This window comes from Rhizobium centroccidentale (assembly GCF_030182565.1).
Classification (GTDB): Bacteria; Pseudomonadota; Alphaproteobacteria; order Rhizobiales; family Rhizobiaceae; genus Rhizobium.
The window spans coordinates 57,290-112,413 of the sequence record NZ_JAQJCG010000019.1; the positions used below are offsets into that span (position 1 = coordinate 57,290).

General features: G+C 60.3%; 60 protein-coding genes and 1 tRNA gene (2 of these 61 running past the window's edge). 32 read left to right on the forward strand and 29 right to left on the reverse strand.

The window, feature by feature from the left end; all coding sequences use genetic code 11:
* A protein-coding gene (gene phnG, locus PH562_RS22655; protein WP_113333855.1) for a phosphonate C-P lyase system protein PhnG crosses the window boundary here: on the reverse strand, positions 1–398 show its 5' portion. The gene continues 79 nt to the left of window position 1, outside the view; the window shows 398 of its 477 coding nt (coding positions 1–398); the start codon lies at positions 396–398; its stop codon lies beyond the left edge, outside the window.
* Between the two features lie 101 nt (positions 399–499).
* Here phnG and phnF point away from each other — a divergent pair, with 101 nt between their 5' ends.
* Positions 500–1,234, forward strand: a complete 735-nt coding sequence (gene phnF, locus PH562_RS22660) for a phosphonate metabolism transcriptional regulator PhnF (protein ID WP_285175792.1) — start codon at positions 500–502, stop codon at positions 1,232–1,234.
* 7 nt (positions 1,235–1,241) lie between these two features.
* Here phnF and PH562_RS22665 read toward each other — a convergent pair whose 3' ends face one another.
* The 9 genes from PH562_RS22665 to PH562_RS22705 form a co-directional block, all read right to left on the reverse strand.
* Positions 1,242–1,538, reverse strand: coding sequence for a type II toxin-antitoxin system RelE/ParE family toxin (locus PH562_RS22665; protein ID WP_285175794.1), 297 nt, complete (start codon positions 1,536–1,538; stop codon positions 1,242–1,244).
* A complete protein-coding gene (locus PH562_RS22670) occupies positions 1,535–1,825 on the reverse strand; it encodes a CopG family ribbon-helix-helix protein (RefSeq protein WP_285175796.1) in 291 nt (96 codons plus the stop codon). The genes PH562_RS22665 and PH562_RS22670 overlap by 4 nt, the downstream gene beginning before the upstream one ends.
* A gap of 206 nt (positions 1,826–2,031) precedes the next feature.
* On the reverse strand, positions 2,032–2,667 hold the full coding sequence (locus PH562_RS22675; protein WP_106996243.1) for a 2,3-bisphosphoglycerate-dependent phosphoglycerate mutase: 636 nt from the start codon (positions 2,665–2,667) through the stop codon (positions 2,032–2,034).
* Between the two features lie 121 nt (positions 2,668–2,788).
* Complete coding sequence (gene dapB, locus PH562_RS22680) at positions 2,789–3,613, reverse strand: 4-hydroxy-tetrahydrodipicolinate reductase (protein WP_285175801.1); 825 nt, start codon at positions 3,611–3,613, stop codon at positions 2,789–2,791.
* 14 nt (positions 3,614–3,627) lie between these two features.
* Entirely contained in the window at positions 3,628–5,367 is a 1,740-nt protein-coding gene (locus tag PH562_RS22685; protein ID WP_483315374.1) for an ABC transporter ATP-binding protein, read from the reverse strand.
* Between the two features lie 265 nt (positions 5,368–5,632).
* Positions 5,633–6,655 carry a glucokinase gene (locus PH562_RS22690; protein WP_285175805.1) on the reverse strand — a complete coding sequence of 341 codons (1,023 nt, stop codon included), beginning with the start codon at positions 6,653–6,655 and terminating at the stop codon, positions 5,633–5,635.
* 34 nt (positions 6,656–6,689) lie between these two features.
* Entirely contained in the window at positions 6,690–7,070 is a 381-nt protein-coding gene (locus PH562_RS22695; protein WP_285175807.1) for a methylglyoxal synthase, read from the reverse strand.
* Positions 7,071–7,168: 98 nt separating this feature from the next.
* On the reverse strand, positions 7,169–8,203 hold the full coding sequence (gene mepA, locus PH562_RS22700) for a penicillin-insensitive murein endopeptidase (RefSeq protein WP_285175809.1): 1,035 nt from the start codon (positions 8,201–8,203) through the stop codon (positions 7,169–7,171).
* A 141-nt stretch (positions 8,204–8,344) separates the two neighbouring features.
* A complete protein-coding gene (locus PH562_RS22705; protein WP_285175811.1) occupies positions 8,345–8,914 on the reverse strand; it encodes an isochorismatase family protein in 570 nt (189 codons plus the stop codon).
* A 36-nt stretch (positions 8,915–8,950) separates the two neighbouring features.
* Here PH562_RS22705 and PH562_RS22710 point away from each other — a divergent pair, with 36 nt between their 5' ends.
* The 9 genes from PH562_RS22710 (at position 8,951) to pncB (ending at position 18,927) form a co-directional block, all read left to right on the forward strand.
* Positions 8,951–9,586, forward strand: coding sequence for a TetR/AcrR family transcriptional regulator (locus PH562_RS22710; protein WP_285175813.1), 636 nt, complete (start codon positions 8,951–8,953; stop codon positions 9,584–9,586).
* A 107-nt stretch (positions 9,587–9,693) separates the two neighbouring features.
* Positions 9,694–11,547 (forward strand): extracellular solute-binding protein, encoded by a 1,854-nt coding sequence (locus PH562_RS22715; protein ID WP_285175815.1) that lies wholly within the window; start codon positions 9,694–9,696, stop codon positions 11,545–11,547.
* A gap of 171 nt (positions 11,548–11,718) precedes the next feature.
* On the forward strand, positions 11,719–12,810 hold the full coding sequence (locus tag PH562_RS22720; RefSeq protein ID WP_095433588.1) for a microcin C ABC transporter permease YejB: 1,092 nt from the start codon (positions 11,719–11,721) through the stop codon (positions 12,808–12,810).
* Complete coding sequence (locus tag PH562_RS22725; protein WP_285175819.1) at positions 12,810–13,964, forward strand: ABC transporter permease; 1,155 nt, start codon at positions 12,810–12,812, stop codon at positions 13,962–13,964. The genes PH562_RS22720 and PH562_RS22725 overlap by 1 nt, the downstream gene beginning before the upstream one ends.
* A 70-nt stretch (positions 13,965–14,034) precedes the next feature.
* A complete protein-coding gene (locus PH562_RS22730; protein ID WP_285175821.1) occupies positions 14,035–14,328 on the forward strand; it encodes a hypothetical protein in 294 nt (97 codons plus the stop codon).
* Positions 14,325–14,822, forward strand: coding sequence for a type II toxin-antitoxin system VapC family toxin (locus PH562_RS22735; RefSeq protein ID WP_285175823.1), 498 nt, complete (start codon positions 14,325–14,327; stop codon positions 14,820–14,822). Before PH562_RS22730 ends, PH562_RS22735 begins: the two co-directional genes overlap by 4 nt.
* Positions 14,819–16,447, forward strand: coding sequence for an ABC transporter ATP-binding protein (locus tag PH562_RS22740; RefSeq protein WP_285175824.1), 1,629 nt, complete (start codon positions 14,819–14,821; stop codon positions 16,445–16,447). Before PH562_RS22735 ends, PH562_RS22740 begins: the two co-directional genes overlap by 4 nt.
* Positions 16,448–16,458: 11 nt before the next feature.
* Complete coding sequence (locus PH562_RS22745) at positions 16,459–17,418, forward strand: 2-hydroxyacid dehydrogenase (RefSeq protein WP_285175825.1); 960 nt, start codon at positions 16,459–16,461, stop codon at positions 17,416–17,418.
* Between the two features lie 204 nt (positions 17,419–17,622).
* On the forward strand, positions 17,623–18,927 hold the full coding sequence (pncB, locus tag PH562_RS22750; protein ID WP_285175826.1) for a nicotinate phosphoribosyltransferase: 1,305 nt from the start codon (positions 17,623–17,625) through the stop codon (positions 18,925–18,927).
* A gap of 54 nt (positions 18,928–18,981) precedes the next feature.
* Here the strand turns inward: pncB and PH562_RS22755 are convergent, their stop codons facing one another.
* Complete coding sequence (locus tag PH562_RS22755) at positions 18,982–19,947, reverse strand: DUF1444 domain-containing protein (RefSeq protein ID WP_483315373.1); 966 nt, start codon at positions 19,945–19,947, stop codon at positions 18,982–18,984.
* 241 nt (positions 19,948–20,188) lie between these two features.
* Between PH562_RS22755 and PH562_RS22760 the strand changes: the two genes are divergently transcribed.
* Positions 20,189–22,303: a mechanosensitive ion channel family protein gene (locus PH562_RS22760; RefSeq protein ID WP_285175829.1), complete on the forward strand. Its 2,115-nt coding sequence runs from the start codon at positions 20,189–20,191 to the stop codon at positions 22,301–22,303.
* Positions 22,304–22,363: 60 nt separating this feature from the next.
* Here the strand turns inward: PH562_RS22760 and PH562_RS22765 are convergent, their stop codons facing one another.
* Positions 22,364–23,422, reverse strand: coding sequence for a LacI family DNA-binding transcriptional regulator (locus tag PH562_RS22765; protein WP_285175831.1), 1,059 nt, complete (start codon positions 23,420–23,422; stop codon positions 22,364–22,366).
* A gap of 154 nt (positions 23,423–23,576) precedes the next feature.
* On the opposite strand from PH562_RS22765, the gene PH562_RS22770 reads away from it, so the two are divergent.
* The gene (locus PH562_RS22770; protein ID WP_285175833.1) at positions 23,577–23,864 is read left to right on the forward strand and encodes a hypothetical protein; all 288 of its coding nucleotides are present in this window, start codon (positions 23,577–23,579) and stop codon (positions 23,862–23,864) included.
* Between the two features lie 31 nt (positions 23,865–23,895).
* On the opposite strand, the gene PH562_RS22775 is transcribed toward PH562_RS22770, so the two are convergent.
* The 4 genes from PH562_RS22775 to PH562_RS22790 all read right to left on the reverse strand — a co-directional run bounded on the left by PH562_RS22775 (position 23,896) and on the right by PH562_RS22790 (position 27,650).
* The gene (locus PH562_RS22775; protein WP_285175834.1) at positions 23,896–24,624 is read right to left on the reverse strand and encodes an SDR family NAD(P)-dependent oxidoreductase; all 729 of its coding nucleotides are present in this window, start codon (positions 24,622–24,624) and stop codon (positions 23,896–23,898) included.
* Positions 24,621–25,742, reverse strand: coding sequence for an alkene reductase (locus PH562_RS22780; RefSeq protein ID WP_285175837.1), 1,122 nt, complete (start codon positions 25,740–25,742; stop codon positions 24,621–24,623). Before PH562_RS22780 ends, PH562_RS22775 begins: the two co-directional genes overlap by 4 nt.
* Before the next feature lie 136 nt (positions 25,743–25,878).
* The gene (locus PH562_RS22785; RefSeq protein ID WP_285175839.1) at positions 25,879–26,685 is read right to left on the reverse strand and encodes an alpha/beta fold hydrolase; all 807 of its coding nucleotides are present in this window, start codon (positions 26,683–26,685) and stop codon (positions 25,879–25,881) included.
* A gap of 83 nt (positions 26,686–26,768) precedes the next feature.
* Positions 26,769–27,650: a LysR family transcriptional regulator gene (locus PH562_RS22790; RefSeq protein ID WP_285175841.1), complete on the reverse strand. Its 882-nt coding sequence runs from the start codon at positions 27,648–27,650 to the stop codon at positions 26,769–26,771.
* Between the two features lie 98 nt (positions 27,651–27,748).
* Between PH562_RS22790 and PH562_RS22795 the strand changes: the two genes are divergently transcribed.
* The 4 genes from PH562_RS22795 to PH562_RS22810 all read left to right on the forward strand — a co-directional run bounded on the left by PH562_RS22795 (position 27,749) and on the right by PH562_RS22810 (position 30,566).
* Complete coding sequence (locus PH562_RS22795) at positions 27,749–28,498, forward strand: sulfite exporter TauE/SafE family protein (protein ID WP_285175843.1); 750 nt, start codon at positions 27,749–27,751, stop codon at positions 28,496–28,498.
* Positions 28,499–28,578: 80 nt separating this feature from the next.
* Complete coding sequence (locus tag PH562_RS22800; RefSeq protein ID WP_285175845.1) at positions 28,579–29,163, forward strand: isochorismatase family protein; 585 nt, start codon at positions 28,579–28,581, stop codon at positions 29,161–29,163.
* A 69-nt stretch (positions 29,164–29,232) separates the two neighbouring features.
* Positions 29,233–29,682 carry an RrF2 family transcriptional regulator gene (locus PH562_RS22805; RefSeq protein ID WP_285175847.1) on the forward strand — a complete coding sequence of 150 codons (450 nt, stop codon included), beginning with the start codon at positions 29,233–29,235 and terminating at the stop codon, positions 29,680–29,682.
* Entirely contained in the window at positions 29,679–30,566 is an 888-nt protein-coding gene (locus PH562_RS22810) for an NAD(P)/FAD-dependent oxidoreductase (RefSeq protein ID WP_285175849.1), read from the forward strand. The genes PH562_RS22805 and PH562_RS22810 overlap by 4 nt, the downstream gene beginning before the upstream one ends.
* Positions 30,567–30,609: 43 nt before the next feature.
* Here PH562_RS22810 and PH562_RS22815 read toward each other — a convergent pair whose 3' ends face one another.
* The gene (locus tag PH562_RS22815; protein WP_285175851.1) at positions 30,610–31,062 is read right to left on the reverse strand and encodes a winged helix-turn-helix transcriptional regulator; all 453 of its coding nucleotides are present in this window, start codon (positions 31,060–31,062) and stop codon (positions 30,610–30,612) included.
* A 110-nt stretch (positions 31,063–31,172) separates the two neighbouring features.
* Between PH562_RS22815 and PH562_RS22820 the strand changes: the two genes are divergently transcribed.
* Positions 31,173–32,483: an MFS transporter gene (locus PH562_RS22820; protein WP_285175853.1), complete on the forward strand. Its 1,311-nt coding sequence runs from the start codon at positions 31,173–31,175 to the stop codon at positions 32,481–32,483.
* Here PH562_RS22820 and PH562_RS22825 read toward each other — a convergent pair.
* Positions 32,480–33,382: a LysR family transcriptional regulator gene (locus tag PH562_RS22825; protein ID WP_350223783.1), complete on the reverse strand. Its 903-nt coding sequence runs from the start codon at positions 33,380–33,382 to the stop codon at positions 32,480–32,482. The genes PH562_RS22820 and PH562_RS22825 overlap by 4 nt on opposite strands.
* Positions 33,383–33,492: 110 nt before the next feature.
* Here PH562_RS22825 and attM point away from each other — a divergent pair, with 110 nt between their 5' ends.
* Positions 33,493–34,284: an AttM family quorum-quenching N-acyl homoserine lactonase gene (attM, locus tag PH562_RS22830; protein WP_285175855.1), complete on the forward strand. Its 792-nt coding sequence runs from the start codon at positions 33,493–33,495 to the stop codon at positions 34,282–34,284.
* 98 nt (positions 34,285–34,382) lie between these two features.
* On the opposite strand, the gene PH562_RS22835 is transcribed toward attM, so the two are convergent.
* Positions 34,383–35,216: a helix-turn-helix transcriptional regulator gene (locus tag PH562_RS22835; protein WP_285166223.1), complete on the reverse strand. Its 834-nt coding sequence runs from the start codon at positions 35,214–35,216 to the stop codon at positions 34,383–34,385.
* A gap of 93 nt (positions 35,217–35,309) precedes the next feature.
* Between PH562_RS22835 and PH562_RS22840 the strand changes: the two genes are divergently transcribed.
* Positions 35,310–36,206: an SDR family oxidoreductase gene (locus PH562_RS22840; RefSeq protein ID WP_285175857.1), complete on the forward strand. Its 897-nt coding sequence runs from the start codon at positions 35,310–35,312 to the stop codon at positions 36,204–36,206.
* Positions 36,207–36,328: 122 nt separating this feature from the next.
* Here PH562_RS22840 and PH562_RS22845 read toward each other — a convergent pair whose 3' ends face one another.
* Positions 36,329–36,916, reverse strand: coding sequence for a TetR/AcrR family transcriptional regulator (locus PH562_RS22845; protein ID WP_285175860.1), 588 nt, complete (start codon positions 36,914–36,916; stop codon positions 36,329–36,331).
* Positions 36,917–37,160: 244 nt separating this feature from the next.
* On the opposite strand from PH562_RS22845, the gene PH562_RS22850 reads away from it, so the two are divergent.
* Positions 37,161–38,690, forward strand: a complete 1,530-nt coding sequence (locus PH562_RS22850; protein WP_285175862.1) for an FAD-dependent monooxygenase — start codon at positions 37,161–37,163, stop codon at positions 38,688–38,690.
* A gap of 43 nt (positions 38,691–38,733) precedes the next feature.
* Here the strand turns inward: PH562_RS22850 and PH562_RS22855 are convergent.
* Positions 38,734–38,823: transfer RNA gene (locus PH562_RS22855), tRNA-Ser, on the reverse strand.
* 232 nt (positions 38,824–39,055) lie between these two features.
* On the opposite strand from PH562_RS22855, the gene PH562_RS22860 reads away from it, so the two are divergent.
* Positions 39,056–39,373 carry a hypothetical protein gene (locus PH562_RS22860; RefSeq protein ID WP_285175864.1) on the forward strand — a complete coding sequence of 106 codons (318 nt, stop codon included), beginning with the start codon at positions 39,056–39,058 and terminating at the stop codon, positions 39,371–39,373.
* On the opposite strand, the gene PH562_RS22865 is transcribed toward PH562_RS22860, so the two are convergent.
* Positions 39,334–39,744: a hypothetical protein gene (locus PH562_RS22865; RefSeq protein WP_285175866.1), complete on the reverse strand. Its 411-nt coding sequence runs from the start codon at positions 39,742–39,744 to the stop codon at positions 39,334–39,336. The genes PH562_RS22860 and PH562_RS22865 overlap by 40 nt on opposite strands.
* Here PH562_RS22865 and PH562_RS22870 point away from each other — a divergent pair.
* From PH562_RS22870 to deoA, 8 genes are all read left to right on the forward strand, one after another.
* Positions 39,743–40,738, forward strand: a complete 996-nt coding sequence (locus tag PH562_RS22870) for a BMP family lipoprotein (RefSeq protein WP_113230221.1) — start codon at positions 39,743–39,745, stop codon at positions 40,736–40,738. The genes PH562_RS22865 and PH562_RS22870 overlap by 2 nt on opposite strands.
* 80 nt (positions 40,739–40,818) lie before the next feature.
* Positions 40,819–42,330 carry an ABC transporter ATP-binding protein gene (locus PH562_RS22875; protein WP_113230220.1) on the forward strand — a complete coding sequence of 504 codons (1,512 nt, stop codon included), beginning with the start codon at positions 40,819–40,821 and terminating at the stop codon, positions 42,328–42,330.
* 7 nt (positions 42,331–42,337) lie between these two features.
* The gene (locus PH562_RS22880; protein ID WP_285175869.1) at positions 42,338–43,441 is read left to right on the forward strand and encodes an ABC transporter permease; all 1,104 of its coding nucleotides are present in this window, start codon (positions 42,338–42,340) and stop codon (positions 43,439–43,441) included.
* A gap of 10 nt (positions 43,442–43,451) precedes the next feature.
* The gene (locus tag PH562_RS22885; protein WP_285175871.1) at positions 43,452–44,423 is read left to right on the forward strand and encodes an ABC transporter permease; all 972 of its coding nucleotides are present in this window, start codon (positions 43,452–43,454) and stop codon (positions 44,421–44,423) included.
* Between the two features lie 3 nt (positions 44,424–44,426).
* Positions 44,427–44,819, forward strand: a complete 393-nt coding sequence (locus PH562_RS22890) for a cytidine deaminase (RefSeq protein WP_285175873.1) — start codon at positions 44,427–44,429, stop codon at positions 44,817–44,819.
* The gene (locus tag PH562_RS22895) at positions 44,816–45,622 is read left to right on the forward strand and encodes a purine-nucleoside phosphorylase (protein ID WP_113230217.1); all 807 of its coding nucleotides are present in this window, start codon (positions 44,816–44,818) and stop codon (positions 45,620–45,622) included. The genes PH562_RS22890 and PH562_RS22895 overlap by 4 nt, the downstream gene beginning before the upstream one ends.
* Positions 45,619–46,392 (forward strand): deoxyribose-phosphate aldolase, encoded by a 774-nt coding sequence (gene deoC / locus PH562_RS22900; RefSeq protein WP_113230216.1) that lies wholly within the window; start codon positions 45,619–45,621, stop codon positions 46,390–46,392. The genes PH562_RS22895 and deoC overlap by 4 nt, the downstream gene beginning before the upstream one ends.
* A gap of 3 nt (positions 46,393–46,395) precedes the next feature.
* Entirely contained in the window at positions 46,396–47,703 is a 1,308-nt protein-coding gene (gene deoA / locus PH562_RS22905; protein WP_285175875.1) for a thymidine phosphorylase, read from the forward strand.
* 53 nt (positions 47,704–47,756) lie between these two features.
* Here the strand turns inward: deoA and PH562_RS22910 are convergent, their stop codons facing one another.
* From PH562_RS22910 to PH562_RS22940, 7 genes are all read right to left on the reverse strand, one after another.
* Positions 47,757–48,281: a TIGR02281 family clan AA aspartic protease gene (locus PH562_RS22910; protein WP_285175877.1), complete on the reverse strand. Its 525-nt coding sequence runs from the start codon at positions 48,279–48,281 to the stop codon at positions 47,757–47,759.
* A 126-nt stretch (positions 48,282–48,407) separates the two neighbouring features.
* Positions 48,408–49,037, reverse strand: a complete 630-nt coding sequence (upp, locus tag PH562_RS22915; protein ID WP_015338410.1) for a uracil phosphoribosyltransferase — start codon at positions 49,035–49,037, stop codon at positions 48,408–48,410.
* Between the two features lie 121 nt (positions 49,038–49,158).
* A complete protein-coding gene (locus PH562_RS22920) occupies positions 49,159–50,127 on the reverse strand; it encodes an adenosine deaminase (RefSeq protein WP_285175879.1) in 969 nt (322 codons plus the stop codon).
* Positions 50,124–51,344 carry a phosphopentomutase gene (locus PH562_RS22925; RefSeq protein ID WP_285175880.1) on the reverse strand — a complete coding sequence of 407 codons (1,221 nt, stop codon included), beginning with the start codon at positions 51,342–51,344 and terminating at the stop codon, positions 50,124–50,126. The genes PH562_RS22920 and PH562_RS22925 overlap by 4 nt, the downstream gene beginning before the upstream one ends.
* Before the next feature lie 132 nt (positions 51,345–51,476).
* Positions 51,477–52,049 (reverse strand): TadE/TadG family type IV pilus assembly protein, encoded by a 573-nt coding sequence (locus PH562_RS22930; RefSeq protein WP_285175906.1) that lies wholly within the window; start codon positions 52,047–52,049, stop codon positions 51,477–51,479.
* Positions 52,050–52,063: 14 nt separating this feature from the next.
* Positions 52,064–52,684, reverse strand: coding sequence for a TadE/TadG family type IV pilus assembly protein (locus tag PH562_RS22935; RefSeq protein WP_113230211.1), 621 nt, complete (start codon positions 52,682–52,684; stop codon positions 52,064–52,066).
* A 144-nt stretch (positions 52,685–52,828) separates the two neighbouring features.
* On the reverse strand, positions 52,829–53,257 hold the full coding sequence (locus PH562_RS22940; RefSeq protein ID WP_285175881.1) for a pilus assembly protein N-terminal domain-containing protein: 429 nt from the start codon (positions 53,255–53,257) through the stop codon (positions 52,829–52,831).
* Between the two features lie 403 nt (positions 53,258–53,660).
* Here PH562_RS22940 and PH562_RS22945 point away from each other — a divergent pair, with 403 nt between their 5' ends.
* From PH562_RS22945 to cpaB, 3 genes are all read left to right on the forward strand, one after another.
* A complete protein-coding gene (locus PH562_RS22945) occupies positions 53,661–53,846 on the forward strand; it encodes a Flp family type IVb pilin (protein WP_285175882.1) in 186 nt (61 codons plus the stop codon).
* 88 nt (positions 53,847–53,934) lie between these two features.
* Complete coding sequence (locus PH562_RS22950; RefSeq protein ID WP_285175884.1) at positions 53,935–54,447, forward strand: A24 family peptidase; 513 nt, start codon at positions 53,935–53,937, stop codon at positions 54,445–54,447.
* Positions 54,448–54,604: 157 nt separating this feature from the next.
* Positions 54,605–55,124, forward strand: the 5' portion of a protein-coding gene (gene cpaB / locus PH562_RS22955; protein ID WP_285175886.1) for a Flp pilus assembly protein CpaB. Its footprint extends 296 nt past the window's final position; 520 of the gene's 816 nt are visible here — the first part of the coding sequence; it begins with the start codon at positions 54,605–54,607; its stop codon lies off the right edge, out of view.

The following is a 55,124-nucleotide window of genomic DNA, read 5'->3' on the forward strand; positions in this document are numbered from 1 at the left end:
GCGATACGCTCGGTAACCGGCTGCAGAAGAGCCTTTTCGACGAAATCCTTCGTGGCCGATTGCTGCCACAGTGCATCGAAGATGGCCGAAAGCCGGGCCTTTTCCCGATCCGTGCCAAGCGCGTGCGCATGGCCGATTGTGTTGGATGCCAGCCGGACGGTAGCGCGCGTCACCGTGACTTCGCCGAGGTTGAAGGGGGAACCGCCGCCGCCGATGCGGCCGCGCACCATGACGAGCCCGGTCTCGGGCCCACGCACCGGCTGTACCGTCGGCTTGCTCGGCAATGCTTCCCAGGCCGCCTCTAGCTCGTCGCGTTCTGCCTGCGCCAAGAGATCGGCGACGCGCTTGCGTTCCCGACGCTCTTGTGCCGCCGCTTCCTGCCTTTGTGCTGAATTCATCGCGCCTTCCTCTAAATGTCTATTGATATAGACAACCATACAAGATAGTCTTATATCTATTAGCGAGTCGTGACAAGCGTGTGACAGGGCGAGTAGGCGAAATGGCGGGGCAGAAGATTCAGAGGCAGACGGGCGTGGCGCTCTGGCGGCAGATTGCCGATCGCATTCGCACCTCGATCAATCACGGCGACTTCGACGAGACGGGCATGGTGCCGCCGGAAACGACGCTGGCGCTGCAGTTCGGCGTCAACCGGCATACAATCCGGAGCGCGCTGGCAGCGTTGGCGCAGGAGGGGATCGTCCGGGCCGTGCAGGGGCGGGGAACGCTCATCGAGCGCAAGGAGCGGCTGAGTTTTCCGATTTCAAGGCGCACGCGATTTTCGCAAGGGATCGGCGATCAGGTGCGTGAGACCCGCAGCGTACTGCTTGCATCAGGTGAAGAGGCCGCCAGCACCGAATTGGCCAGGCAGCTGAAGATCAGGACCGGCACGCCGCTGATAAGGCTCGAAACGCTGGGTCAGGCGGATCATCGGCCTGTCTCGCGCGCCACCAGCTGGTTTCCGGCGGATCGTTTCGGCGATATTGCGGAGGTCTATCGGACAACCGGTTCGATCACCAAGGCATTCAAGGAGCTTGGCGTACCCGATTACGTCCGCGTCGTCACCGAGATCACCGCGACGCATGCCGACGAAGGCGATCTTGCCGATCTACAGCTATCCCCGGGCGCCATTGTTCTCGTCGCCCAGGCGCTGAACGCGGATCTCGACAATGTCCCGGTGCAATATTCGATTTCCCGCTTCGCCGCCGACAGGGTGCGCTTCACTGTCGAGAATTAAGGCCGAGCTACGAAGTCGGCTGAAAATCGTTTGGCGGCCATTGCTGTGCGGCATGCAGGAGGCGAATTATGCGCACCGTCTCGGCGGCGACGTCATAAACCAACAAATAGTTTCTATGCACGATAAGTTCTCGCGTCCCGGACACGCGGCCGGGTCGGCCCGTCATTGGATGGGTGATGAGCTGTTTCGACCGTTTGGCGAAGAGCTCGTCCAGCGCGATTGCCGCAGAGGCATTCTCGGCCTCGATGTAAATATAGATGGCGCGTCGATCAGCTCTTGCTTCGGGAGTCCAGGCAAGTTTCACGAAGAACGCCCGCTGAGTTTGCGGCGTGTTTCTTCTCGTAGCGCAGCGAATTCAGCGTCTATGTTGTCGTCAGGAATGAGATTGCCGGCGTTGGCTGAAGCAAGACCGGCCTGCACCCGCTGGCGAAACCACATGTCATAGTCAGCGGCATCCTGCTGGCGCCGTACATAATCGCGCATGAAAGCCCGGAGCAACTGCGCACCGGTTTGATCATGCGCTTTCGCAGCCTCGCTGAAAGCTGCTTTCAGCTCTTCTTCAACTCGAAAGGTAAATGTCGCGTCCGTCATATCCAGCCTTTGTGTTACGCACGTAGTACAATGTAACACATTCCGGTAAGGCTGCCACCGCTTATATCGCATATCGCCTGCTGGGCATGCGGAGTGAAGACGCGCTCTCTATCAATCAAGATTATGTAGTTTCATACGAGGTAGTCCCCCTCTCCCCGCAAGCGGGGAGAGGGCTAGGGTGAGGGCGTTTCAGAAAATCGCGGCACTCAGTGCGCGCCGGACATGTCGCCGAGGACTTCCTTCGAGGCGACGGTGGAATCGGCCTTGAGCTTGTAGACCATCGGTACGCCGGTCGCGAGGTTGAGCTCCAGGATCTGCGCCTTGCTCAGGCGATCGAGAACCATGACGAGCGAGCGCAGCGAATTGCCGTGGGCGGCGACCAGCACGTTCTGGCCGGCGAGCACGCGCGGCAGGATTTCCGTCAGGTAGTAGGGCCAGACGCGGGCGCCGGTGTCGCGCAGGCTTTCGCCGCCGGGCGGAGGAACGTCGTAGGAGCGGCGCCAGATGTGAACCTGCTCCTCGCCCCACTTGGCGCGGGCGTCATCCTTGTTGAGGCCGGAGAGATCGCCGTAGTCGCGCTCGTTCAGCGCCTGATCCCGGATGGTTTCGAGGCCGGGCTGGCCGATTTCATCGAGGATGATTTTCAGCGTGTGCTGGGCGCGCGTCAGGGCCGAGGTGAAGGCGATGTCGTACTTGATGCCGTAATCGGCCAGAGCCTTGCCGCCGGTCTTTGCCTCTTCGACGCCAAGCGCCGTCAGATCGGGATCCTTCCAGCCGGTAAAGAGATTCTTCAAATTCCAGTCGCTCTGGCCATGACGAACGAGGACGAGAGTACCGCTCATAAAATTTCTCCTTGATAGGGCAATTCCAGGAAAGGTGCGTAGCGGTTTTCCGTCAGGAATTGCGAGACAATAAAAGGCCGGAGCGGATCGGCAGGTCGCTGCCGACCCGCTCCGGGAGGGATCAACGTGTGGAGAGCCCGAGAACGTCGAGCATGGAATAGAAGCCGGGTTTCTTGTCGCGCGCCCAGAGCGCCGCCTGCAGCGCGCCGCGCGCAAACAGCGAACGGTCGCCGGCATTGTGCGACAGCGTCAGCCGCTCGCTTTCGCTGGCGAAGATCACCGAGTGATCGCCGACCACGCCGCCGCCGCGCAGGGTCGCAAAGCCGATCGTGCCCGCCGGGCGCGCCCCCGTATGGCCGTCGCGCACGCGCACGGAATTGTCGTTGAGGTCTATACCGCGACCTTTCGCCGCCGCGTGGCCGAGCAGGAGTGCCGTGCCCGAGGGCGCATCGACCTTATGCCGGTGATGCATCTCCAGCACTTCGATGTCCCAGTCGTTCGAAGGCAATGCGCGCGCCGCCTGTTCGACAAGCACGCTCAAAAGGTTGATGCCGAGGCCCATATTGCCCGACTTGACGATGCGGGCGTGGCGCGCGGCGGCCTTGAACTTCGCCTCGTCCTCCTCCGAGCAGCCGGTCGTGCCGATGATGTGGACGATGCGTGCCTGAGCGGCCAAGGCGGCAAAGCTGACGCTGGTTGCCGGCGTCGTGAAATCGATGACACCTTCGGCATGAAGGAAAGCCGCCAGCGGATCGTCGGTGACGGGAATGCCGATCGGCCCCAGTCCGGCGATCTCGCCAGCATCCTTGCCGATGAAGGCAGAGCCGGGACGGGCAACGGCGGCATGCAGGGTAACGCCGTCGGTTGCATGAATGATGCGGATGAGAGCCTGTCCCATGCGGCCCGCCGCGCCAACCACCACCAGCTTCATCGCATCGTCGCTCATGTCGTCTCTATCGTCTATTTGCGGGAATTACTTGAAATCGCCGGTAGCTGCAGGTTGTTGAGCCGAGCGTAGAGGCCATTGTCGGCTGTCGCAAGCGTTTCATGGTTGCCCTCTTCGACAACGCGGCCGTTCTGCATGACGACGATCTTTTCGGCGCGGACAACCGTCGACAGACGGTGCGCGATGACAACGACCGTGCGGCCGCTCATCGCCTCTTCCAGTGCCTTCTGCACGGCTGCTTCGGATTCCGTGTCGAGCGCCGAAGTGGCTTCGTCTAGAAGCAGGATCGGTGCGTTGCGCACCAGCGCGCGGGCGATCGACAGGCGTTGGCGCTGGCCGCCGGACAGGGTCACACCGTTTTCGCCGACCGGTGTGTCATAGCCCATCGGCTGCGCCTCGATGAAATCATGGGCATAGGCAAGGCGCGCCGCTTCTTCGATCTCGGCATCGGTCGCTTCCGGGCGGCCATAGCGGATATTGTCGCGGATCGTGCCTTCGAAGAGATAGGGCTGCTGCGAGACATAGGCGAGCTGTTGCCGCAGCGATTGTTTCGTCACATGCGCGATATCCTGCCCGTCGATGAAGATGCTGCCGGCCTTCGGATCGTAGAAGCGCGGGATGAGGTTGATGACAGTAGACTTGCCGGCGCCGGAAGGACCGACAAGCGCGGTCGTCTGTCCACCTTCGGCAGTGAAATTGACGCCGGAAAGCACGGCTTCGTCACCATAGGCGAAATGCACGTCGCGGAATTCGATGCGGGCATCGGTCACGTTGAGCGGCTTGGCATCCGGCAGGTCGCGCTGGCGCGGCTCCATGTCGAGCAGTTCGTAGATCATCCGCGCGTTGACGACGGCGCGTTCCAGCTGCACCTGCAGCTTGGCGAGACGGCGGGCCGGATCATAGGCAAGCAGCAGCGAAACGATGAAAGAGAAGACGGCGCCCGGCGGTACGTTCTGGTAAATCGAACGATAGGCGGCATAGGCGAAAATGCCCGCCACGGCAAAGCCGGCGACGGTTTCAATCAGCGGGCCATTGCGCTCGGAAATACGGGCAATGCGATTTTGGCGATTTTCCGCCGCCGTAATCAGCTTATCGACCTTGCGCTCGAGTTCGCGCTCCATCGTGAAGGCCTTGACGATGGAAACTCCCTGAATGGTTTCCTGCATTGCGCCAAGCACGCGGCTGTTGAGAACGACTGCTTCGCGCGTGACGGCGCGCAGGCGTCTGGAAATATGGCGCAGGGCCAGAAAGATTGGCGGAGCGATCACAAAGAAAATAAGGCTCAGCATCGGGTCCTGATAGACCATGTTGCCGAGCAGAAAGATGAACGACAAAAAATCTCGCGCCGTGGAAGTGATGACGAGATTCATCACATCGCGGATGCCGGAAACGTTCTGGCTGACGCGGGCTGCGATCTGCGCAGACCGCGCCTCGTTGAAAAAGCCGACCGAAAGCGTCATCAGATGCGCATAGAGGCGCCGTTGATAGCGGGCGATGATGTTGTTGCCGATCTTCGAGAGAATGACCGATTGAAAATAACCGGCAAAACCACGCGCTATAAATGCTGCGAGGATTGCAAGGCAGATCAGCCACATGACCTCGGCGCGCCGCTCGTAGAAGGCGCCGTTGACGATCGGCCTCATGACCGCAGCCATTGTCGCCGTGGATGCAGCGACGACGATCAGGCAAAATATTGCGACCGAATAGCCCCAAATATGTTCGCGGCCGTTCTCGGCGATAACGCGCTTCAGCATGCCTGTAATGGCTTCGCTGTCGACGTTTTTGCTTTTCGGGTCAGGCAATTTCAATAATCGGCTTCCTGTCTTGAACCAAGCGAGCCGCATCTGGCACGTGCTTTCGCGGCTCTATTAAAGAGTTAGCACGGCTTTGGCTAGACATGCCTTGCCGCTCTGGTTAAGGCCGATCACGGAGCCGAGCCTATTATAGAGGAAGGCGGCTCCTGCAAAAAGGCATGGCGCATCGGATGTTTCGGCGCGCCATGAGCTGTTTGGCAAGCGGTTAACGCCGCCAGCGACGGCCTTCTGTCGCAAGGCCAAAGTTTGTCGGCTTGCGGGCATAGGTAGCGAGGCCGGAAAGCGCCGCCAGCGGATTGACGACCACATGGGTCGGGATCGACTTCATCAGTTCCGTATGCGGTGCCTTGTCCTCGAAGGCGGCGCGGAATTCCGGCTTCTGCAGCGCCGGCAGGATCTTCTGCGGAATGCCACCCGAGAGATAGACGCCGCCGCGCGCCATGAAGATCATGGCGATATCGCCGGCAACGCGGCCGAGATAGGTGACGAACAGCGTCAGCGTCTCCTCGGCCTGCTTGTTGGTGCCGGCAAGCGCATGGTTGGTGATGTCGGCTGGCTCCTTCAGGCTCGGCTCGATGCCATCGGCGGCGCAGATCGCATGATAAATATTCTGGAGGCCGCGGCCGCAGATCACCTGTTCGGCCGAGATGCGGCCTTCGATCGACTCCAGGTGCGGCCAAATCTGCAGGTCGCGTTCCGTTCGCGGCCCAAGATCGATATGCCCACCTTCGCCCGGCACAGGCACCCATTGATGCTGGGTGTGGACGAGACCGCCGACGCCGAGACCGGTGCCCGGCCCGAGCACGGCGCGCGATGCAATCATAGTCCCGGATGCTTTGCCGATGGTTTGGCGATGCTCGTCGGAAATCTCGGCGATCGCCAGCGCCTGCGCCTCGAAATCGTTGATGACGAGCACGTCCTCGATGCCGAGGTTGGCGATCATCGTCTTCGGACGGATCACCCAATCGCAATTGGTCAGCGGAATCTCGTCGCCCTGCACGGGACCTGCCATGGCGAGAATTGCCGAGCGCGGCCGGACCTTGCTGTTTTCAAGGGCGAGTTTGATCGCATCGTCGATCGTGGCGAAATTTGCCGTCTGAACGACCGGAAAATGTTCCTGTTCGGAATCCGCATCGACGAGAATGGAGAAACGCGCATTGGTGCCGCCGATATCGCCGATCAGGATTGGGAAAGGCAAGGGGGCATCGCTGTGATTGAGCTCGGGCATGGCCAGGTCCGTGGTCTGCCGCCGGCAAGGCGGATTAATGGTTCAGTGTTTTGATCAGCCGCTCGGCAGTGGATTCGTTGAGCGCCATCGGAATGTCGTAGAGAACGGCAAGCCGCGTCAATGCCTTCACGTCGACGTCGTGAGGGTGCGGAGTGAGAGGATCGATGAAGAAGACGAGCATGTCGATCTTGCCGGTGGCGATGAGCGCACCGATCTGCTGGTCGCCGCCGAGCGGGCCGCTTTTCAGGCGGGTGACGTTGAGATCCGGACAGGCATCCAGCACGCGGCCGCCCGTCGTGCCCGTGGCGACGATATTCCAATTGGCAAGAGCGGCCTCGTTGCGCCGCGCAAATTCCGCCATCGCATCTTTTTTCTGATCATGCGCGATCAGTGCGATGCATTTGCTGCCGGCCATGAAATCCTTGCTCCACCCACTGCTTTCAATCGATTTATCCGCCTTCTATACCAAGGGGGAGCGTTTTGAAAGACTGCCCCTGCAAGGACAGTTCGGGATCACTGCTGCGGAATTTGGCCGGGCGGCGTATCGCCTGAGACCGGCATTGCGTTCGTATCGGCCGAAGCGGCCGCATCCTTGGCGCCAGAGGCGGCAGGACGCGTGGAGGCTACCGACGGTGCCGCCAACACGGCCTGGCAGGCTTTGGGCAGATCCGCGACCATGACCTCGCGCGGCTTTTGGGGCGGCTTGTCGCTGGGCTTCGGCTTGGCCCAGGGCTGCGGTCCGAACCACCAGGCAAGCGACTTGTCGCAGCCGTCGCCGGCGGCGACCGGCGCCTGCCCCGTGCAGCCGATGGAGCCGGCTGGGCAGCGGAGGCGGATATGGAAATGCGAGTCATGCCCGTATTCTGGCCGTAGCTTGCCGAGATTGCTGCGGTCGCCCGTCCAGGTCTCGCACATCTTCTTCTTGATCGCCGGATTGACGAAGATGCGCTCCACTTCGGGATAGCTCGCCGCGCGCATCAGCAGGCGCGCATGCGCCGGCGTCCAGACCTTGTCGTTGATCGTCAGGAACTTGTCCTTGGCGAGCATGGTGGTGAAGGGCAAAGCTTCGCGCTCTTCTGCCGTCATCTTGCGCCGTGGCATCGGCGTCAGCCAAACGTCGGCATCGAGGCCGATCTGATGCGAGGCATGGCCGTTGGCCATCGGACCGCCGCGCGGCTGCGAGATATCACCGACGAGCAGACCCGGCCAGCCGTCATTCTTCGCCGCATCACGCGACAGCCGCTCCAAGAGGCCGATCGTTTCCGGCCGGCCCCAGCGACGATTGCGCGACAGGCGCATTGCCTGCCACGTCGGGCCGTCGGCCGGCAGGGCGACTGCGCCCGCAAGGCACCCTTTCGCGTAGAAGCCGATTGATTGCGGCGCCCCCTGCGTCGGCAGCGTCACTGCGCCGAAGACCGCTTTTGCGCTGCCGGGCGAAGGTGTGGCCTGCTGCGCCAGCGCATCGCTGGCGACAAGGCCCATCCCGATCGAGGTTGCGAGAGAGAATTTGCCGATCGTTCGAAAGGCGCGAGCCAGAAGTAAAGCCATGCATATCCCTGAAAGGCGGTCGGCATTAGCCGAAGTGATTTGCCGCGAGATTATCCTGAAACAGGATGGAAGTGAATCCGCGGCAATCGCCGGTGGCTACCGGCTGACCGCCTTTGCCGGCATGGCCGTCGTTACGACAGATCAGTTCGCCAGGATTTCCGACGTCTTGCGGATACGCGACAGCCGCGGCAGCACTTTCGTGCAGGCGAAATCCTGCATATCCTGCGAGAGGGTCGTTACGGCATCCTCGGCGACAATGACGGCGTAGTTTGCCGCATGGGCATCGCGCACGGTGCCTTCCACACCGAAATTGGTGGCGACACCCGTCACGATCAGCGTTTTGATGCCGCGGCGGCGCAGCTGCAGATCGAGCTCCGTGCCGTAGAAGGCGCTCCACTGGCGCTTGACGATGGCGACATCCGGCGTCAGCTCCGCTATTTCCGCGGGAGCCTCAAGCGCGGCCGGCGGCAAACCTCCTGGGGGAAGCGGGAAGCTTTCGTCGGTCGGCTGATTGACAGCATCGGCATAGTCTGCGGAAAATCCGACCGTCACGAAAACGGTCGTTCCGCCATCGGTCTTCAGTTTGTTTGCGATGGCGACCGTATTGGTGACGATCTGCTGGGCGGAGTAGGGCGCGAGCGGCCGGCTGAGCACGAGGCCTTGCAGGTCGATGGAAACGAGAGCGGTGGTTTTGCGATCGTAAAGTGACATCTGGGGGCTCCGGAAAAACATGAGGGTCTCCTCACAATGGAAAATATGAGGATGACCTCACAAAAATCAAGTGAAGAATTGAAGATGCGCGCGCCGAAGCGGCAGCGCGGTCATGATCGCGTCGTCATACTGCTGGAGGCGGCCGCAAAGGTTTTCGCGGGCAAGGGCTATGAGGCGGCAACGATGACGGAGATTGCGGCGGAGGCGCATTCATCGATCGGCTCGCTCTATCAGTTCTTTCCGACAAAGCCCCTGCTCGCCGAGGCGCTGCATATCGATCGCCTGGAGCGCCTTAAGGCGGGGCTTCGTGACATGGCGGAACGGAGCATAGGGCTTTCCGCCGCCGGTAGCGGCGAAGCAATCTTCGATGCGCTCGGTGCTTTCATCGAGCGATATCCCGAGTTTCCCGTACTAGCCGGGCGTCGCGATATTCCCAAGGACCGCAAGGCGCGCTCGCGCGCCGAGTTGCGAGAGCTGATTGCCGCCTTTCTGCGGCAGGCCCATCCGCCGATAACGGACGATATCGTGCTGATGGCGGGCATCGTGCTCGAATTGCTGCGCATTGCCGTCGTCGTTTCCAGCGACCCGGATGCCGCCGAGGACCGGCGTGTCTTCGCGGAACTGCGGCTGATGCTGCGCAAACGTCTTGAGGATGCTACCGCAAAGGACTGAGGCCGGGATATGGTCTTCAGCCTTTGCAACGAGATGAATTGTTGCGTCCTGCTTTTTGCCCTCATTTGCCGTATGCTGATTCCTTAGACATCATCAGGAGATCATGAATGGCATTGTCGCGGTTGAAAGCAGGCTTGGTCGTTTCTCTTTTTTGCCTGCTGGCAATGCCTCTAGCCACGAAAGCCGAAGAGCCGCAATTCCGCATCGGCACCGCCATTCTCGGCGACCTGAAATACCAGCCCGGCTTCAAGCATTTCGATTACGTCAATCCGGATGCACCGAAGGGTGGCGAGGTGAAGCTGTCGAGCAATGGCACCTTCGATACCCTCAATCCGATACTGTATAAGGGTAATCCCGTAGCGGGGATAAGTTCTTTGGGGGCGGGCCTTGTCTTTGACAGCCTTCTGAAGTCGGCGGATGACGAGATTTCCTCCTCCTATGGCTTGCTCGCCGAGGGCGTTTCCTATCCGGACGATATTTCCAGTGCTACTTTCCGCCTGCGAGCCGAAGCTAAATGGGCAGACGGACAGCCGGTGACGCCCGAGGATGTTGTCTTCAGTTTCGACAAGGCGAAGGAACTCAATCCGCTCTTCACCAGCTACTACAGCCATGTGACGCGCGCCGAGAAGACCGGCGATCGCGACGTGACCTTTTATTTCGACGAGAAGAACAATCGCGAACTGCCGTCGATTCTCGGCCAATTCCCGATCGTGCCGAAGCACTGGTGGGAAGGTACGGGGCCGGACGGCAAACCGCGCGATATCTCCCGCACCACGCTCGAGCCCGTTATGGGATCCGGACCGTACAAGATCGTTTCGATTTCGCCCGGTTCCACCATCCGTTATGAATTGCGCGACGACTATTGGGGCAAGGATCTGCCCGTCAGCGTCGGTTTGAACAATTTAAAGACGATCTCCTACACCTACTTCGCCGACAATGATGTGGAGTTCGAGGCCTTTCGCGGCGGCACCATCGACTATTGGCAGGATAATGTCGCAAGCCGCTGGGTTACCGGCTACGATTTTCCCGCTGCCAAGGACGGCCGCATCAAACGCGAAGAAGTGCCCAATCCGCTTCGCGCCACCGGCGTTATGCAGGCGCTCGTGCCCAACATGCGTCGCGATCAGTTCAAGGACGAGCGTGTTCGCGAGGCGCTGAACTATGCTTTCGATTTCGAAGAGCTTAACCGCACCATCGCTTTCAACCAGTACAGCCGCGTCAATAGCTTCTTTTTCGGCACGAAGCTCGCTTCTTCGGGCCTGCCGGAAGGTAAAGAGCTCAGTGTTCTCAATGAGGTGAAGGACAAGGTCCCGGCTGAAGTCTTCACGACGCCTTATACCAACCCGGTCGGCGGCGATCAACAGAAGGCCCGCGACAATCTTCGTAAAGCGCTCGATCTGTTCAAGCAGGCGGGATATGTTCTGAAGGGCAACCAGATGGTGAATGCTCAGACGGGCAAGCCATTTTCGATGGAGATTCTGCTCGGCAGTCCCTTCGTGGAGAAATGGGTTCTACCCTATGCCCAGAATTTGAAGAAAATCGGCATCAACGCCACTGTCCGTACGGTCGATTCATCCCAATACATCAATCGCGTTCAGAACTTCGACTATGACATGATCTGGACAGTTTGGGCGCAAACATTGAATCCCGGCAACGAGCAGATTGATTTCTGGGGATCTGCCTCCGCCAATCGTAAGGGTTCGCGCAATTTTGCCGGCATTTCTGATCCAGGCATCGATGCTCTCGTCAATAAGGTCATTTTCGCCAAAGACCTCGAGGAGAAGGACGTCACTGCCAAGGCGCTCGACCGTGTATTGCTCGCCCATCACTACGTGGTTCCCCTCTTTTACACGACCAGCTTCCACATTGCTTACTGGGACAAGTTCGAGCATCCGGCCCGACTGCCCGAATATTCGATCGGCTTCCCCGATGTCTGGTGGTCGAAAAGCGCCGGAAAGTGAGCCTCTCTTGCAATGAGGGGCTTGCTGGCTCCAAATGCTCAGGGCTGATTCGGATAGTTTCAAGCTGATATGACTGCGCCGGTCTCGATCCGGCGGAAGGGACTATGATTTGATCGACAGACGGATTGAGGCGAGGCGGAACATACCCCTCTTTGAGGGAGCGACGGGCTGATGGGCGCCTATATCCTGCGACGTCTCCTGCTGATGATCCCGACCATCGTCGGCATCATGGCGATTTCCTTCACCATCGTGCAGTTTGCGCCGGGCGGTCCGGTCGAGCAGGTCATTGCGCAGCTGACAGGGCAGGGCGACAATGCCAACGGTCGCCTGTCCGGCGGCACCGACATGCTGGCCCAGCAATCCCTGGACGACAGCAGCTCGAAATATCGCGGCGCGCAGGGGCTCGATCCCGAGCTGATCGCCAAGCTCGACAAGCAATTCGGCTTCGACAAACCGCCGCTCGAGCGCTTCGGCCAGATGATGTGGAACTATATCCGCTTCGATTTCGGCGAGAGCTTCTTCCGCAATACCACCGTCATCGACCTCATCGCCCAGAAGCTGCCAGTGTCGATCTCGCTCGGCATCTGGATCCTGATCTTCTCCTACGCCATTTCCATTCCGCTCGGCATCCGCAAGGCGGTGCAGGACGGATCGACCTTCGATGTCTGGACCTCGGGCATTATCATCGTCGGCTACGCCGTCCCGAGCTTCCTGTTCGGCATCATGCTGATCGTGCTCTTTGCCGGCGGCTCCTTCTTCGACTGGTTCCCGCTGCGCGGCCTCGTTTCGGATAATTTCGCCGACCTCAGCTGGTGGCAGAAGATCCTCGATTATCTCTGGCATCTGGTGCTGCCGCTGATTTCGCTGTCGCTCGCCGCTTTTGCCACCACGACGCTGCTCACCAAGAATTCCTTCATCGAGGAGATCAAGAAGCAATATGTCATCACCGCCCGCGCCAAGGGCCTTTCCGAACGGCGCGTGCTCTATGGCCATGTCTTCCGCAACGCCATGCTCATCGTCATTGCCGGCTTCCCCGGCGCCTTCATCTCCGCCTTCTTCACCGGCTCGCTTTTGATCGAGAACATCTTCTCGCTCGATGGCCTCGGGCGCCTCAGCTATCTCTCCGTTGTCCAGCGCGACTATCCGGTTGTGTTTGCGACGCTGTTCATCTTCTCGCTGCTCGGCCTCGTCGTCAGCCTCGTCTCCGACCTCATCTACACCTGGATCGATCCGCGCATCGATTTCGAGCGGAGGGACGTGTGATGGATGCAGCCAATCAGCAGAGTCTTCCGACGACGGTGAAGCCGCCGCGCAAGGGATTGTTCTCGCCGACCAATGTGCGCCGCTGGGAGAACTTCAAGGCGAACCGCCGCGGCTACTGGTCGCTCTGGATCTTCCTGGTGCTGTTCGTCCTCAGCCTGGGCGCCGAGTTCATCGTCAACGACCGGCCGATCCTGATTTCCTACAAGGGCGAGATCCTGACGCCGGTCTTCGTCGACTATCCGGAGGAGAAGTTCGGCGGCTTCCTGGCGCAGACGGATTATCGCGCCCAGGATATTCAGGACGAGATCAACGCCAATGGCTGGATGATCTGGCCGCCGATCCATTATTCCTATCAGACTGCCAATTCCAATCTGCCCAAGGGAATGTCGGCGCCGACGCCGCCTTTCTGGGCGATGAGCAAGGAAACCCGTTGCTCGGGCTATCCGGGCGGTATTGCCGATCCGAATTGCAACTGGAGCAATTTCAACTGGCTCGGCACCGACGATCAGGCCCGCGACGTGCTCGCCCGTTTGGTCTACGGCTTCCGCATCTCGGTACTGTTCGGTCTGGCGCTCACCATCTGCTCGGCCGTCGTCGGTGTCTGCGCCGGCGCGATACAGGGCTATTTCGGCGGCTGGACCGATCTTCTGATGCAGCGTTTCATCGAGATCTGGTCGTCCATGCCGGTGCTCTATATCCTGCTGATCATCGCCTCGGTATTGCCGCCCGGTTTCTTCATCCTGCTCGGCATATTGCTCTTGTTTTCCTGGGTCGGTCTCGTCGGGGTCGTACGCGCCGAATTCCTGCGGGCGCGCAATTTCGAATATGTGCGCGCCGCCCGCGCGCTCGGCGTCAACAACCGCACCATCATGTATCGCCACCTGCTGCCGAACGCGATGGTCGCGACGCTGACCTTCGTTCCCTTCATTCTGTCGGGCTCGATCACCACCCTGACCTCGCTGGATTTCTTGGGCTTCGGTATGCCGCCCGGCTCGCCGTCGCTGGGTGAAATGATCGCCCAGGGCAAATCCAATCTGCAGGCTCCCTGGCTGGGGCTTTCGGCCTTCTTCACCATGTCGATCATGCTGTCGCTGCTGATTTTCATCGGCGAGGCCGTGCGCGATGCCTTCGATCCGAGGAAGACGTTCCGATGAGCAATGCTCGCAATTGCAATGTGTCCGGGATAAACTTTGCGGCCTACGACGCAGAACGGATGATGTCGCTATGAACAAGATTGTATTGGAGCACTATCCCGTATCGAAATTGCCGAAGGACGTCCGAGATCGGCTGCAAGGTGATGCCCCGACAGTGCGATTGGTAATTGAAGACGACGAAAAGTCGGAAGCTTTATCGTCTTCTCCTTTTGCTTTTGTCGAAAAGGAAAATGCGGTTGCAGATAATCTGGGCAACCTTTTGAGGAGGTATCGAGAGCACCCCGAAAACTTCTCCGGCAAAGTGACCGTTGAGGAAGCCGTTGCTCGAATTCGCAAGCTCCGTGATGAGTGGGATGATGAATGACAACATTCCCTCGCATTTATTGGGATACGAATATTTTCATCATGCTTCGTGAACATAGCGGTCAGCTTCACGATTTGCTTTGGCAATTGCTGGAGGCGACAAGAGGACACCATGTATCATTTACAACTAGCGAGCTGACGTTCAGCGAACTTAAAGTCAGACCTCTCCAGCAGAACGACTTGGAGCTTTTTAAGACCTACGATGAATGGTCATCCGGCGATCGCTGGCTTGAAATTTGGCCTGTTAGTAGACCTGTCCTCGAAGGCGCAGCGTTGCTCCGGGCACAGAAGGCAGGGCTCAAGCTACCGGACGCAATTCATGTCGCTACTGCACTACATGTCCATTGTTCTCATTTCCTGACCGCAGATATGGGATTGAAAAATATCGATGACTTGGTTCACCCGTTGCGTGGAAAGCTGGACATAATACCTCTCACAATCCTCCGCCCCGATGAGCCCACTCTGACATCCCTCCTGAAAAGCATGGCCGAATGACCGAACCGCTGCTGTCAGTCCGCAATCTCTCCGTCGCCTTTCATCAAGGCGGGCAGACCTCGACCGCCGTCGACGGCGTTTCCTTCGATATCCATAAGGGCGAGGTCGTGGCTCTGGTCGGCGAATCCGGCTCAGGCAAATCGGTTTCGGCCAATTCGATCCTGAAGCTCTTGCCTTATCCGGCCGCGAGCCACCCATCCGGCGAAATCCTGTTCAAGGGCAAGGACCTCTTGAAGGCATCGGATAACGAGCTGCGCGCCGTGCGCGGCAACGACATCACCATGATCTTCCAGGAGCCGATGACCTCGCTTAATCCGCTTCATTCGATCGAAAAGCAGATCAGCGAAATCCTGGCGCTGCACCAGGGCATCGTGGGCGAGGCCGCGCGCAGTCGCACGCTGGAGCTCTTGAACCAAGTCGGCATTCGCGAGCCGGAAAAGCGCCTCAAGGCCTATCCGCATGAGCTGTCGGGTGGCCAGCGCCAGCGCGTGATGATCGCCATGGCGCTCGCCAACCGCCCCGAACTCCTGATCGCCGACGAGCCGACGACCGCGCTCGACGTCACTGTGCAGGCGCAGATTTTGGAATTGCTGCGCGAGCTCAAGGGTGCGCATGGCATGTCGATGCTGTTCATCACCCACGATCTCGGCATCGTCCGTAAATTTGCCGACCGGGTCTGCGTCATGACCAAGGGCAAGATCGTCGAGACCGGCACGGTGGAGGACGTCTTCACCCGGCCGCAGCATGACTATACCCGTCATCTGTTGGCAGCCGAGCCGCGCGGCGAGCCGCCGGCGAGCGATGCGAACAAGCCAGTCGTCATGGAAGGAAGCGATATTCGCGTCTGGTTCCCGATCAAGGCCGGCTTCATGCGCAAGGTCGTCGATCATGTAAAGGCGGTCGATGGGATCGATCTGAAGCTTCGCGCCGGCCAGACGCTCGGCGTCGTCGGCGAATCCGGCTCAGGCAAGACCACGCTTGGTCTCGCGCTCGCCAGGCTTATTTCCTCCAAGGGCCGTATCGCCTTCGTCGGCAAGGATATAGCCGGCTATTCGTTCCGCGAGATGCGGCCGCTGCGCAATCAGCTGCAGGTGGTCTTCCAGGACCCCTACGGATCGCTCAGCCCGCGCATGTCGGTCGGCGAGATCATCGCCGAGGGGCTGAAGGTGCATGAGCGCTCGCTTTCGGCCGATGAGCGCGACAAGCGCGTCTGCTGGGCGCTGGAGGAAGTGGGCCTCGATCCGTCCACCCGCTGGCGCTTCCCGCATGAATTCTCTGGCGGCCAGCGCCAGCGCATCGCCATAGCCCGCGCCATGGTGTTGAAGCCGCGCTTCGTCATGCTGGACGAGCCCACCTCGGCGCTCGACATGAGCGTGCAGGCGCAGGTGGTCGACCTGCTGCGCGACCTGCAGCAGAAGCACGATCTTGCCTATCTCTTTATCAGTCACGATCTGAAGGTGGTGAAGGCGCTCGCCAACGAACTGATCGTCATGCGCTTCGGCAAGGTCGTCGAGCAGGGCGCATCCGCCGATATTTTCCGGGCGCCGAAAGAGGATTACACCAGGGCGCTGCTTGCCGCCGCATTCAATATCGAGGCGGTGCCGACCGCCGCCATCCAGCAATAGAGACCACCATCATGCCGGCCAAAAGCCCCGTTCTCGTCGATCTCAAATTCAATCCCGTGTCCATTGCCAAGGCGCTTGAGACGGCCTTTGCCGATCGCGGCAGCATCAATCTGGCTGATCCTGCCAATAAAGGCGCGGATCTCTCCCATGTCGACTACGCGCTTTTGTGGAAGCCGGATGCGGATCTTTTCGAGCGCGCGCCCAATCTCAAGGTCATCTTCTCGGGCGGCGCCGGCGTCGATTCGATGATGTCGATCGCCGGCCTGCCTGACATTCCGATGGTCCGCTTCGTCGATCGCAGCCTGACAGTGCGCATGAGCGAATGGGTCGTCATGCAGTGCCTCATGCATCTGCGCGATGTGCAGGGGCATTTCAGGAATCAGCGCCAGCATCTATGGGTACAGCAGAATGGCCCCGAAGCCGCAGAAGTTACCGTGGGCGTCATGGGCCTCGGCGTTCTCGGCTGCGATGCCGCCGCGAAATTGAAAGTTATGGGCTTCAACGTCATTGGCTGGTCCCGCAGCAAGAAAGAGATCGATGGCATGGAAACCTTCGATGCCGCGGGACTCGATGAGTTCCTGGGACGCACGGACATCTTGGTCGGCCTCTTGCCGCTGACGCCGGAGACGACGGGAATCTACAACGCCTCGCTTTTTTCCAAGCTGCACCGCAATGGTCCGCTCGGTAAGCCGGTCTTCATCAACGCGGGCCGCGGGAAGAGCCAGGTTGAGGCCGATATCGCTTCGGCGGTTCGCACCGGCGTCCTCGGCGGCGCCTCCCTCGATGTCTTCGCCGTCGAGCCTCTGGCTGCGGACGATCCGCTCTGGGAGTTGGAAAATGTCATCATCACGCCGCATGATTCCGCCATGTCTGACGAAAGGGCGCTGATGCGCCATGTCGAGGAGCAGATCGCCCGCTTCGAACGCGGTGAGCCGCTGCAGCATCTGGTAGATCGCAACCGGGGTTACTAAGTCTATTTTCGGATGATGATAGTCGAGGCTTCTGTCTCGACTATCGCTGGCAAAATGCGACCCATTTGCCCTGGTATCAATTTTCTTTCAGCGACTGGACTTTCGCGCAACATTTTTTGATAACAAGGCGCTACAACCGCATGCCGGCAGGATAGTCTGTGGCTCGCATGACGTCCGTAGGGCAGGAGACGGGGCAGGAACGACATGACCAAGACGGATATCGCCACCCGCGTCTATAACCATACCTGGAAGCTCGATCCGATCATCCGCAGCCTGATCGATACGGATTTCTATAAGCTTTTGATGTTGCAGATGATCTGGAAGCTTTATCCGGATGTCGATGCCACCTTCTCGCTGATCAATCGCACCAAGAGCGTTCGCCTTGCCGAGGTGATCGACGAGAAGGAATTGCGCGAGCAGCTCGACCATGCCCGCACGCTCAGGCTCTCCAAGAAGGAGATGATCTGGCTGGCGGGTAACAGTTTTTACGGCCGCGCGCAGATCTTCGAACCGGAATTCCTCGCCTGGCTGTCGAATTTCCAGCTGCCGGAATACGAGCTCTCGAAGCGCGACGGCCAATATATTCTCGATTTCCACGGCTCGTGGAAGGAAACAACGATGTGGGAGATTCCCGCACTCGCCATCATCAACGAGCTTCGTTCGCGAACGGCGCTGAAGGCGCTCGGTCCCTTCACGCTCGATGTGCTCTATGCCCGCGCGAAGGCCAAGATGTGGGAAAAGGTGGAGCGGCTGCGGGAACTGCCTGGCCTGCGCATTTCCGATTTCGGCACCCGCCGACGCCACAGCTTCCTCTGGCAGCGCTGGTGCGTCGAAGCCTTGAAGGAAGGTGTGCCCCACGCCTTCACCGGCACGAGCAATGTGCTCCTTGCCATGGATTCCGATCTCGAAGCCGTCGGCACCAATGCCCATGAGCTGCCGATGGTCGCCGCAGCACTTGCGAAAAATGATGAAGAGCTTGGCAAGGCGCCCTACAAGGTGCTGCGCGACTGGAACCGTCTCTATGGCGGCAATCTGCTCGTCGTATTGCCTGATGCCTTCGGCACGGCTTCCTTCCTGCGCAACGCTCCGGAATGGGTGGCCGACTGGACGGGCTTCCGCCCCGACAGCGCCCCACCCATCGAGGGCGGCGAGAAGATCATCGAATGGTGGAAGAAGATGGGCCGCGATCCGCGCCAGAAGCTGCTGATTTTCTCAGACGGCCTCGATGTCGATGCCATCATCGACACCTACAAGCATTTCGACGGCCGCGTCCGCATGAGCTTCGGCTGGGGCACCAATCTGACCAACGACTTCGCCGGCTGCGCGCCGACCGAACTCAAGGGCCTCAATCCTATATCTATCGTCTGCAAGGTGATCGAGGCAAACGGCCGGCCGGCCGTGAAGCTCTCGGACAATCCCCAGAAGGCGACGGGCGAGCCGGCGGAGGTCGAGCGCTATCTGAAATTCTTTGGCGCGGAAGACCGCGTTGATCAGGAAGTGCTGGTTTAAAGCGTTTTCCAGGAAAAGTGCGTAGCGGTTTTCCGTCCGGAACGAGTAAAACTTCTAGTGGCGGATCGCCGCTTCCATCCGCGCGACGCGGCGAAACAACGTCCAGCGGCCATTTTCCCAGCGATATTGATCCGGTGAAATAACGTAGGGCACATCGCTGAGATCTGCGCTGATCAGTTCCAGAAGCTGCAGGCCTTCAATGTCGTTCTCATGCGTAAAGAACACCTTGTCGCGCGACAGGAAGGCGGCGATCGGCGCGGCGCCGCCGGATTGCTCCTGCACCTGCGCCCAGAAATTCGGCAGGAACGCGATGCTGGATTCGAACTGACCGTCCACCTCGACATATTGGAATCGGCTGCGCTTGGCGATCTGGACGCCGGTCTTGGCAAGGAACTTCTGCAGGTTGGCCTGTGCCATTTCGGCGAGCTCCCGGGCATCGATGCCCCAATCGTCGAGTGCTTCGGCCATCACGTAGTTGACCGTCGTTTCGCCGTTGACGACGAAGAGCTTGATCAGGTTTTCTGCCTCGTCGAGGTAGACGAATTGCGGCGGATTGGGCTCGTCCTTGACGGCCTGCATCATCTGCTGCCGCGCAACCTCGACGAAATCGCGTGCTTTCAGGACCGGCAGCACCTTGGCGAGCTCGCCGCTGTCAACCATTGCTTCCGTCATATTGAGATAGTTGAGGAGCGCCTGCGCACGCGCCGGCCCGCGCTTTTCGCGCAGCGCCAGCAGGGCATTGCTCAGGAATTTCGTCATCGTATCGCCGTTGCGGCCGTGCAGCGTCAGGCTGCCGGCCGCGGCATCGTAATCGACACGGATGAGGTCCCCGAAGAATGGCAGGCGTTCCTGCAGATAGGCGGCAAAGGCTGCTTCATCCTGCAAGGCTTCGTCGGGAATGTTTAGATCGAGGGTCTTGGCAGCGGCCGTGTTCTCTGGCTCTTGCACTGGGAGGGTTTGGCTGGAGCGCCCCTCAGCGCGCTCGCCTCTGCCGAAGAGCCTTTTCAGGAAATTGAACACGCGCATCCCCGAGCACTGAACGGTATTGCAGCAGAACCTAGCGCGGCTGCCGTAGCGGGGCAATGCCGGCGGATGGATGAGCACGGTAAGTGCCTGCTTGCCCGTGTGAAAAACGCGTATAGTCTGCGGGAGCGGGCCGGATGGTCCGATGGCAAGAAGGGCAGCGCAGATGAGGAATGTCGGGGATAGCAGGTGGACGATCGGAGGCCTGCTTTTTTGTCTTTTCGTACTGGCTGTGCCCATGGCGGTCGTCGCGCAGAATGCGGCCGTACCGCAGCCGGCAACTTCGCCGCCCGACAAGGTTCGCGAGCTGATGCAGCTGCTGAACGAGCCCGATGTCAGGCAGTGGCTTACCACGCAGCTCAACAGTCAGCCTGCGTCCGCCAACGATAAACCCGCGACCGCCAGCGATCCCGGTCCTGCCGACGGCAATCAGATGTCGGTTCTGTCAGGCATGCTCGGCCACACGCGGCATCACCTCGAGCTGGTCTCCGGCGCTGCGATGACATTGCCCTACGAGGTCATGACGGCGTCGGAAAAGCTGGAAGGCGAGGGCAAGTCGGTCGGCCTCGTGCGCATCATCGTTCAGATTGTCCTCCTGTTCTTCCTCGGGTTGGTGGCCGAACTCGCCGTTGCCCGCTTCATCAACACCAGGCATATGCAGCGCACTGAGAGGGCTGCGGATACCGAGACGGAACTGCAGGCAGCACGCTTCCAGTTTCTGGGCGGCGTCGTGCCCGCCATCATCCATGGCCTGGTGACACTCGTTCCGCTTCTTGCCTTCGACTGGCCGCCTGCCATTGAAAATTTCGCCATCGCCTGCGTCATCGCGATGGTATCGATCAGGCTGGCGATCTCCATCGGCAGGCTTGTCATGGAATTGATCGCGATGCGTCGCGCCGGTGATGTTCTCGACGAGGACGGCGGCACCGCCCGCATCGCCGAGCGGCGGCGCGTGGCCTATTACTGGTATCGGCGATGCACGCTGTTTGCCATTTATTTCGCCTGCGGCTGGGCGGTCATACAGGCCGTCACGTCGCTGGACTTTTCCGCAGGTGCGCGGGACCTCATCGGCTACACGCTCGGCATCGGCCTGTTCCTGATCGCCACGGCTGCCGTGTGGTCCAGGCCACTCCAGCAGGAAAGCCGTGGGGCGAAGACGGTTTCCTGGCTGTTGACGATTTTCTTCGTGGCGCTCTGGTGTCTCTGGGTGGCCGGCTTCGATGGCCTCTTGTGGATCGGCATCTATGCGATATTGCTGCCGCGCGTCCTCTCGGTATCAACGCAGGCGATCGAGGCTCTGCATGACGCGGCCGATGGCATTTTCGGCGCCGGCAAGATCGCGGCCGTATTGCTCGACCGCGGCTTGCGGGCGCTGATCATTACCTTTGCGGCTTTATGGCTCGGCCATATGCTGGGGGTCGAGGCGCATGCGATGATGAGCGGCAGCGAATCGAATGTCGGCCGCATCGCTCGCGGCATTCTCGGCGGCATCATCATCCTCTTGGTTGCCGATCTCGTCTGGCAGCTGGCGAAAACCTATATCGACGGCAAAGTCATGCAATCCCTGCCGGCCGCAGGCGAATCCGACGAGATCAGGGCGAGCCGTGCCCGGCTGCAGACGCTGCTGCCGATCTTCCGCAACATTCTTGCGGTCGTCATCGGCATCATTGCGGTCATGATGGTGCTGTCGGGCCTCGGCGTTCAGATCGGGCCGCTGATCGCGGGCGCCGGCGTTGTCGGCGTCGCGGTCGGCTTCGGCGCGCAGACCATCGTCAAGGACGTTATCAGCGGCGTCTTTTATCTCTGGGACGATGCTTTCCGCATCGGCGAATATATCGAAAGCGGCCATTACAAGGGCGTGGTCGAATCCTTCAGCCTGCGCTCCGTCAAGCTGCGCCATCAGCGCGGCCCATTGGCGACGATCCCCTTCGGCTCACTCGGTGCGGTCAATAACATGAACCGCGACTGGGCGATCGACAAGATCATCGTCAAGGTCACCTACGATACCGATCTCGTGAAGCTGAAGCGCATCGTCAAGGATATCGGCCAGCGCCTGCTTGAAGACGAGGATCTGAAGCCAAATATCATTCAGACGCTGAAGATGAAGGGCGTAGAGCAGTTCGGCGATTTCGCGATCGAGATCAGGCTGGCGATCACGGCCAAGCCGAACGAACTCTCGGTCATCCGCCGCAGTGCGCTGGCCTTGATCAAGCAATCCTTCGACGAAAACGGTATCCAGTTCGCCTTCCCCACCGTACAAGTGGCAAGCGACAAGGATGCGGCGGCCGCCGCTGCCCGGCAGCTCATCGAGATGCGGGCGGCAAACGTGGATGGCGCGCAGCAGGCGAGCTAGACCGGCGAACTGGTTTATAGAGGCGAGAGGCGGAATCTGAAGGCTTCGTTTGCCTTGGGATCACGGCTTTGGCGCCGCCGTGGTGCCACGCACGATCAGGGTGACATCGATCATCTCGCGTTCGGCCGGTACGGCATCGTGAAGAACGGCCTGCACCGCGCGTTGCGCGATCTCGGCAAAGGGCTGGGCCATCGTTGTCAGGCCGGGCTCGACCATGCCGCCTTCTGGTACGCCGTCGAAGCCGATGACGGAGACGTCCTGCGGCACCGAGAGGCCTCGCGCCCGTAGCCAGTTGATCGCCAGCAAGGCGATGTTATCGGACATGGCGAGGATCGCCGTCGGCGGTTCCGGCGCGGAAAACAGGTAGTCGAGCCCGGCTTCGACGCTTGGCTTGTCATTGAGCGTCTCAAAGATAGGCACGTTTTCGCGCCCAATTCCGAACGCTTCGAGCGCCTGCCAATAGCCGAGTGCGCGATCGCGCGAGGTGGAATACATCGCCCGTCCGATCCCGGCGACGCTGACCGGCCCGACATGATCGTCCGAAAGTTCGGTCGCGAGCACGCCGAAACGTCTGTGGCCGAGTTCCGCCAGATGCCGGGCCGCAACGGCTGCACCACCCAGATTGTCAACGCTGATCGACGGGATCGACGCATCCTCGTCATTCAAGGCGAGAGCGACGAAGGGCAATTGCCGCTCGCGCGTCAACTGAACCAGCTTTTCGCCGCCTTCCACACAGAGCAGAATGAAGCCGTCGACCAGCGCGCTCTTGATATTCCAGTCGAGCTTGTGCCGATCCTTGGCCGAGACCAGGGCGAGACCCGTGCCGCTGGCATCGCAGACCTGGGACACAGCGGCCAGGAGCGCCCTGGCCCACGGGTCGTTGAAGAAATAGGAAAGCGGCTCGACGACGGCGACGCCGATGGCATTGACCTTTCCGGCCCGCAGCAGACGGCCGGTCAGGCTCGGTCCGGCATAGCCAAGCCGCTTGGCCGTCTCGAGCACATGCTCGCGCACCTCTTCGCGCACCACTTCCGGCCGGCTGAAAACATTGGAAGCGGTTCCCTGCGATACGCCCGCCGCCTTGGCGACATCCGCGAGCCTGATGGTGCCCTTGGCCAATCAAATCCTCCATATGTTTCCGGTGGATACTAGCAATGAAGTTGTATCGGTTCAATTCTGCTTGACAGCAGATTTTCGAAGCGTACGATTGAACCGATTCAAGAAATCAATGCACGTCGATATTGAATCGATTCAAAAACGAAAGACGAAGCCCATGATGACCAATTATCTATTCAAGGATCTCTATGATGAGCGATGGGGTGATCCCTGTAATCCGAATGCCGTCGATCCGCCTTCAGAACACAAGGATGAGGCTGACAAACAGAGTGTGCTGAGCCGGCTGGCGCAGCTTTTCCGCCGCCGGAAGCGGCCGTCGGCGTGGTCCTTCACCATACCGAGCGAGACATCAGACGAGGAGGGTGAAGCCGAGATCCGGCATCGCACCGGCTTCGGGGACCCGAAATTCCTCGCGATCGCCAAGGCCCTGACGCGAAATTGCTAGAGCAACGCCACGAGTTGCTCCAACGCCGGCCTCAGAAGTTTTCCTTGTAGGGGCGCAGATCGAGCTCCTGCGTCCAGGCCGAAGGATGCTGACGGTGGATATGCCAGTAGCTCTCGGCAATGGCGTCGATGTTCAGCAGCCCATCGACATCCACATCCGGCCGGCGCGAGCGCAGCCGTTCACCGTCAATGCCGCCGTCGATGATGGTGTGAGCCACATGCAGACCGAGCGGGCCGAACTCGCGCGCCATGCTTTGGCTGATCATTCGAAGACCGGCCTTAGCGGCGGCGAATTGCGCAAAGCCCGCCTTACCGCGCAGGCTTGCGGAAGCGCCGGTGAAAATCACGGTGCCGCGGCCGAGCGAGGCGAGACGGCGCGCCGCCTCGCGGCCGACCAGGAAGCCGCCGAAGCAGCAGATGCGCCAGAATTCTTCGAACTGGGTGGCCGTCAGATCGCGAAAGCCGATCTGACGATTGATGCCCGCGTTGAAAACGACCAGATCGGGCGGAGCGATGTCGTCCCGAACGGTAAAGGCGTGCTCGAATAGCCGGATGACCGCAGCTTCATCCGTCGCATCCGTTTCGATCGCCTCGGCACTGCCGCCGGCTGCCTGGATGGCAGCGGCCACCTGATCGATCTTCGCTGAGGTCCGGCCGGCGATGATGACATGATAGCCCTTGTCCGCGAGAAGTCGGCAGAGCGCCGCACCCAGTCCCTGCTCGGCACCCACGCCGACAATAATTGCGCTTGGCGTGCTCATTCGGCGGCCTCCCTGGCGTCGAGCGTCGGATAGTCGGTATAACCCTCGGCACCGCCGCCATAGAAAGTCGGGCGATGATAGGGGTTGAGCGATGCACCCAGACGAATACGCTCCGGCAGATCGGGATTGGCGATGAACAGCCGACCGAAGGCGATGGCATCGGCATGGCCGGCGGCAAGTGCGGCCTCAGCGGTATCCGGCCGGAAATTGCCGGCGGCGATCAGCGTGCCGGACCAGGCGGGCCGGAACAATTCCGCAGCTGAGGGCACGTTCTTGTGGTCGACTTCGGCCTGGCCGGCACCGCTGGCGCGCGGCTCGATCAGATGCAGATAGGCGAGGTTGAGCCGGTCCAACTCGCGAATGACATGGCCATAGAGGCGCAAGGGATCGTCCTCGCCGCTGTCATTGGCTATGCCGAAGGGTGACAGGCGGACACCGACCCGATTCGACCCCCAGACTTCAGATACCGCCTCGACCACCTCAAGCAACAACCGCGTGCGGTTCTCGATCGAGCCGCCATATTGGTCGGTGCGTTGGTTCGTGCGCGCCTGCAGGAACTGTTCGATCAGATAGCCATTGGCGCCGTGGATCTCGACGCCGTCGAAGCCGGCTTGCTTGGCATTCGCGGCCGCCTGAGCATAAACGTCGATCAAAAGCGGCATCAGGTCGATATCGATCGCCTGCGGTGTCTCGAAGGGCACGCGCTCGAAGGAGGCTGTGAAGGCCTGTCCCTTGGCGGCAATGGCGGAAGGGGCGATCGGTGGAGCTCCATCAGGCTGGTGCGAGGAATGGGAGATGCGGCCGACATGCCAGAGCTGCAGGAAGATCTTGCCGCCCTTGCAATGAACCGCATCCGTCACCGCCTTCCAGCCGGCGATCTGCTCGGGCGTGTGGATGCCTGGCGTGGCCGGCATGCCCTGTCCGGCGCGGGAAATCTGAGAACCTTCGGAAATGATCAGGCCACCCTCGCTGGCGCGCTGGGCATAATATTCGGCGTTCAGTGCCGAAGGCACATTGCCCGGCTGGCTCGCCCGCATGCGGGTCAGCGGCGCCATGACGATGCGATGCGCAAATTCATAAGGACCAATGGAAAGCGGCGAAAACAAAGTGGCTGTCATAAAATTCTCCTGCCTGGAGCCAAAATTGCTCCCCGGGGCGGAAGGGCCTGTCAGCGGCGATTCGGTCTCGGGAGTTCGAATAAGATGATGATCATCATTTATTCCAACGATCGGACATGCGCAACTGAATCTGCTCTCAGGCTGGAATCGTTGCGAGAAAATCGAGCAGGGCGGCGTTGAACTGCGCCGGCCGCTGCAGCGGTGCGAAATGGCTGACACCGGGCAGAAGAATCAGCTGCGCGCCGGGAATGTGCTGCACGAGGTAATCGGCGTGTTCACGCTTGATGAATTCGTCGTACTCGCTCTGCACGATGGCGACAGGCACATCGATCTCGGCGAGATCGGCGATGGTGTAGTTCGGCTCGGTCCGCTGCATCAGGCCGACCGCCTCGACGAAGGCATCGAACTTGTCCGGCGTGGCGGAAAGGGCTGCATAATCCTTCGTGTGGCGGGAGAAGCAGCGCTCGATGATCGGCGTCGCCACGAATTCCTTGGTGCCGCTCGGGTCCATGTTGCAGGCAAAGAAGAAGACGCCGGAAACGCGCTCCGGATGGGTTTTTCCAAGCACCATGCCGATGCAGGCGCCGTCGCTCCATCCGGCGATGACAGCCTTTTCGATCTTCAGCCTGTCCATGACGGCGAGAACGTCGGAGGCCATGAGCTCATACGTGTATGGTCGCTCGTCCCGTGTGCTGCGGCCATGGCCTCGGCTGTCGATGACGATAACCTGATGGCCTGCATCGATCAGCGCCGGCACCTGATAGCCCCAATTGCCGCTGTTTCCGAGCCCGCCATGCAGAAGGATCACCGGTGCGCCGCTGCCATAGGAGGCATACCAGATACGCGCGCCGTCATGATCGACATGGTCTTCCACCCCGGCTCGCGGCAAGGGCGCGGCCCCTTCGGCTTCGAAGCGGTGAAGCTCATCGTCGTGAAATTCCATACCCACCTCCCATTGCGCTGTCTCCCCCGACAGCCATGCGGTGAGACTAGTCGATCCCAACGCGTTTTTTCAACAAGCAGTGATCACGTCGCAGCGAGATGCTCGAAAAGATCGCGGGCCGGCGACGGAAGGTCTTCGAGGGATCGTGCGCAGACCGAAAGCCGGCGCGTTGCCCATGGGTCGGTGAGGCGAAGGGCCGCAATTTTTGCGGATCGACTGCAGCGCCGCGCCGCCGCTTCCGGCACGATGCCGAGGCCGATGCCACGGCCTGCCATTTCGCAAATGCTTTCGAATGTCCGCATCCGCGCCCGCATCTTCAGCCGAGTGCCGAGCCGGGCGGCCTGCGCGTCGATGTGATCCTGCAATGCTCCGCCGGCAAGTCCGATGAAATGCTCATGCAGGATTTCCGTGAAGCTGGTCTGCTTTGATGCTGCAAGCGCATGATCGCTAGATATCACCACCACCAGCCGGTCGATCGCGAAGGGCCGCAATATCAGGCCGGAGGTATCGGCCGCGTCCGATAGGATGCCGATCTCGGCCAGTCCGGCTGACAGTGCTCGGGCGATCTCGATGCTTTGGCGCTCCTTGAGATCGATGTCCGTTCGCGGGTTTCTGGCCATCCATTCGGCAAGGCGAGGCGGCAGATATTCGGCGATCGCCGCGGTGTTGGCGAGAAGCCGGACGGTTGCGCGCAGGCCGCTTGCGTGCTCGCCAAGCTCGCCGCGCATTTGCGTGAGCTGCCGCTGGATTAACCGGGCATGATGCGCCAGCGCTTCGCCGGCAGTCGTCGGGCTCACGCCGCGTCGCCCACGCTCCAGCAGCTTCACGCCGCCATTCACCTCCATGTCGCGCAGCCGCTCGCTGGCAGCCGGCAGCGAAAGCCCGACATCGGCGGCTCCATGCGTGATGCTGCCGGCATCGACGACGGCAAGGAAAAGGCGAAGGTCGGTCAGATCAAAGCGCATGACGTTCAGGTTACCGCATCTCCAGCCTTCGGAAAAGCCGAAGGCTGACTTCGCATCATCCGCATTGTGCCGGCCTTTGTCTCTGCTACTGAAAAGGCATGATGGATCATTCGATATGGCTTATTGCGGCAATCTTCGCGACCTTCTTCGTCGCAGGCATGGTCAAGGGCGTCACCGGAATGGGGCTGCCGACGGTGGCGATGGGAGTTTTGGGCACGCTGATCTCGCCGCTGACGGCAGCGAGCCTGCTGATCGTGCCCTCTTTCGTCACCAATGTCTGGCAGCTGCTGGCAGGTCCGAATTTTGGCACGCTTGCCCGCCGCTTCTTCCTCCTGGTTATCGCCATAATTGTCGGAACCTTCGCCGGCTCATATTTGTTGGCTGCCGGCGATACCCGCAGGACCACGGCGGCGCTGGGTCTTGCCCTCATCCTCTATGCCGGCCATGTTTTGCTCGCTCGTCAACTGCATGTGCCCGCAAGATTCGAGCCGCTGCTATCGCCGCTCGTCGGCGCGGTCACCGGCTTGCTCACGGGCGCGACCGGCGTCTTCGTCGTGCCGGCGGTGCCTTATCTGCAGTCACTTGGACTGGAGAAGGAGGAGCTGATCCAAGCGCTCGGCCTCTCCTTCACTGTCTCCACCGTGGCATTGGCCGCTGCGCTCGCCTGGCATGGCGCCTTCCGCATCGACAATCTGGCGCTCTCTACTCTGGCGATCGTCCCGGCGCTTGCCGGCATGTGGGCCGGCCAGGTCATCCGCAACCGGGTCGGCCCCACCGCGTTCCGCCGCTGGTTTCTGGTTTGTCTCCTCGCGCTTGGCGTCGAGATGGTCGTCAAAGCCGCTTTTTAAGGCAGTCTTATATTGCTGGGTTACCCGGTGCGTACCCATATGCTTCGGAGTTTGTTTCAAGGTAGGGGACTGACTAATCGATGGAAGAAGAGCAACAAGAGATTTCCGATCACCATCTACCGGTCGATGCCCTGCTCATCGTCGATGTGCAGAATGCCTTCGTCCATGGCCCAAGTGCAGTTCCGGGCCATGCCATGTTAAGGTCGATGGTCGAACTCCTGCTGGACAAGGCGCGGTCGGCATGGACGCCGGTGATTTTCTTGCAGAACGATGGCCCGCCCGGTGCGCTGGACGAGCCGCTTCAGCCGGGATGGAAACTCCATTTTGCACCTCTGTCCGGCGAGGTGGTCATTCGGAAAACGGAGGATGACGGCTTCGACGGCACCAATCTTGACGCCATTCTGACCGCCTTCGGCGTGAAGGATGTGGTGATCTGCGGCGTGCTCTCGGAGATGTGTGTCGCCGCAACCGCGCGGGCGGCGTTTCAGCGCGGCTATGGCGTGCTGCTGCCGCATGATGCGCACGCTACCTATGATGTTCCCGCCGGGCCTGGCTCGCAGGGCGTGCCCGCGGCCATGGCGGCAAGGGCAGCCGAATGGTCGCTCGGCGACGAGGTCAGGATTTGCGCTTCGGCAAGCGAGGTTCGTTTCAAGGAGCGGCCTTAGCCGCAGCCCTCGCCTCATCAAAGCAGGCCGCCCTTGAATATCGCGTCGAATCGTAATAATCGAAGTTACATGAAACGCGACAGCCGACTTTCCTCCGTCCTCCATGCTTTGCTCCATATGGCCGAGCAGGATGGGCCGCTGACCTCCGAAACCCTGGCGCAATGCATGAACACCAATCCGGTCGTCGTGCGCCGTACCATGGGCCTGTTGCGGGAGGTGGGCATCGTCCGTTCCGCCAAGGGACACACCGGCGGCTGGGCGATCACGGCCGATCTCAAAAGCGTCACGCTGCGCCAGCTGCATGAGGCACTCGGCGAACCGGCCGTCTTCGCCATCGGCAATCGCAACGAGACGCCGGAATGCCTGGTCGAGCAATCGGTCAATTCCGTGCTCGACGACGCCTTTGCCGAAGCCGAAGCCTTGCTGCTCCAGCGCTTCGAAAACGTCACGCTCGCCGATCTTGCCGCCGAATTTGCGCGGCGTCATGCGCAATGGCGCTCAGAAAGGGCCCTGTCATGACCCATGACGTCATCGTCATCGGCGGCAGCTACGCCGGCATGGCAGCCGCCCTCCAGCTTCTCCGCGCCCGCCGTAAGGTGCTGGTCGTCGATGCGGGCAAACGGCGCAATCGTTTCGCCGAGGAATCACACGGTTTTCTCAGCCAGGATGGTGTCAACCCTGGCGAAATTGCTCGTAAGGCGCGCGAGCAGCTTTTCGCCTATCCCACGCTGACCTGGATTGAGGACACTGTCGAACAGGCCGATGGGGAGAAGGACGCCTTTGTTGTCACCACCGCTGGCGGCGCGCGCCATGACGGCCGGCGCCTTCTCTTCGCAACTGGTGTTTCCGATGCCTTGCCCGAGATCGAAGGATTAGGCGAACGTTGGGGCAAAAGCATCTTCCATTGCCCTTATTGCCATGGCTATGAGCTCGATCGGGGCCATATCGGCTGCATAGCCACAGGCCCAATGTCGATGCATCAGGCGCAGTTGCTGCCGGAATGGGGAGACGTGACGTTCTTTCTCAACGGCAGTTTTGTCCCGGATGAGGCGCAGCGTGCCGATCTCGTCGCACGCGGCGTGACGATCGAGGAGGCAGCCATCACAAGGTTGGAAGGAAAGGCGGATGTGCGGCTCACCGATGGACGCCTGCTGCCTTTTGCCGGGCTCTTCACCGCTTCGCGCGCATCGCCATCAAGTCCGATCGCCGAACGGCTCGGCTGCGCGTTGGAGGAAACGCCTTTCGGCACCCAGATCCAGACAGACGCCATGAAGGAAACCACCGTGCCAGGCGCCTTTGCCTGTGGCGATGCCGCGCGCATCCCGCATTCAGTGTCGTTGGCCGTGGGAGATGGCGCCTGGGCCGGCGCGCAGCTGCATCGGTCGCTAGTTTTTTTGGCTTGATTTCGGAGGGTTTTCGCCCCCGAACTCCGGCATTAGTGCCTTCTTATTTCTCCTCCGGCACCTTCACGATGACCGCTTCGTCCGGCCCGATGGATCTACCGTCCTGCGCCCGGATTTCAAGCTGCACCGGCTGACCCGTGGCGCGATCCACCAGCACCGAATGCTCTTCCGCCGGCGCAAAGAGATGGCGCTCGCCGAATTGGCGCAGCGCCACCATCACCGGGAAGAGATCTTTCCCCATCGCCGTCAGCCGATATTCCATGCGTGTGCCTCCTTCGCTTGTTGGCACAAGCTCCAGGATGCCGCTCGCGACAAGCGTGCGCAGGCGCTCGGTGAGAATATTCTTCGCGATCCCCAGGCTCTTTTGGAACTCGCCGAAACGCGTCAACCCGTCGAAGGCGTCGCGCACAATCAGCAGCGACCACCAGTCGCCGATCACGTCGAGCGACCTTGCGCTCGGGCAATAATCACCCTTCAGGCTTTTCCGCGCGACCATCGCCTTAGCCTTTCCGGGTCTTTTGTGTGTAGAAACGGTTGCATGATTAAACCAATAATGTTACTCGAGCGTTGGTTTCATTATTAAACCGAAGAATCGGGAGTTTTGCAATGACGATCGATCAGGACGCGCCGCCGGCCGGCAGCGCGAAGGACATTCCGCGCCCTCATTCCTCACGAGAGGCTTCGTTTGAGGGCGCCGAATACCCGGGAGAGGCCAATTCGCAGCTGACACCAGCGCCGATTTTCCTGTTTGCCGTCGCGAGCGGCCTCGCTGTTGCCAATGCCTATTTCGCCCATCCGCTTCTCGATATCATGGCCGATGATCTCAAGCTGTCGCGCACGATTGCCGGCCTGATCGTCGGCGCGACGCAGCTCGGCTATGGGCTCGGCCTGATCCTGCTGGTGCCGCTCGGCGATCTCGTCGATCGGCGCAAGCTCATCATCGTGCAATCGCTGCTGAGTGTGGCGGCACTTGTCTTCGTCGGCTTCTCGTCCAGTGCGGCGATGCTGCTCGCCTCCATGGCCGCCGTCGGCTTTCTGGCCGTCGTAACACAGGCGCTCGTTGCCTATGCGGCGAGCCTGGCGCACCCCGCCGAGCGCGGCCATATCGTCGGCATGGTCACGAGCGGCATCGTCCTCGGCATCCTGCTGGCGCGCAGCATCGCGGGAATGCTGACCGATCTCTCCGGCTGGCGGACCGTCTACATCGTCTCGGCCGTGCTGACGACGGTGATAGCGCTTCTTCTTTGGCGCGCGCTGCCGCGACAGGAGAAGTCGAGGAGCGGACTCTCCTATGTCGGCCTTATCCGCTCGCTGGGCGCTCTGCTGATTGAAGAACCGGTCCTGCGCATCCGCGGGATCATCGCCATGCTGATCTTCGCCAATATCACCACGCTGCTCGCTCCGCTCGTCTTGCCGCTGACGGCGCCACCCTATTCCCTGTCCCACACCGAGGTCGGCCTGTTCGGCCTTGCCGGCGCGGCGGGGGCACTCGGCGCCATCAGGGCAGGGCGCGGGGCCGATCGCGGCCATGGCCAGCGCACGACGGGCATCGCGCTTGTACTGATGCTCGCTGCCTGGCTACCGATCTCCATGCTGGATCGCTCGATCCTCTGGCTGATCCTCGGTGTCCTCGTCATCGATTTCGGTCTGCAGGCAACGCACGTCACCAATCAGGGCATGATCTATCGTGTCAGGCCGGATGCGCAGAACAGGCTGACCGCCGCCTATATGATCTTCTACTCCATCGGAAGCGCTGTCGGCTCATCGACATCGACGATCATCTATGCCCATGCGGGCTGGAGCGGGGTCTGCATATCGGGTGCTGCCATCAGCCTCGCAACGTTGCTCTTCTGGGCGCTGACCTTGCGGGCAACACCTGAGGTGGCGACGCAGAGCGTCGACCGGAAAAATAGCTAGCTTTCCGGTGGGGAAGCCGTGCCCAGCTGCTCTTCCAGCAATGAGAGCACCACCCGAATCCGCGGTGGAATCGGTCTAACCGCGGGATAGAGCGCATGCAAGTCAAATCCCGGCACGGTGAATTTGGGCAGCAGGCGGATCAGATTGCCATTGGTACGATCCTCCGCGCAGACCGGCTCCTGCAGGATACCAATGCCGGCTCCATCTAGCAGCAGGCGGTGCAGTGGTCGCCAATGACTGGTGCTGACGGCGATGTCGACGGCGGCAAGTTCGGTCTGTTCGTTCGGATCGATCAACGGAATCCGGCCGTTGTTGAAGAGGCCGGAAACCCGCAGGAAGGGGTGGTCGGCAAGATCATCGGGCTCTGTCGGCGTCCCATGCTTATCGAGATAGTCTGGCGATGCCACGAGCACGCGGCCGACATGGCCGAGCTTGCGGGCAATGAAGCTGCCTTCGCTAAGATCGCCGAGACGCAGCGAGATGTCGACGCCCTCCGTCACGGGATCGACGATCCTGTCGTTGAGGATCAGCTCGATTTTGAGCAGCGGATGACGCTTGCGCATCTGCAGCAGGATCGGCGTCAGGATGATCTCGCCGACTCCATGCGGTGCTGCGATCCTCAGCGTGCCACGGAGCGACTGATCACCATCCACGACGGTCAGCGCATCGGCGGCGCTCTCGAGAACTTGCTTGCTGCGCTCGTAGAAGGCGGCGCCGACATCAGTGACGAAAAGCTTGCGGGTGTTTCTGAGCAATAGCCGCGTGCCGAGATATTGCTCCAGCCGATCAATCCGCTCGCTGACGGAGGGCTGGCCCATGCCGAGATCGCGGGCAGCGGCTGACATGCTGCCTCTTTCCACCACTCTGACATAGACGCGCATCGCAACCAACAGATCCATGTGTGCCAATATATCGGCTCAGCCGATAAATGTAAGTGGATGACGCCGCCTAGTGGGGGAGCGTTCGATCGCCGAAAACGGCGCTCGAACATCAACCACAGGTCAGGCTTATGAGCGATATCAGGCTTTATATGTTTCAATCGGGTACGCAGCGATGCAAGCCTCACGACATCAGGATGAACCAGGGCGGCGACACCGATTACGAAATCCCGGTGCCCTGGTTTCTGCTGACGCATCCGAAGGGTAATATCGTCATCGATGGCGGGCTGGCAGCAGAAGGTCTGGCGGATCCGCGCGGCTATTGGGGCGATGTCGTCGACAGCTATCAGCCTTTCATGACCGAGGAGCAGGGATGCGTTGCGCAGCTGGCGAAGCTCGGCCTGTCCGGTGAAGACATAGGCTTCGTTGCGCTGTCCCATCTGCATTCCGACCACAGCGGCGCTATCGGCCGTTTCCCGAACGCGACTCATATCGTCCAGCGTCGCGAATATGAGTATGCATTCGCGCCGGACTGGTTCGCCGCCGCTGCCTATGTCCGACGTGATTTCGATCGTCCCGGCTTGAAGTGGCACTTCCTGGAGGGCGATGCCACAGATGGCTACGATCTCTATGGCGACGGCGTGCTGCGGATGGTCTTCACGCCGGGCCACAGTGTCGGCCACCAATCCTTCCTGGTGCAGTTGCCGACGTCGGGCGCGATACTATTGGCCATCGATGCCGCCTACACGCTCGATCACTGGAACGAAAAGGCGCTCCCCGGCTTCATGGCGTCCGCCGTCGACACGGTACGATCCGTTGACAAGCTGCGTGCGCTCGCCGAACAGACCGATGCGCTGGTAGTCACCGGGCATGATCCCGAGGCATGGCCTCGGTTCAAGCAGGCTCCGAACAATTACGATTGAAGGCGCAGTCGCTTCGCCGTGAAGGGCAGCGATGTTGGATGGCGTCGGGCATCCGTGGAACGACAAGCGTGCACATGCTTGCGCCACACATCTCTGCGCTAAAGTTTGGGCAGCAGCGATCTGATCCGCTCGGCATCGTCAGGCGTCGCCGGATTGTAGACGATCATGCTGAGATCCGTCCGGCCATCGACCGAAAAGGCCGAATACTCGAATGCCAGTGGGCCGAGGATGGGATGGCGTATATGTTTGACGGCTTCGGTATGGGTGCCAGGAACATCGTTTTCGCGCCACATGGCCCTGAATTCCGGGCTGATGCGGCAAAGTTCCGCCACGAAAGGCTCTATCTCACTCGATGCGCCTGCGCGCGCCGCATCGACACGGAATGCGCCCAGGGCGAAACGGGCTACGCTTTCCCAATCATATTGCACGGCGCGCGCACGCGGATCGAGAAAGATATAGCGCAGAATGTTGCGTTCTTCCGGCGGCAGCGATCCGTAATCGATTAGCATCACGGGCGCTGCCCGGTTCCAGGCGATGACGTCCCAGGTGGCGGTCCGGATAATGGCGGGGCTCGGTTCCAGCGCATCGAGCACGCGCTGCAGTCGCGGCGTAACGCCATCATTTTTGCGGTAACGCGCTTCTGGCGGACGCCCAAGGCCAAGCAGGAACAGGTGCTCGCGCTCGACTTCCGTCAGCATCAGCGCCCGGGCGATCCGGTCCAGTACATCAGCGGAGGGCGCACCGCCACGGCCCTGTTCCAGCCATGTGTACCAGGTCGGGCTGATATTGGCGCGCTGCGCCACTTCCTCGCGCCGAAGCCCGGGCGTGCGCCGTCGCTCGCCGGCAAATCCCAGCGCGGATGGGTCGAGTTTCGCACGGCGGTCCCTCAGATAGGTCCCGAGCACGTTTTCGGTTTCGATGAGATCGGTCATCCTGTTAGTGTCTTTACTATGATAAGGTCACTACTTTACCAGAATAAACGATAGGCAGAGATTTGTCTCCGACCAAATAAGGAGACAGTGCATATGCGTATATTCGTTACCGGTGCGACCGGAAATGTCGGCTCGCATGTCGTCAGGGAATTGATCGGCGCCGGCCACCAAGTGCTCGGCCTTTCGCGTTCGAAGGAAAAGGCGGTCGCGCTTGCCGCTGCCGGCGCCGAAGTCCTTCATGGCACGATCGAGGATGCGGAAATCCTGAAAAGCGGCGCCTCGCAATCCGACGGCGTTATCCACCTTGCCTTCAACCACGACTTCTCACGGTTCGTCCAGAATTGCGAGGATGACCGCCGGGTCATCGCAACACTGGCCTCGGCGCTCGCCGGTTCCGCCCGTCCGCTGGTCATTACGTCGGGCACGCCGATCGCCAACACGGTGCCGGGCGAGCCCGCCAAGGAAGACAACCCTATCGCCGGTTCCGACAGGCATCCGCGTGCCGCCACGGAGGAAGCGGGGATATTGGCGAGCGAAATCGGCGTCAATGTCTCGGTCGTGCGCCTCCCGCAGGTGCATGATCCGGTCAGCCAGGGGCTTATTACGCCCTTGATCCAGATATTCCGGGAAAAGGGTGTCTGCGCCTATGTGGGAGACGGGCTCAGCCGCTGGCCGGCGGCGCATTTTACCGATGTCGGCCGTCTTTACCGCCTCGTCGTCGAGCGCGCCGAACCGAATGCCAAATATCACGCGGCCGCTGAGGAAGGCGTGCCCATGCGCGATATCGTCGAGACGATCGGGCGGCGCCTGAACCTGCCGGTCAAATCCATCGCCAGGGAAGAGGCGCAGGATTATTTCGGCTGGCTCGCCCTGTTTGCCGGCCGCGACATGCCGGCCTCCAGCGCCAAGACCCGGCAGAAGCTGGGTTGGGAACCCAGCGGCCCGACGCTGCTTCAGGATCTTGCAGAGCTGCAGGTTTCCGCGGCGTGATGCCGGCGCCATCGGCCACGATCCGCGGATGGTCGATGGTCCGACGGACCATGTATTCGAAGACCCGGCCGACCCTTCGGCCGGGTTTCGCCTTTCAGGCTGCGATCCCGAAAACTCCAAAGTCAGACATACGGTGTCCCGGCAAGAGCGGCGTCGACACCGGCAAAGCCGCGCTCCATGATACCAAGTAGAGCGGCTTGAGAATTTCCTTTTTCTCGAAAGACGCGCAGTGCCTCGCCGTAGGCGGCCACAAGCGTCGCCATCAGCATTGCGCCCGCGAGATGTGCATCGGCATCTGAGCGCGGCCGGCCCGCCGCATCGGACAGCATTCCCGAGAGATCATCAGCAAGCGTCGCCTGCAGCCCACGCGCATGCGCGGTCAGCGTTGGGCTCTCCGCCACCATGCGCCAGAACGCGATAGGCCGGTCCGTGATCCTGAACAGGGGATGCTGCATCTCCAGCAGCTCACGCATCAGCGCCTGAAAGGCGCGGACCGGCGGCACTCGGCCGCGATCGGTGATCGCCTTGCGCACCAGTTCCCGTACCTCATCCTCGCGATCGAAAACCAGATCCTCCTTGCGGCGGAAGTAGTTGAACACCGTCTTCCTGGCGACCTCCGCTTCGTCAGCGATGTCGGCGACGGAAACCTTGTCGAAGCCATGTTCGACGAACAGGCGTGTCGCGACGTTGGAGATCGCCTGACGCGTCATCTCCTTCTTCCGGTCTCGGAGTTTGATTCGATTTGACATGAAGATATTTATACCATAAGTAAATTTATACCAAGTGTAAAAATCGTATTGCAATCACGAAATCGGTGAAATTGGCACAGTTTTTATGACTGTTCCCGTGACTGGACCGTCGCCACCCGAATACGGTTGGGTGTTTTTCGGCTGAGGTGGCCGCAGCCGGAATGTCTGACGCCCTTGCGGCGCTGTTCGCTTGAGGAGTTCTGCCTTGATTTATGATGTTCTGATTGCCGGCGGCGGACCCGTCGGCTTGTTTCTCGCCTGCGAGCTGCGTCTCGCCGGTCTCTCCGTATTGGTGCTGGAGCAGGCCGAGGATCCGCGCTCGCCCTTGAAGCGCCTTCCCTTCGGCATGCGCGGCCTTTCCTCGCCAACCATCGAAGCCTTCTATCGTCGCGGCATGCTGGACGATGTCGCTGCGCCCAAACCTGCGAAGGACGGCTCGGGCGATCGCGCTTCATCGGCTGCGCACTGGATGCACCAGTCACGCCGCCCGGGCGGCCATTTCGCCGGTATCCAATTCTTCCACGACAATATCGACACCTCCCAGTGGCCCTATCGTCTGCCGACCACACTCGGCACCAGCATGATGGTCGAAATGGAAAGCCTCGAAGCTGTCCTTGCGGTGCGTGCGGAGGCCATGGGCGTCGAGATCAGGCGCGGCTTCGGTGTCGAGAGCTTCGAACAGTCGGATGAAAGTGTTGTCGTTCGGGCCGGAGGCGAGACCTTTCGCGGGCGCTGGCTTGTCGGCTGCGACGGGGGCCGCAGCACCGTTCGCAAGGCCGGCGGCTTCGAATTCGTCGGCACAGATCCTGAATTCACTGGCTATTCCGCTGAGATCGAGATGGCGGACCCGGACAAGCTTCGTCCCGGCCGCCATTACACGGCGACCGGCATGTACACCTACTCGCCGCCCGGAACGATCGCGATGACCGACTTCGACGGAGGCGCTTTCCACCGGACCCGGCCGATCACGCTCGAGCATGTGCGGGCCGTGTTGCGTCGCATCTCCGGCACCGACGTCACTGTAACGGCGCTCAAGCTTGCCACCACATGGACGGACCGCGCCTACCAGGCGACCAGCTATCGCAGAGGGCGCATTCTGCTTGCCGGCGATGCCGCGCACATCCATTCCCCCTTGGGCGGCCAAGGGCTCAATCTTGGCCTGGGCGACGCGACGAACCTTGGATGGAAGCTTGCCGCCACGATCCGCGGCGATGCGCCGGAGGGCCTGCTCGATACCTATTTCCGTGAACGCCATCCGGTCGGCGCGCAGGTGCTTGACTGGTCGCGCGCCCAGGTGGCGCTGATGCGACCAAGCCCCAGCTCGCGTGCGCTTGAAGCTATCATCCGCGATCTGATCGACACGCGCGACGGCGCCACCTATTTCGCCGAACGCGTCTGGGGCGTTTCTCTCCGCTATGAACTTGGTGGGAGCCATCCGCTCATCGGCCGTAGCGCTCCCGATTTCGAGCTCGCCAATGGGACAAAGCTCGGCGATCTCCTCAGGACGGGCAAGGGCCTGCTTCTGGATTTCGATGGCAGCGCGTCGCTCAAAGCGCTTGCCGGTCGCTGGGGAAACAGGATCACTTATATCGCCAGCAACGTCAAAGATCGGCTGGGTTTGAGCGCTTTGCTCGTGCGGCCCGACGGCGTGGTTGCCTGGGTTGGTGAAGCTGAGCCCAACGCCGCGCAAGCCGTGTTGCGATGGTTCGGGACGAACCTGTCACCCATGTTCTAGGTACGCAGTGCTACCTATATCTCCGGGTCGGACAATCAGAAAATGGCGGACAAGGTGGGATTCGAACCCACGGTACGCTTTCACGCACACACGCGTTCCAGGCGTGCGCCTTAAACCACTCGGCCACCTGTCCATCTGCACTTTCGCATCCGATAAAGGAGCTATTGTGGGAACGGCGCGATATATACCGATGAATTTTCTAGGATCAACCCGAATCTGACAGTTTTTTGACTTCTGGACAAAAAACTCTGCATCTCATCCCCATTGCGCTTATTTCGCGCTCCACTTATCTAAAGAAATAGATGAGGCGGCGTAAGACCGGTCGGCCCGTCAGGGCTGAACATAGGGAGTATCCGGAGGAGTTTATGCGTTTCCTGTTGCGTTTTGCCAGCCTTGTTGCGCTGGTCGTGGCTGTTATCGCCGGCACCATCGATTCCATACAATCCGTTGCGGCTTCCGCCCTGGTCATGACCCCGATGGGAGATGCGTGGAACGATGTCAGCCCGTCGTCGCTCGCGAGCCTCCGCTCGGCGATTGCCTATTACGTTCATCCCCGCTTCTATGACTTGGCGATGCAATGGCTGTTGTTTCAGCCGGCCTCCGCCGTCTTTCTGGTGATCTCGCTGCTTCTGTGGATGGTCGCCTACAAGCGCCAGCCTGCAGCCGGGCGCTTCAGCGCGTGAGGGATTCGGCGCGTATCTTTCGGCCTGTGCCATTCAGGGAACTGAGTAGCGTCGGAAGGAATTGGTGGCGGCTCCATCGCAATGCGGCGAGCGGTAAAGCTGGTGATTGCGGAGAGCTGGGCAACAGCTGTTCTGATCAATAAAATTGCAGTTTTGGTCCGAAATTGTTTAAAAAACGGGTCGTTTGGATGGGTTTTCACCAATTCCCACAAATCTTTACCAACTGAAAAATTTCTCGTGAATTTTTCATGCAGCCATGCAAGGATGCGCGCCAGCTTGGCCTCGGGGAGGTCGGCGGTTCCGCAGACTTGCCCGGTCAACGGGCTTGCGGGAGGACCCAACAAGATAGAAACAATAGGGCTGCACCACATGAAAAAATCCCTTTTGACCCTTTTCGCCCTGGCTGCCATGTCGGCAACGGCGCTTGCGGCCGATATCAAGCCGGCAATCGTTTACGGAACCGGCGGCAAGTTCGACAAATCCTTCAACGAAGCTGCCTATAACGGCGCTGAAAAGTTCAAGAAGGAAACCGGCATCGCTTACCGCGACTTCGAGCCGACGGGCGACACCCAGGGCGAACAGGCGCTGCGCAACTTTGCCAGCAAGGGCTTCAATCCGGTTATCGCTGTTTCCTTTGCCTGGACCTCCGCGCTTCAGAAGGTTGCTGCCGAATATCCGAAGACCGAATTCGTCCTGATCGACGACAGCCTTGATCTGCCGAACGTCCGCTCCGTCAAGTTCAAGGAAAACGAAGGTTCCTACCTCGCCGGCGTCATGGCTGCCCTTGCATCGAAGTCTGGCAAGATCGGTTTCGTCGGCGGCATGGACATTCCGCTGATCCGCAAGTTCGAATGCGGCTACGAGCTGGGTGCGCGCGCGACCAATCCGAAGATCGAAGTCTTCCAGAACATGACCGGCACGACCGGTGCTGCCTGGAATGACCCGGTTCGCGGCGGCGAACTCACCAAGAACCAGATCGACCAGGGCGCCGACGTTGTCTACGCGGCTGCCGGCGCGACCGGCCTCGGCGTGCTGCAGACCGCTGCCGACAACAAGAAGCTGTCGATCGGCGTCGACTCGAACCAGAACTACCTGCATCCGGGTTCCGTTCTGACCTCCGTCGTCAAGCGCGTCGACCTCGCCGTTTACAACGCCTTCAGCGACGCCAAGAACGGCAAGTTCACGCCTGGCACGCAGGAACTCGGCCTGAAGGAAGATGGCGTGGCCGTGGCCATCGACGACAACAACAAGTCGCTCGTCACTCCGGAAATCCAGGCTGCCGTCGACAAGGCCCGGACCGATATCGTCGCTGGCACCATCAAGGTTCACGACTATCTGACCGACAACGCCTGCCCGAAGAACTGATATGAAATAAGGGCGTATGACGGGACAAAAACGTCATACGCCCTTTTCTTATCCGGAAACCGGTTTCTGGAGCCCCTATAGTGAACCAAATCTCTGCCATCGAGCTCGTGGGCATCGACAAGAAGTTCGGTGCTGTCCACGCCAATAAAGATATCAACCTGACCGTCGCCAAGGGCTCGATCCACGGGATCATAGGCGAAAACGGTGCCGGGAAATCGACTCTTATGTCGATCATCTACGGATTCTATCACGCCGACAGCGGCGAAATCCGCATCAACGGCGAGCCCATCGCCATCCGCGACAGCCAGACGGCAATCGCAGCCGGCATCGGGATGGTGCACCAGCATTTTATGCTGGTCGACAATTTCACCGTCCTTGAAAACGTCATGCTGGGCGCCGAAGGTGGCGCGCTTCTCGCCAAGGGGGTAGCGGCCGCACGCGCCGAGCTCAACCGGCTGGAGAAGGATTATGGCCTGGAAGTCGATCCGGATGCGTTGATCGAAGAGCTTCCCGTCGGCCAGCAGCAGCGCGTGGAAATCCTGAAGGCGATGTATCGCGGCGCCGAGATCCTCATTCTCGACGAACCCACCGGCGTCTTGACGCCGGCAGAAGCGGACAATCTCTTCCGCATCCTTCGCGTTCTTCGCGATCAGGGCAAGACGATCATTCTCATCACCCACAAACTGCGCGAGATCATGGCGATCACCGATACGGTGTCGGTGATGCGCCGCGGCGAGATGGTGGCTACCCGCAAGACGGCGGAAACCACCGTCGAGGAGCTGGCCGAATTGATGGTCGGCCGCCGCGTGCTGCTGCGCGTCGAAAAGGGCGCGCCCAATCCAGGCGAAATCCTGCTCTCGGTGCGCAATCTCACCGTCAAGGACGGCCGTGGCGTCACCATGGTCGACAATGTCTCCTTCGATGTCCGTGCCGGCGAGATCGTCGGCATTGCCGGCGTTGCCGGAAATGGTCAATCGGAACTGCTGGAGGCGATCGCCGGTATCCGCAAGCCGGCTTCGGGCGAGATCCTGCTGCATGGCAAGCCGATCGGCAATGCCGATCCCGCAGCACTCCGCGACCTTGGCCTTGCCCATATTCCGGAAGACCGTCATCACATGGGCCTCGTCCTCAAGTTCGAGGAATACGAGAACTCCATGCTCGGCTATCATCGCGACCGTAAATACGGTCGAGCCGGCATGCTCGATCTCGATGCCATGCGCAAGGATGCAATCGAGAAGATTGAGAAATACGATATCCGCCCGCCGAACGCGCGGCTAAAGACCGCCAATTTCTCCGGCGGCAACCAGCAGAAGATCGTCGTCGCCCGCGAGATCGAGCGTGATCCGAAGGCTCTGCTGATCGGCCAGCCGACGCGCGGCGTCGATATCGGCGCCATCGAATTCATCCATCGCCGCATCATCGAGATGCGCGACGCCGGCAAGGCGATCCTGCTGGTGTCGGTGGAGCTGGATGAGATCCGTGCGCTTTCGGACCGTATCCTCGTCATGTTCGCCGGCCATATCGTCGGTGAAAAGTCGGCTGAGGCCGGTGAACAAACACTCGGCCTGATGATGGCCGGCATTGCCGCGTGAGGCGTATATGAGCACGGCTTCCGTTCCGCTCCCCAATTGGATCACCTACGGCCTGATCCCCCTTCTCAACCTGATTGTTGCCTTCCTGATTTCCGGCCTCGTCGTCTGGTTCATTGGCGAGAGCCCGCTCGATGCGCTCGTGCTGCTGCTGCAGGGCGCTCTCGGCAGCGGCGAAGGTATCGGCTTCACGCTGTATTATGCGACGAGCTTCATCTTCACCGGCCTTTCGGTCGCCGTCGCCATCCATGCCGGCCTTTTCAATATCGGCTCGGAAGGCCAGGCCTATGTCGGCGGTCTCGGCTGCGCCCTGGTGGCATTGACCCTAGACCGTTATGTGCCCTGGTATGTGACGATGCCTTTTGCCGTCGTCGGCGCCGCAATCTTCGGGGCGCTCTGGGCCTTCATTCCGGCCTGGCTGCAAGCCAAGCGCGGCAGCCACGTCGTCATCACGACGATCATGTTCAATTTCATCGCATCGGCGATGATGAACTTCCTGCTGGTGCATATACTGATCGTTCCCGGCAAGATGGCCCCCGAAACCCGCACCTTTCTGGAGGGCGGTCAGCTGCCGAAGCTCGGCTGGCTCATGGATATGTTCGGCTCGACCATCGGTGCGGCACCGCTCAACGTCTCCTTCCTGATTGCGCTCGTCATGTGCTTCCTGGTGTGGGTGCTCGTCTGGCGCACCAAGCTCGGCTATGAAATGCGCACGCTGGGCCTCAGCCCCACCGCTGCGGTTTATGCCGGCATTCCCTATGCCCGCACGGTCATCATCGCCATGCTGCTTTCCGGCGGCCTTGCCGGCATGATGGCGCTTAATCCCGTCATGGGCGCTTCCGCGCGCCTGCAGGTGGAATTCGTGCTCGGTGCGGGCTTTGTCGGCATCGCCGTGTCGCTGATGGGCCGCAATCATCCGCTTGGCATCATCGTGGCGGCGATCCTGTTCGGCATTCTCTATCAGGGCGGCGACGCACTGTCCTTCGACATGCCGAACATCACGCGCGACATGATCGTGGTGATCCAGGGTCTCGTCATCCTGTTTGCCGGGGCTCTCGAATATATGTTCCGGCCTGCGCTCGTGCGCATCTACCAGACATTCGCCAGGACCTGAGGATCGGACGATGGATTATTATGATCTTCTCATCAGCATATTGGGCTCGACGATCCGTCTGTCGATTCCGCTGATCTTCACGGCGCTGGCGGGCCTGTTTTCCGAGCGCGCGGGCATCTTCGATATCGGCCTTGAAGGCAAGATGCTGGCCTCCGCCTTCGCTGCGGCCTGCGTCGCCTCGATCAGCGGCTCACCCTGGGCCGGCCTTGGCGCAGGCATCGTCGTCTCGGTTGTTGTCGGCCTGCTGCACGGTTTTGCCTCGATCACCAATCGCGGCAATCAGATCGTTTCGGGCGTCGCGATCAACTTCCTGATGGCCGGCCTGACCATCGTTCTTGGTCAGGCGTGGTTCGGGCAGGGCGGCCGTACGCCGACCCTGCCTGCTACCGCCCGCTTTTCCGGCATTACCCTGCCGGGCGCCGATGCCATTCGCGACGTTCCGTTCATCGGACCGCTCTACGCCAATGTCATCTCGGGCAACAATATCTTGACCTATCTCGCCTTCCTGACGGTGCCGATTTCCTGGTGGATCCTTTATCGCACCCGTTTCGGTCTGCGGCTGCGTGCCGTCGGCGAAAATCCCGGCGCTGTCGATACAGCCGGCATCTCGGTCGAATGGCTGCGCTATCGCTCGCTGATAGCAGCCGGTATCCTCTGCGGCTTCTCCGGGACCTATCTCGCCATCGCCCAGTCGGCCGCCTTCATCAACAACATGTCGGCGGGTAAGGGCTATATCGCGCTGGCCGCACTGATCTTTGCCAAATGGAAGCCGGTGCCGGTCATGTTCACCTGCCTTCTCTTCGGCTTTCTCGATGCTTTCGCCAATTTCATGCAGGGCAAGGCGGTTCCGGGCATTGGCGAGGTGCCGGTACAGATTTTCCAGGCGCTGCCCTATATCCTCACCTGCATCCTGCTTGCAGGCTTTATCGGCGTCGCCAAGCCCCCGAAGGCCGGTGGCGTGCCCTATACCAAGGAGCGCTAAACCATGTCGCATGATCTGTTCGAGGCCGCGCGTGGCGCGATGGCCTTTGCTCATGCTCCCTATTCCAAGTTTCCGGTCGGCGCGGCGATCCGCGCCGAGGATGGCAAGATCTATACCGGCGCCAATATCGAAAACCTGTCCTTCCCGCAGGGCTGGTGCGCCGAACCGACGGCGATCGGCCAGATGATCATGGGCGGCTCCAAGAAGATCGTCGAGATTGCCGTCATCGCCGAGAAGCTGCCGCTCTGCCCGCCCTGCGGCGGCTGCCGGCAGAAGATCGCCGAATTTGCCAGCAAGGAGACGCGCATTTATCTTTGCGACGAAACCGGCGTGAAGAAGACCATGACCATGGACGAGATGCTGCCCTTCAGCTTCGAAACGGAGGTGCTCGGATGAGCGCGGCCGCCGATATCCTCGCCGAGAAGCTCGGCGAGCTGAAGCCGCGCTACGGCATCATTTTGGGCTCCGGTCTCGGCTCTCTGGTGGATGAGGTCAAAGAGGCCCTGCGCATTCCCTACGCCGACCTGCCCGGCTTTCCGGTCAGCGCCGTCTCCGGTCATGCCGGCACGCTGGTAGCAGGCAAGCTCGGCGATGTCCCTGTCGTCATGCTCTCTGGTCGGGTGCATTATTACGAAAAGGGCGACGCCAATGCCATGCGCGCGCCGATCGAGACCCTGAAGGCACTCGGCGTCGATACGCTGATCCTGACGAACTCGGCCGGATCGCTGCGGGAAGAGATGCCGCCGGGCTCGGTGATGCAGATCACCGATCACATCAATTATTCCGGCATGAACCCGCTGATCGGCGAGGAGAGTGACAGGCGCTTCGTCGGCATGACAAGCGCCTATGATACCGACCTCATCATGCGCATGCGAAAGGCGGCGGAAAAGGCCGAGATCAAGCTGTCGCACGGTGTTTATATGTGGTTTTCAGGCCCGAGCTTCGAAACGCCGGCAGAGATCCGCATGGCGCGCATTCTCGGTGCCGATGCCGTCGGCATGTCGACGGTGCCGGAAGTCATCCTGGCGCGTCTTTTCGGTTTGAGGGTTGCCGCCGCCTCCGTCATCACTAACTATGGTGCTGGCATGACCGGCGGCGAGCTCTCGCATGAGGAGACGAAGGACATGGCTCCGGTCGGCGGTGCACGGCTTGCCGCTATCCTGAAAGAAATGATCGCGGACGAAGGAGACCCAGAATGACGGGCCATTCCCTGAGAGAAACGGCAGCCGTTGCGCTTTCTCTTCTCGACTTGACCAATCTCAAGGACGACTGCACGCCGGCTCAGATCGAGGCGCTGTGCGCCCGCGCGCAATCGCCCTATGGCAATACGGCTGCCATCTGCATCTGGCCACGTTTTGTCGCCCAGGCGCGCGCCATTCTCGGAACCGATCATGTCGTGAAGATCGCGACTGTGGTGAATTTCCCGGCTGGCGATATGGAAGTGGCGGATGTAGCAGCCGAGGCGCGCGAAGCTATTGCCGATGGTGCCGACGAGATCGATCTGGTCATTCCTTATCGCACCTTTCTGGCCGGCAATGAGCAGGCCGTCACTGACATGGTCGCCGCGGTAAAGGCCGAATGCAAAGGCCCGGTCCTTCTGAAGACCATCCTCGAAACAGGAGAGCTCAAGGATACCGCGCTGATCCGGCGCGCGTCGGAACTTGCGATTGATGCTGGTTCCGATTTTATCAAGACCTCCACCGGCAAGGTCACCGTCAATGCGACGCTGGAGGCCGCCGATATCATGCTGCGGGCGATCCGTGCCAGCGGCCGCAAAGTCGGCTTCAAGCCTGCCGGCGGCATCGGCTCCGTCTCGGATGCGGCTCTCTACCTCAGCCTTGCCGAGACCATCATGGCGCCCGATTGGGCCATGCCCTCGACCTTCCGTTTCGGTGCATCGAGCCTGCTCGACGATATCTCGAACGTGCTGGCCGGCGGTGAGTCCAAGACGGCATCTTCAGGCTACTGATCCATGATCCCGCAGGAGATCATCCGGCAGAAGCGTAACGGCGCCACCCTTTCGGCCGCCGATATCGATGCGTTTATCGGTGCTTTGGGGCGTGGCGAACTGGCTGAAAGCCAGATCGGCGCCTTTGCCATGGCCGTCTGGTTTCGTGGCATGACGCGCGAGGAGACGGTGGCGCTGACGCTCGCCATGGCCCGCTCCGGCGACACGCTCTCCTGGGATGGCATCGGCAGGCCGATCACCGACAAGCATTCGACCGGTGGTGTCGGCGACAACGTTTCGCTGATGCTGGCTCCCATCGCCGCCGCCTGCGGCCTCGCCGTGCCGATGATCTCTGGCCGCGGTCTCGGCCACACCGGCGGCACGCTCGACAAGCTGGAATCCATTCCCGGTTACGGGATCACTCCGGATGCGGCCCGTTTTCGCAAGGTGGTCGAGGAGGTCGGCTGCGCCATCATCGGCCAGACCGGCGCGCTGGCTCCGGCCGACGGCAAGCTCTATGCGGTGCGCGACGTCACCGCGACGGTCGATTCGGCGCCTCTGATTACGGCGTCCATCCTCTCGAAGAAGCTGGCCGCAGGGCTGGAAACGCTGGTGCTCGACGTCAAGATCGGCAGCGGCGCCTTCATGACCTCGCAGGAAGAAGCCGAGACACTGGCGCGCTCGCTGGTGGAGGTGGCCAATGGCGGCGGGGTCAAGACCTCGGCCCTGATCACCGACATGAACCAGCCTCTGGCCGACGCGGCCGGCAATGTGGTCGAACTTCGCAACTGCCTGGATTTCCTGAAGGGCAACAAGTCGGGCACGCGGCTTGAGACGGTCGTCCTTGCCTTCGCATCCGAAATGCTCGTGCAAGCCGGCATTGCCGCCAACGCTGGCGAAGCCGAGGGCAGGGCGCGCGAGGCTTTGAGCTCCGGTAAGGCGGCAGACATCTTCGGCCGCATGGTGCATGGTCTCGGCGGCCCGGCCGATCTGCTCGAACATCCCGATCACTATCTGGTGAGCGCGCCGGTACAGAAGCTGGTTTTGGCCGTCGCCGATGGCTGGCTCGGTGCCTGCGATGCGCGAGATATCGGCATGAGCGTGATCGATCTTGGTGGCGGCCGCCGCCGCCCGCAGGACAAGATCGATCATCGCGTCGGCTTCAGCGATATCCTGCCGCTCGGCACGAGGGTGAGCAGGGGCGATCGCATCGCCACCGTGCATGCAGCGGACGAAGCAAGTGCGCAGAAGGCTGTTGGCGATTTGTCGGCTAATTATCGCATCGCGGACGCGGCGCCAGCGCTCTCGCCTGTCATCCTCGGCAGGATTTGATTTGAAAAGCTACATCCGGTCGCTTGGCGGCTTCTTGATCTGTCCTGGCCGTTCTATTGCTTCAGGAGCAGCGTGCCATTCTGCACTCCGTAGGAGTTCAGCTTCTTCATGAAGCTCATGCCGATCAGCGTGGTGCTCAATGCGCTGTCCTTTGCCACTACGGCGTCGATATCGCGAACCCGGATCGTGCCGATCTCCAGACGGTCGAGTTTGATGTAGGCGACCTTGGAAGCGCCATTCGCGGTCTGGACCGTGTAGCGATAGTCGAGATCGACGCCGCTGAAGCCGAGGCTGCGCGCGGTGCTCTCGTTCATTGCCACATAGGTCGCGCCGGTATCGATCATTCCGTGCACAGACCGGCCGTTGATCGTGAAATCGCCCTCATAATGACCGCCCGAATCGGCGCGTAGCTGAACGCTGCCGTAGGAGACGGGTGCCTCGGTCTTCGGTGGGGTTAGGGAAACGGCTTCGACAGGCGCCGGCTTTGCGGCGTGCTCGTTATAGCTATCCACCAGCATCGGCACCTGGGTTGCCGCAACGGCAATGATACCGGCAATGACAAGAACGCGAACGAACATCGGCAAGGCCCCTCCAGCAGGCCATGCCATCTATAAACGAGCTTTCCTGAAATGCCGCTAATGCGATCAATAAAAAGCCCGGCAGTTGCGTAACTGCCGGGCTCGATAAAAAGTATAATAGCGGATTTACTTGGTGCCGTACATACGGTCGCCGGCATCGCCGAGACCGGGCACGATATAGCCCTTCTCGTTCAGGTGGCTGTCGATGGCGGCGGTAAAGACCGGCACATCCGGATGCGCCTTACGGAAATTGGCGATACCTTCGGGAGCCGCCAGCAGGCACAGGAAGCGGATATTGTGCGCACCGCGCTCCTTCAGCTTTTCGATCGCGGCAATCGAGGAATTGCCGGTTGCCAGCATCGGATCGACGACGATGATCAGGCGCTCGGAGATATCCTCCGGCGCCTTGAAGTAATATTCGACCGGCTGCAGCGTTTCGTGATCGCGGTAGACGCCGATATGCGAGACGCGCGCCGAGGGCACGAGATCGAGCATGCCTTCGAGCAGGCCGTTGCCGGCGCGAAGGATCGAGGCGAAGACCAGCTTCTTGCCCTCGAGGATCGGCGCATCCATCGGCTGCAGCGGCGTCTCGATGGTCTCGATGGTCAGTTCGAGGTCGCGCGTCACTTCGTAACAGAGCAGCGTCGAAATCTCGCGCAGCAGCCGGCGGAAGCTTCCCGTCGACGTGTCTTTCTTGCGCATGATGGTAAGCTTGTGCTGCACAAGCGGGTGATCGATGACAGTGACGCCGTCCATGGTCTCAGCCTTCCAGTAATTCCGTGATATGAGATGTTTCTTTCACGGAAATCGCCTCTGGTGCAAGAAAATAGGCCACTTCTGGAGATTTCATCCCCAATCTGCGGCCTAAACCACGCTTTTAGAGCTTCGCGAGCAACGCCGCCCGTGTCGCCTCGTCCACGAAGGCCGCTTTGATCGCCGTGCGTGTCATCGCATCGATTTCGTTGTCGCTGAAGCCGAAGGCTGACGAGGCCAGCTCGTATTCTCGCTCCAGCGATGTGTGGAAGAAGGGCGGGTCGTCGGAGCTGATCGTCACCTTCACGCCAGCGTCGCGCAGTGTGCGCAGCGGATGCGACTGGAAATCCGGAAAGACCTTGAGCGCGATGTTGGAACCGGGGCAGACTTCCAGCACGGTGCCGAGATCGGCAAGGCGCTTGACGAGATTCATATCCTCGATAGCGCGCACGCCATGGCCGATACGCTGCGGGCGCACCAGAGCTACGGCATCGGCGACGGAAAAGGCGCCGCAGACTTCGCCGGCATGGATGGTAATGCCGAGACCGGCCTCACGGGCGATGTCGAAGGCGCGGACGTAATCGGCGACGCGGCCCATGCGCTCCTCGCCGGCCATGTTGAAGCCTGTTATCAGCGGATTGTCGCTCCTGGCGGCATATTCCGCTGCCTTCACCACGCGCTTCGGCCCGAAGTGCCGTTCGCCTGTCACGATCAGCCGTGCCTCGATGCCCGTTTTTGCCTTCGCGGCGCGGATACCGGCCGAAACGCCGGCCATGTAGGCGTCAGCGCCGAGGCCGATGCGGTCGCCATGGTCGGGCGAGACGATGAGTTCGCTATAGATCGTGCCGATGCCGGCAAGCTCTTCCAGATAGGTTTCCGTCAGAAGCGCATAGTCTTCCTCGGTGCGGTAGACCTCGGAAACCTTGTCGTAGCAGACGAGGAATTCGGCAAAATCCTTCCAGAGGTAAATGCCGTCCTTGAGGAAGGCGCTTGTGTCGACTCCGTATTTCTCCGCTTGCGCGAGCGTCAATGCCGGTGGAGCCGCGCCCTCCAGATGACAGTGCAGCTCCACTTTCTTCAAATGCGATGTCAAAGGAAGCTCCTCCCGTGCGGCCCTGCCGCAATTCCCAGATGTTTCGCAACCGTCTCGCCGATATCGGCATAGGTCTGGCGGACGCCGATGGAGCGCGAGCGGATGCCCGGCCCGTAAGCCATGACGGGCACGCGTTCGCGCGTATGATCGGTGCCGCGCCAGGTCGGGTCGCAGCCATGATCGGCCGTCAGAATGACGAGATCGCCCGCCTTCAGCTTCTCGTGCACTTCAGGCAGGCGCGCGTCGAAAGCCTCGAGTGCCGCTGCATAGCCCGGCACGTCGCGACGGTGGCCGTAGACCATGTCGAAATCGACGAAATTGGTGAAGACCAGATCGCCATCCTCGGCTTCGTCTATGGTCTTCAGCGTCGCATCCATCAGCGCCATGTTGCCATTGGCCTTGATGACCTTGGAGACGCCCTGATGGGCAAAGATATCGCCGATCTTGCCGACGGCATGCACCGTGCGTTCGGCCTTGACCAGACGGTCGAGCAGCGTCGGTTCGGGCGGCAATACGGAAAAGTCGCGGCGGTTGCCGGTTCGCTCGAATGTCGCCATGGTCTCGCCGATGAAGGGGCGGGCGATCACGCGGCCGATATTGTAGGGGTCGAGCAGCGTGCGCACGATCTTGCAGAGACCGATCAGCCTATCGAGCCCGAAATGCTGTTCGTGTGCTGCAATCTGGAAGACGGAGTCGGACGATGTATAGCAGATCGGCTTGCCGCTGCGAATGTGCTCTTCGCCGAGCTTTGCGATGATATCAGTGCCGGAGGCGTGGCAATTGCCGAGAACCCCTGGCAGATCGGCCGCTTCGCAGATGGCTTTCACCAGCTCCGGCGGAAAGGCATCGCCTTCCGCCGGAAAGTAACCCCAGTCGAACATGACGGGCGTGCCGGCAATCTCCCAATGACCCGATGGCGTATCCTTGCCACGGGAGGTTTCGCTCGCGCAGCCATAAAGGCCGTAGAGTTTTTCCGGCAGAGGCATGCCGGCAGGATAATTGCCCGTTGCCGCTTTGGCGATCTCCAGCAGGCCGAGGCCGGACATGATCGGCAATGTCAACGGACCTTGACGCAGGCCTTCGCGGTCGGCAGCGCCTGCAGCGCAGAACTCGGCGATATGGCCAAACGTATCGGCGCCCTCGTCACCATAGCTTGCCGCATCCGGGCCGCCGCCGACACCGAAAGAATCCAGAACGAAGAGAAAGGCGCGCGCCATAGATCACCCGATAGAATGCCGTCACCCGGCAGGTCTTCCGGGTTATTGGACGTCACCCATATAACGGAGGCATCGACTTGGCAATTTTCCGTTTGGAATGGCCCGCCGGGGCTCCGTTTCGATGAGAAGCGCTCAGCAATCGGTACAGCTGATCGAATTTCCGACGCGCTGCCGATAATAATATTGCCGACTGATGGTGATCTGGTTTGTTCCGCTTGGCAGGAAATTGGCACCGAAGCTGAGGAGCTGATAGGGCAGGGCAAGCTCGCTACGGACGAGGAATGTGCTCGCCTGGTTCATGTTGGCCGGCACCGTGACGGTGGAGCCTGGTGTATATGGTCTGGTTCCGTCCTGCGCCCAGGACCAGGCGACGGTCGCCTTGCCGGTCGTGTCGATGGCAATGCCGGTGACCTTCAGCGTCAGGCCGGTCGTGCTATAGGGTGCGAAGATCGCGCCGGCAACGGAGGGCATGCCCGCAAGCACGGACTTGGTGACTGACGTCTGCTGCGAGATGATGTCTGCAATCGAACCTGCAGAACGGCTGGCACGTTTCGAGGCGTTGAGGCCGACGGTAAGCTCGAAGGCACCGAGATAGAGCATCAGCAATACGGGAAAAAGAATGGCGAATTCGATCGCGCCGACGCCGTCTTTGTCGCGAACGAAGCGTCTCAGGATGCCAAAGGGCGTACTTTCTTTCCCGATCATGCTCTTGAGGCCGCTCACGGATAATTCTCGTTCTGAAAGGCCGCGGTTGCGACGATGAGATAGACTGACGCCGAGCCGTCGGTTGGATGCACGTTGGTAAGATAGGGGCGCAGCAGATCCGTTATGATCTTCCAGCGATAATAGGCGCGCACCATGTTCAGCGACTTGGCGCCGCCGGGCGTAAAAGTGAATCCGGTGGTGCTGAGATCGGAATAAGGATCTGTCGACGACGTACGGGGGATCGTCGTCGGCATGGACGCAAAACTCGAATAGCTCTCTACATCGAGATAAAGGTTCGCCGGCGTCTGTACTTCGGTAGAGGAGCAGGTAATGAGCACGGCAATCTCTTTGCAGAATGCCTGTCGGAATTGCTGCGAAGTCGTATTGGCTGCCGTAATCTGTCCGGTCCGGATCTGGCGCGACAGAGTATCGACGGCGTTTGAGACGACCTGCTCCGCGGTAAAGGCGACGAAGGTTTCGATGATCGCAAAGACGATCAGAAAATAGGGGATGGCAAGCAAGGCAAATTCGATCGCTGCTGTCCCGTCCCGAGAACGCACGAATTCACGCAAGCTGCTTTGGGCACTGCGGCGTGCGCGGCCCGTATTGGCGTGAAGGGTATTATCTGGCGTCATGGGAAGTCCGCGGCGATTTACACGCGGATGAGACTAGAATTGCTTTCTTGATAAACCGTTTCTCTTCTCTCTTCATATTTAGAGGAAACTGGTATTATCATTTGCTGCTAATTTACTTTAGAATATTTGCGTTATCGAATGTTGTTATTGTCCGGCAGCAGTCGTTGGGGCCGTCGTCGTATTGTTCTGTTGGGCATGCTGTTCGCAATTGGGCGTGCACGACAGCACCGCGCGGTCCGTCTGGCGGAACACACGGACTGTGTTGCCTTCGTCGATCGACACCAGAATCTGCTCGTCCACGATGGCATTGCCGTCGGTATCGAGCAGAATGATGTTTGTCGTGCCGAAGCTGCGGCCGGTCAGCACGATGGTTTTCGGATCGGCGACTGTCGCGTCTGCGACTTGCGAATTGCCGACGATGACCTTGCTGACGGGGCGGTTCAGCTTCAACACGCGCGCGTGATCCATATAGACGCGCAGCATGCTTTCTCCGGCAGCGTGTGAAAGCTGTGGCATCATGCCGGCTGTGGCGACAATGCCGGCAAGGAATGCTGTTCTGCCGCCGATTGGCATGGTTTGGCCTCTTGGAAAGCTATGGCGAAAAGAATTTCTGGATAGAATGAGAAGGAATGGTGAATGAACGATTAAACTTGCCTTCTGTTATGCAATTATGACGCAGGTGTCCCACGCGGACCCTCTTCGTCGCCTTCTCCCGTAGGTCATGTATTAATTCGAGACGAATCGTATATCGCGCTAATATTCTTACATCTAATAATTTCTATTTGGCTGAAGATTTTCTTTAAAAACATACAAAAGAACATGCAGGTCACATTAACTATTCTATTTTCGTTTTTGGATTTACTGCACATTAACCCAATTTTTTAAAGCGATGGAAACGGCGGGAAGCTACCGTGCAACTCATCCGATCAACGGCAACAGTTGGCGGACGTGCTGTCAACAAAGTGGAGTTAAACTTATGTCCAAGATTTTTTCGCGTTTCCTGAAGGATGAATCCGGCGCGACCGCAATCGAATACGGCCTGATCGCCGCCCTGATCTCGGTTGCCATCATCACCGCAGCGACCTCGCTGGGCGGTTCGCTCAGCACTACCTTCACGAACATCGCTACCAAGATGAACAGCGCTTCTGCCAAGTATCCGTGAGCATTTTTTGGCTGCATGTCAGTAGCGAAGACGCCGCCCAAAATAATTGGGCGGCTTTTAAATTGAGTGATTTAGCAAGGCAGATAAAATGCTTGAAGCCGCGATATTGCTAGTCTTTCCACTCTGCATGTCGGTTGCGGCGATCTCTGATCTCCTGACGATGACGATCCCAAACCGTCTGTCTCTCGCGCTTGCAATATCGTTTTTTGTGCTGGCGCCAATTGCTGGGCTGCCCTTTACAGAAATCGGAATACATTTCGCCGGTGCCGGTCTTGTCTTTCTCGCATGCTTTGCGTTGTTTGCGCTGAATGTCATGGGCGGCGGTGATGCAAAGCTTTTGGCCGCTGCTACGCTTTGGTTCGGCTTCGATTCATCCCTCATCGAATTCCTCGTCTATGTCGCGTTCATCGGCGGCGTGCTGACAATTCTGATTGTTCTGCTGCGCTCCCAGGCCGACACGATACTGGCCATTGGTCTTCCGCTGCCGAATTCGCTGGTGATCGCCAAGAAAATTCCCTACGGAGTTGCCATTGCCATCGGTGGCATCATAGCCTTTCCGTCTTCACCGCTCCTGATTGCGGCCACGCGCAGCATGTCTTGAGCCCGCGAGTAAAAACCGAACTCGCACATATATATTTTCTAATATACACCAAGTAATCATGGTTAAGTAACAATAAATGTAACTTCCCATTAACCATAATTACACCAATTGCCGGTCATTCTGTGGGGCGAAGAATCCTGTTCCTCAAGGAATGACCATGAAACCCGCTCGCATAATGATACTCGCAGTGGCAGCCGTCGCGGCCGGGATGGCCGGTCTGCTCGCGATGCGTCTGGCTGGTTCGCGCAATATCGTTCCTCAGCAGATTGCGGCGGTCGTGGAAAAGGAGGCGACGATCAATGTCCTCGTTGCCGGTGCCAATCTGCCCGTCGGTTCGCGTCTGAACGAGCAATCGATCCATTGGATGCCTTGGCCGGAAAGCGGCATCGTCAAAGGCCTCATCACCGAACGGGAGCGCCCAGATGCGCTGAAGGATCTGACCGGTGCCGTTGTTCGCCTGCCGATATTCGAGGGCGAGCCGATCCGCGAGGAGAAGGTCGCCGATTCCAGCAGCCGCATCCTCTCTTCATTGCTGCCGGCAGGCAAGCGGGCCGTCGCCACGGAGATTTCCGTCGCCACCGGCGCAGGCGGCTTCATCCTTCCGAATGACCGCGTCGATGTCATCATGGTGCGTAAGGGTTCGCAGCAGCAGCTTGTCACCGAAACCGTGCTCAGCA

Coding starts and splice junctions, on each gene's coding strand:
- phnF (WP_285175792.1), top strand. CDS start 500: ATGGCGGGGCAGAAGATTCAGAGGCAGACGGGCGTGGCGCTCTGGCGG.
- PH562_RS22670 (WP_285175796.1), bottom strand. CDS start 1,825: ATGACGGACGCGACATTTACCTTTCGAGTTGAAGAAGAGCTGAAAGCA.
- PH562_RS22675 (WP_106996243.1), bottom strand. CDS start 2,667: ATGAGCGGTACTCTCGTCCTCGTTCGTCATGGCCAGAGCGACTGGAAT.
- dapB (WP_285175801.1), bottom strand. CDS start 3,613: ATGAGCGACGATGCGATGAAGCTGGTGGTGGTTGGCGCGGCGGGCCGC.
- PH562_RS22685 (WP_483315374.1), bottom strand. CDS start 5,367: ATGCTGAAGCGCGTTATCGCCGAGAACGGCCGCGAACATATTTGGGGC.
- PH562_RS22690 (WP_285175805.1), bottom strand. CDS start 6,655: ATGCCCGAGCTCAATCACAGCGATGCCCCCTTGCCTTTCCCAATCCTG.
- PH562_RS22695 (WP_285175807.1), bottom strand. CDS start 7,070: ATGGCCGGCAGCAAATGCATCGCACTGATCGCGCATGATCAGAAAAAA.
- mepA (WP_285175809.1), bottom strand. CDS start 8,203: ATGGCTTTACTTCTGGCTCGCGCCTTTCGAACGATCGGCAAATTCTCT.
- PH562_RS22705 (WP_285175811.1), bottom strand. CDS start 8,914: ATGTCACTTTACGATCGCAAAACCACCGCTCTCGTTTCCATCGACCTG.
- PH562_RS22710 (WP_285175813.1), top strand. CDS start 8,951: ATGGAAAATATGAGGATGACCTCACAAAAATCAAGTGAAGAATTGAAG.
- PH562_RS22715 (WP_285175815.1), top strand. CDS start 9,694: ATGGCATTGTCGCGGTTGAAAGCAGGCTTGGTCGTTTCTCTTTTTTGC.
- PH562_RS22720 (WP_095433588.1), top strand. CDS start 11,719: ATGGGCGCCTATATCCTGCGACGTCTCCTGCTGATGATCCCGACCATC.
- PH562_RS22725 (WP_285175819.1), top strand. CDS start 12,810: ATGGATGCAGCCAATCAGCAGAGTCTTCCGACGACGGTGAAGCCGCCG.
- PH562_RS22730 (WP_285175821.1), top strand. CDS start 14,035: ATGAACAAGATTGTATTGGAGCACTATCCCGTATCGAAATTGCCGAAG.
- PH562_RS22735 (WP_285175823.1), top strand. CDS start 14,325: ATGACAACATTCCCTCGCATTTATTGGGATACGAATATTTTCATCATG.
- PH562_RS22740 (WP_285175824.1), top strand. CDS start 14,819: ATGACCGAACCGCTGCTGTCAGTCCGCAATCTCTCCGTCGCCTTTCAT.
- PH562_RS22745 (WP_285175825.1), top strand. CDS start 16,459: ATGCCGGCCAAAAGCCCCGTTCTCGTCGATCTCAAATTCAATCCCGTG.
- pncB (WP_285175826.1), top strand. CDS start 17,623: ATGACCAAGACGGATATCGCCACCCGCGTCTATAACCATACCTGGAAG.
- PH562_RS22760 (WP_285175829.1), top strand. CDS start 20,189: ATGGCGGTCGTCGCGCAGAATGCGGCCGTACCGCAGCCGGCAACTTCG.
- PH562_RS22770 (WP_285175833.1), top strand. CDS start 23,577: ATGATGACCAATTATCTATTCAAGGATCTCTATGATGAGCGATGGGGT.
- PH562_RS22775 (WP_285175834.1), bottom strand. CDS start 24,624: ATGAGCACGCCAAGCGCAATTATTGTCGGCGTGGGTGCCGAGCAGGGA.
- PH562_RS22780 (WP_285175837.1), bottom strand. CDS start 25,742: ATGACAGCCACTTTGTTTTCGCCGCTTTCCATTGGTCCTTATGAATTT.
- PH562_RS22785 (WP_285175839.1), bottom strand. CDS start 26,685: ATGGAATTTCACGACGATGAGCTTCACCGCTTCGAAGCCGAAGGGGCC.
- PH562_RS22790 (WP_285175841.1), bottom strand. CDS start 27,650: ATGCGCTTTGATCTGACCGACCTTCGCCTTTTCCTTGCCGTCGTCGAT.
- PH562_RS22795 (WP_285175843.1), top strand. CDS start 27,749: ATGATGGATCATTCGATATGGCTTATTGCGGCAATCTTCGCGACCTTC.
- PH562_RS22800 (WP_285175845.1), top strand. CDS start 28,579: ATGGAAGAAGAGCAACAAGAGATTTCCGATCACCATCTACCGGTCGAT.
- PH562_RS22805 (WP_285175847.1), top strand. CDS start 29,233: ATGAAACGCGACAGCCGACTTTCCTCCGTCCTCCATGCTTTGCTCCAT.
- PH562_RS22810 (WP_285175849.1), top strand. CDS start 29,679: ATGACCCATGACGTCATCGTCATCGGCGGCAGCTACGCCGGCATGGCA.
- PH562_RS22815 (WP_285175851.1), bottom strand. CDS start 31,062: ATGGTCGCGCGGAAAAGCCTGAAGGGTGATTATTGCCCGAGCGCAAGG.
- PH562_RS22820 (WP_285175853.1), top strand. CDS start 31,173: ATGACGATCGATCAGGACGCGCCGCCGGCCGGCAGCGCGAAGGACATT.
- PH562_RS22825 (WP_350223783.1), bottom strand. CDS start 33,382: ATGGATCTGTTGGTTGCGATGCGCGTCTATGTCAGAGTGGTGGAAAGA.
- attM (WP_285175855.1), top strand. CDS start 33,493: ATGAGCGATATCAGGCTTTATATGTTTCAATCGGGTACGCAGCGATGC.
- PH562_RS22835 (WP_285166223.1), bottom strand. CDS start 35,216: ATGACCGATCTCATCGAAACCGAAAACGTGCTCGGGACCTATCTGAGG.
- PH562_RS22840 (WP_285175857.1), top strand. CDS start 35,310: ATGCGTATATTCGTTACCGGTGCGACCGGAAATGTCGGCTCGCATGTC.
- PH562_RS22845 (WP_285175860.1), bottom strand. CDS start 36,916: ATGACGCGTCAGGCGATCTCCAACGTCGCGACACGCCTGTTCGTCGAA.
- PH562_RS22860 (WP_285175864.1), top strand. CDS start 39,056: ATGCGTTTCCTGTTGCGTTTTGCCAGCCTTGTTGCGCTGGTCGTGGCT.
- PH562_RS22870 (WP_113230221.1), top strand. CDS start 39,743: ATGAAAAAATCCCTTTTGACCCTTTTCGCCCTGGCTGCCATGTCGGCA.
- PH562_RS22865 (WP_285175866.1), bottom strand. CDS start 39,744: ATGTGGTGCAGCCCTATTGTTTCTATCTTGTTGGGTCCTCCCGCAAGC.
- PH562_RS22880 (WP_285175869.1), top strand. CDS start 42,338: ATGAGCACGGCTTCCGTTCCGCTCCCCAATTGGATCACCTACGGCCTG.
- PH562_RS22885 (WP_285175871.1), top strand. CDS start 43,452: ATGGATTATTATGATCTTCTCATCAGCATATTGGGCTCGACGATCCGT.
- PH562_RS22890 (WP_285175873.1), top strand. CDS start 44,427: ATGTCGCATGATCTGTTCGAGGCCGCGCGTGGCGCGATGGCCTTTGCT.
- PH562_RS22895 (WP_113230217.1), top strand. CDS start 44,816: ATGAGCGCGGCCGCCGATATCCTCGCCGAGAAGCTCGGCGAGCTGAAG.
- deoC (WP_113230216.1), top strand. CDS start 45,619: ATGACGGGCCATTCCCTGAGAGAAACGGCAGCCGTTGCGCTTTCTCTT.
- deoA (WP_285175875.1), top strand. CDS start 46,396: ATGATCCCGCAGGAGATCATCCGGCAGAAGCGTAACGGCGCCACCCTT.
- PH562_RS22910 (WP_285175877.1), bottom strand. CDS start 48,281: ATGTTCGTTCGCGTTCTTGTCATTGCCGGTATCATTGCCGTTGCGGCA.
- upp (WP_015338410.1), bottom strand. CDS start 49,037: ATGGACGGCGTCACTGTCATCGATCACCCGCTTGTGCAGCACAAGCTT.
- PH562_RS22925 (WP_285175880.1), bottom strand. CDS start 51,344: ATGGCGCGCGCCTTTCTCTTCGTTCTGGATTCTTTCGGTGTCGGCGGC.
- PH562_RS22930 (WP_285175906.1), bottom strand. CDS start 52,049: ATGATCGGGAAAGAAAGTACGCCCTTTGGCATCCTGAGACGCTTCGTT.
- PH562_RS22935 (WP_113230211.1), bottom strand. CDS start 52,684: ATGACGCCAGATAATACCCTTCACGCCAATACGGGCCGCGCACGCCGC.
- PH562_RS22940 (WP_285175881.1), bottom strand. CDS start 53,257: ATGCCAATCGGCGGCAGAACAGCATTCCTTGCCGGCATTGTCGCCACA.
- PH562_RS22945 (WP_285175882.1), top strand. CDS start 53,661: ATGTCCAAGATTTTTTCGCGTTTCCTGAAGGATGAATCCGGCGCGACC.
- PH562_RS22950 (WP_285175884.1), top strand. CDS start 53,935: ATGCTTGAAGCCGCGATATTGCTAGTCTTTCCACTCTGCATGTCGGTT.